Below are 43773 nucleotides of genomic sequence, written 5' to 3' on the forward strand. Positions count from 1 at the left end.
GCGGCCGAAAGTTACTACAATTACCTGAGCCATATTTGGTTTGGTTTCATGCTAAGGGTTTACCTGAAGGAAAACTTGGCGAGCAGTTGGCACTTATTTATGAAGTAAAACTTAATGGCTTAGAAGATATGTTAAGACCCTTATTGCGAAGTTAAGCGATTAAATTATAGTAAATTTAAATACAAAAAATCGCGGTATTAATTTTTTGTTGAGCAAACGGGGCATTTTTTCTGTTTTGTTAAGGTAAATTGTTGCCATGAATTATTCAAGCCATCGAAAATATTTAATTGATTGGTTGCGACCGTATGGCCGGTTAAAAACTTAATGGCTTGCAAGGCTTGCATACCGCCGATAATGGCGAGAATTGGTCCTAATATCCCTAAAGTTTGACAATTATTATCAGGTGCTTTTTTGTCGGCTGGAAATAAGCATTGATAACATGCACTGTCGGGTATGTTTGGATTTACAAACATATGTTGTCCGTCAAAACCGGTTGCTGCGCCAATAATTAACGGCTTTTTATGTTCAATACATTTTTGATTGATTAAATAACGCGTAGTGATGTTATCAGTACAATCAAGCACTAAGTCGACAAGGGGGAAATAGTAGTCGGCTAACTCAGCGTCGAGCATTTCATCGAGCACTTCAATGTTATTACTGCTATTAAGTTGCTGTAGTTTTTCGGCGGCATTGTCGGCTTTATTTTTGCCAATGTCGTTTTCATCAAACAGTATTTGTCGGTGTAGGTTACTAATGTCAATACTGTCACCATCAGCCAGATAGATATTACCAATGCCTGCAGCGTTTAAATAAACACTTACTGGGTTACCCAAACCGCCAACACCAATAATTAAAACACTGGCATTTTTTAGGGCTTGCTGACCTTGCTCGCCAATACCTTTTAACATAGTTTGACGACTAAAACGTAATTGTTCGTTTGCACTAAGCATGGGGAATTGGCCCTGTATAATGATAACTATGTACAGCATTGGCTTTAAACTGAATGTATACCGCCATTTTTTCCGATAGCGCCATTCGAGTTGCTGACCATAAACTAATTTGCGCATAAAAGGCTTGTTCAGCACATTCTAATGTAATTAACGCATTGGTTTTATTGTGTTGAATAGCGGTAATTGTTGCAGGTAAATGATTAACAATTGAACTGTGCTCAGGCGCTGTTAGGCAGATACTAATATCTCTTGCATAGATGATACAGCGCAGTTGTTGGCCTATTAAGCTTTGTTCACTTTTTTGCTCGATACTTTGCGCAAGTAGCGGTAAATATATGCTGTGTTTATCGTTCTGTGTTGCGGGTAGTAAAAGGCGAGTTAGGCCGTAATCAGGCAAATGCTCAGCAATAGCTAACGACAAGCTTGTTTTAGGACTAGATTCACCGCGGCTATTTAAGTCGTGGATTGCTTGATGAATAGGGGCTACTTGGCTAATTTTTCCTGCTGACACTACGACTAATTGCTCGGCAATACTCTGTAATTCACTCAAACTGTGACTGACATATAGCATGGGTAATTGAAGTTGTTGTTGAATGGTTTTTAAAAAAGTCAGCATTTGCGATTTAGTCGTTTTGTCTAAGGCACTAAAAGGTTCGTCTAATAATAGTAATTTAGGCTCTGCTAATAAAGCTCGAGCAATTGACACTCTTTGTTTTTCACCGCCAGAAAGTTGCGTAACACTGTGGTGTTGTAATTGCGTTAACTGGGTTAATGTCAAAACTTCTTCAATGGTTAATTTACGGTTTTTAAGTCGCTTAGCGCCATAAGCTAAGTTCTCATAAACGTTTAAATGTGGAAATAAACGACTGTCTTGAAATACTAAGCCGATATGTCTTTTTTCTGCTTTAATAAAACAATGTTCGTCACTATTTTGTAACGTCATATTATTTAACGAAACGTGGCCTTTTGCTTGTTTTTCAAGACCAGCAATTACCCGTAATAAAGTCGATTTTCCTGAGCCTGAATCACCATAGATACCGGTAATATTATCGATACTAATCTTTTGCTTAATCACTGTTTCAAAACTGTTAAATGCCAAAGAAAAGTCTACTGTTAGGGTAGAAGTGCTGATCTTATGTTGAGGCGTTCGCTCAGGCGTTAGTATCTTACTCATGACTTAACGACTCGTTGTTTACTGTTCAAGCTTTTACTTAGGTTATTCCCCAGTAAATAAACTAAAGATAACAGTATCAACGAAGCAACTAATAACCCTGAAGAAAGTATATGGGCATTGGTGTAATTAAACGCTTCTACATGGTCGAATAATGCGATGGATAACACCCTTGTTTCGCCTGGAATATTACCGCCAATCATCAATACTACGCCAAATTCGCCTACCGTATGTGCAAAGCCTAAAACGGTTGCGGTAATAAAACTGGCCTTAGTAAGTGGAAAAACAATACTAAAAAATCTATCTATTGGCCCAGCGCCTAACATAGCGGCAGCTTCAAGATGATGATCGCCTAATTGTTCAAAAGCTTTTTGTAATGGCTGTACAACAAATGGCAAGGAATATAGCACCGAGCCGATAACAATCGCACTAAAACTGAAAGCAAGTTGACTGCCAGTGGCGCTTTGCCATAATTCTCCAGGTAATGATGTAGGAGAAAACGCCAACAGTAAATAAAACCCTAATACAGTTGGTGGCAATACTAGCGGCAGAGCAACAACGGCTTCAAAAAATACTTTAAATCGACTTTGCCACTTTGCCAAATACCATGCGAGTGGCGTACCTAAAAGCAGTAGTATAACGGTAGTAACAGCCGCCATTTTTAAGGTGGTGACAAGGGCGAGAATATCAGCTGAAATATCCGTCATGTTATTGCGTGACCTTATTCATTTTGCTTGATGATTCAAGGGCTAAATAACCCAGTTTTTGTAATGTTTGTTGACTACTTGCTTGCAGAAGAAAAGCACTTATTTGTGTTGCAAGTTCAACTTGAGGACTAGATTTAATAATCACTAATTGCTGAGCAATAGGTTGGTAATAACTCGCAGGAATAATAATACCTTTGTGATCATTCATCACTAATTGGCTATTGGCTACTATACCTAAAGGCACCGCTTGACTGCGAACCTGTTGAAAAGTTTGATTGATGTTAATACCAGTAATTAAGTTACGACTAATTTTCGACCACAAAGACAAATGCGTGAGCGCTTGTTGTGCTGCCATGCCATAAGGTGCGGTGTCAGGGTTGGCAATAGCTAACTTACCTGAATAGTGCATTAGTTCACTTAAATCACTTATAGGTTGGGTTGCCGACCATAAAGCAATTTGCCCAAAAGCATAAGTTTTTCGGCTATTTGCTACGATCAGATGCGATTGTTCAAGCAGCTCTGGGCGCGTGGTATCGGCAGATAAAAACAAATCAAAAGGAGCGCCGTGCTTTATTTGCAAATATAGCGTGCCAGTCGCCGCGCTGATAATTTGTAAATCAATCTGCTCTCTATGGGGTAAGTCAGCTAAGAGTATTTCAAGTGCTGGCGCAAAATTAGCAGCAACAGCAATACGAAAAGGCCGAGCTTGCTCTTGTAGTGTTACAGCGAATGTTTGCTGGGCACACAAAGTAAAACAAGCCACCAATAGCAGGCGAGTTTTTATTAAAAGCTTAAACGTAAATCTAGATATGAGCTCGGACATGTGTACTTTCTATAAAAATGCGTTACGTAAACTTTAAATGCGGAACAAAGTTACATGGGCGATGACTGGCGTCTAATTGCTCAACTATTAATTTATCCCAAGCTGTTTTACAGGCATTTGTTGACCCCGGTACAGACAATATAACGGTACTATTTGCCATGCCGCCAAAGGCACGAGATTGCACGGTTGAGGTGCCAATTTCGTCAAGCGATATTGCTCTAAATACTTCACCAAAGCCTTCAATGTTTTTATCAAATAAAGGCAACAGTGCTTCAGGTGTATTGTCTCGTGCAGTAAAACCTGTGCCGCCTGTGGTTAATATCACTTGTATATCGTCACGGGCAATCCATTGAGAAACAATTGAGCGTAATTGGTATACATCGTCTTTTGAAATTTCTTTCGCTGCTAACTTATGACCTGCACCTTGTAAGCGCTCAACCAATGCTTGGCCTGAGGTGTCGTTGTGTTCTTCTCGGGTATCTGAAACGGTTAACACTGCAATATTTAATGGCACGAAACCATCGCCACAATGGATAGGGGAATTACTAGACATGAGATTTCCTTTGTAAAGATAAAAGTTGCTTTGCCTGTTGCCATTGCTCAGGCGTATTGGTGTTGAATAAACATTGGCTATTTTTAGGCGTTATTTCCCTATGCGGAATTTGCGTGAGTAAACTTCGAACTGAAGGCCCAGATAAATTACGTTTATTATTAGCTGATTTTGATGCTACTTGCGACTTACCTTGAGAGTAAGTTCGAGACAGTGATTGTTGAAAAAACTGTTCAACAAAAGCATTTACCGGTAAATATAAGGGCAAGTAATTATCCGTAAAGTAACAAGCGCGTTGGCTTAATTCGCCTGCTTGTTTTAATGCTAAAAGTTCATTTGAGGTCATTAACGGTAAATCAACCGGTAAAATTAACAGTGCTTGAGGTTTAAATTGTTCAATAATACTTTGAATGCCACCTAGAGGTCCCATATCAGCTAGAAGATCGTCAACGCCGTGTTCACCGCCACTAACAACGACCTGCGAACTACCAGCAGCGTTAAGCAGCGATTTACTATAACTGAGCATGTCTTGATTATCGCGCAGCAAACCGGCTTTATTTTGCCCCATGCGGGAAGACTTCCCCCCCGCTAAAACGACTCCTAAGCATGATTGGAATAAAGTCATTAACCGCCCAACATCGCAAGGTTTTTTGTCGCACCGGTAAGTTTTTCATGTAAAAAGTGAGTTTGTTTTTTGTCGGTTAGCATCTGGGTAATCGCAGCTTTTAACGGCTCAACATCATCGGTTTGTAAATAGTCTTTTAACGATAAACCTTGCTCGGTAAATAAACATAAATGCAATTTACCTAACGAACTTATGCGTAAACGGTTACAAGTATTACAAAAGTCTTTTGAGTAAGGCATGATCAAGCCTATTTTACCGGCATAATCTGGGTGATAAAACTCTTGCGCTGGTCCTGCGGTTTTATCATTAATAACCGGTAACCAACCGTCTAAGATTAAGTTCTGCTTTATGCGCGAACCTTGAACATGTTGTGCATCGAAAAATTCTTTATTATCACCTGTTTGCATTAATTCAATAAAGCGTAATGTGACCGGTTTATCTTTTAACCAAGCTAAGTAACTTGCAATGTCGTAACCATTATATTCACGCATTAAAACCGTGTTTATTTTGATGGCTACATTGCCAGCATCAATCGCCATATCAATACCTTTGAGGATATGATCAAGCTTGTCGTGGCCAGTAATTGCATGGAATTGTCTAGGGTCTAAACTGTCAATACTGATATTTATGGCATCAATACCTGCATCTAACCAAGCAGGTAAATGCTCAGGCAGTTTGTAGCCATTAGTCGTAATGGCTACTTTCTTAATGCCAGGCGTTTGTTTACATTTTGCAATTATTTCAGGCAGGTCTTTACGCAGTGAGGGTTCACCGCCAGTAATTCGAATTTTTTCTGTGCCCATAGCAGAAAATGCTGAAGCTAAACGTGTTATTTCAGGTAGGGTTAAAAATTGTCTGTCGTGATCGCATTTATAACCATCAGGCAAGCAATAGCTACAACGAAAATTACAAACGTCAGTGATCGATAGGCGCAAGTAATAAAACTTGCGGCCGAAGTTGTCTGTTAACATGTCACCTTTCCAAAGTCGGGAGGTAAACAAGTTTCCTTGTTAACCCTGGCAAACTCAAGTTTAGAACTTGGTTTACGGCTAAAATAGCATGCCTGAATAATAATCAGGTGTAGCTAAGAGAGCTCGGCGAATAATAAATGAATGAATATTTTATATCATACAAAGCTAGCATAGTATGATTCTAATCAATATAACAGATAAAGACCTTGGTTATGCTAAATAGCGTTCACTAATATGATTAATATTGTTAACGTGCCGTATTAAATTAGTTTAGGTTAAATTAGATTTATTCTAGTTCGGTTAGTCCATCGCTCATTTTTGTTCGACTAGAAATCGATTTATAAATATTAATAAAATTAAAGAATTGGAAGAGTTTACTATGGTTGATTGTTGTTCTGCACCCGGATTAATGCCTTTTGAGCAAGCACTAGACACTATGCTTGCGGCTATTAAGCCAATAAGCGATGTTGAAAATATCACACTTACTGATGCACTAGGTCGAGTTTTATCAAGCAATATCAGCAGCCCAATTAATGTTCCACCGCATAATAACTCTGCGATGGACGGCTATGCATTTGCCCATAAAAGTTTACTTAATGAGCAATGTTTGAAATTGGTTGGTCGTTCGATGGCCGGTCAACCTTTTGAAGGCAAGTGCGGTACAGGTGAGTGCATTCGCATTATGACCGGCGCTAAAATTCCTGTTGATTGCGATACTGTTGAAATGCAAGAAAACTGTCAGGCAGATGCTGAAAATATACTTTTTCTAGCGCCACGTCATATTGGCGACCATGTTCGATTAATGGGTGAAGATATTGACCAAGGGCAGGTTGTTTTTACCAAAGGACGACGCTTATCGGCAATTGATATTGGCGTATTAGCATCACTTGGCATTAATGAACTTAATGTGTTTCGAAAAATTAATGTTGCACTGATTGCTACTGGCGATGAATTAAAAGCTTTAGGACAACCTCTGCAAAGCGGCGACATATTTGAAAGTAATAGCTATGCGTTAGCGGCAATGCTTAAAAATCTCAATGTTAATGTGATTAATTTTGGTGTGATTGGCGATGATGAAAATGCAATTAGAGAGGCTTTTATGCAAGCTGATGCTCAGGCTGATGCTGTTATTTCCTCCGGTGGTGTTTCGGTAGGCGATGCCGATTACACCAAGCTAGTACTTGAACAAATAGGTGAAATAGCTTTTTGGAAAATAGCCATGAAACCCGGCAAGCCTTTTGCTTTTGGTACATTACCCAACAGTATTTTTTTTGGTTTACCGGGCAACCCAGTGTCTGCCATGGTTACTGCCGATTTACTGGCAATGCCAGCGCTAATGAAGCTCCAAAATTACCATGCGGCACCTGCAATTACCTTATCCGCTAAAACGGTTACTGACTTAAGAAAATCACCAGGGCGAATGGATTTTCAACGTGGTGTTTTATCTTATAACCAGCAAGGTGAATTAATGGTAACAAGCACGGGAAATCAAGGGTCAGGCATATTAACCAGTATTGCTTCTGCAAATTGTTATATTGTTTTACCTGCAGATCAAGGTCGGGTGAAAGCGAATGAAACAGTCAACATCCGTTTGTTTGAGCGTTTTTTTAGCTAAATATATACCGACAATAAATTGAAACTTAAGTAGGGTTTAGGTTTGTCAAAAACCATTTATTTTATTCCAGGCACTATGTGCAATCAACAATTGTGGCTGCCTGTATGGCAGTTGCTGCGAGAACAATGTAATGAGGATCTTCAACTCATCCACTTAGTGATCCCAAACTCAGGCACTATGGATGAGGTAGTTGACGCATTAGCTCATAAAATTATTGAAAAAAACGCGATATTAGTCGGGTTTTCGCTCGGCGGTTATATAGCAAGTGCTATAGCGTTAAAGTTGGCTCACAAACTTCAGCACTTATTAATCGTTTCTAATTGTCCGAAAAATCTGCCAGAAGCTGAAATTAAACAACGTAAACGCACCGTTGACTGGATTAAGCAACGCGGTTACTCAGGCATTCCACATAAACGCATTGATGATCTGCTGCACCCGAAAATTAAGCAATTAAGTTTGCCGCGTTATCAGCATATCAAACAAACGATTGTCGAGATGGATCAAGCGCTTGGTGTAAATGTCTTATTGCATCAAATAAGTGTCTCGCTGCTAAGACCTAATTTATTGTCTTTATTGGCAAATTTAACCTTACCGATAACATTTCTTGTTGGAGATGAAGATAACTTAGTTGAGCTTGTATCGTTTAGAAAAGAATTAGCACAAGTGTTTAAAATTGAAGAAAATGTATTGATACATGAAATCGCTAATACGGGTCATATGCTACCTTTAGAATCGCCTCAAGTTTTAGCAACAAAAATCATCCATATATTGATGAGTTAATGCTACTTTTCATCGTCTTAAATAGCGCCAATAATTTAATTGCGTAAAGCTGTGCTTGCTTGAGTGAAAGCGTGTAAAATAGCGGCAATTATTTTTAAGTTAGGACTTTTACGTTGAGCGACAGCAAATTTTCATCACTTACCTTGCAATCTGCAATTTTAGAAAACCTTTCATCACTGGGTTACCACGAGATGACAGAGATACAAGCTAAGAGCTTGCCGGCTATTTTAGCGGGGCAAGACGTTATTGCTCAAGGTAAAACGGGTTCAGGTAAAACGGCAGCATTTGGTCTTGGTTTATTGAATAAACTACAAGTTAAAAAGTTTAGAATTCAAACCTTAGTACTTTGCCCTACGCGTGAATTAGCCGACCAAGTAGCAAAAGAAATTAGAAAATTAGCTCGGGCCGTTCATAACATTAAAGTGTTAACGCTTTGTGGTGGTACACCTTTTGGTCCGCAAGTGGGTTCATTGGAACACGGGGCTCACATTATTGTTGGCACGCCCGGCAGAATTGAAGATCACTTAGGTCGAGGCACTTTATCGTTGGACCATGTTGATACACTGGTTTTAGATGAAGCTGATCGTATGCTCGATATGGGCTTTCAAGCAGCATTAGATAACATTATTGATAAAATTCCTCAGCAACGTCAAACCTTATTATTTAGCGCGACGTTTCCAGATCAAATTCAAAAAATTGCTAATAAATATTTGCAAACACCGGCAGTCATAAAAGTAGAGTCGAATCACGAAAATAGCACTATTTCACAACACTTTTATCAAGTGGAAAACGATGAAGACCGCTTATTAGCTATTCGGTTATTGTTATTAACACACAAGCCTGAGTCGAGTGTAATATTCTGTAATACCAAAATTGAAACCCAGAATGTTGCAAACAAATTGGCCGCTTACGGTTTTGGTGTGGTTGCATTGCATGGCGATTTAGAGCAAAAAGACAGAGATCAAACTTTAGTACGTTTTGCTAACAAAAGTGCTTCAATATTGGTTGCAACCGATGTAGCTGCGCGCGGCTTAGACATTGAAGCGCTTGACGCGGTATTTAATTATAACCTTGCGCATGACACTGAAGTTCATATTCATCGTATTGGTCGTACAGGTAGAGCAGGCAGTACTGGCTATGCCTTTACTTTGTTTAGTAACAAAGACAGATATAAAATTGGCTTACTAGAAGATTATTTAGAGCGCACCATTGAAGGCGAAGAATTACCGAGCAATGAAGTGCTAGAACACAGCGTTTTCACAGCAAAAATGGCGACGATACAGATAGATGGCGGGAAAAAACAAAAAGTTAGACCTGGCGATATTGTTGGCGCACTCACCAGTGAAAATGGTATTACATTTGAGCAAGTCGGTAAAATTCAATTAGGGCCAAACTGGGCTTACGTTGCTGTTGAAAAAATGGTGGCGAGAAAAGCGTTAAACAAGTTAACCCATGGCAAATTAAAAGGCCGCACATTTAGAGTACGCGAATTAAAGTAATTTGAATGTACGTGCGATTTACCTATATAAAGTTGAATTGTCAGATAACATTATCTGGCAATTTTAGAAAATAAAGGTATGATACTGATGATATGTACAGTTGTTGTTGAAGTGTTTGCGCTTACTGCAAATACATTTTAGCAATAACGTGAGTTTGGTAATAAATAGTTAATTAAGGGATAACAATGGCAGTTGAAAGTCGATTTGTCGTCATAAGACAAGGTGTGGAGGTAGAAACGTTCATGGATAAAAAAGCCGCAGATGAATATGATAAAATGCTTGATATGGCAGACAGTTTATCTGAAATGTTTGAACATGCGCCTGTCGAGCTTTCTGAAAGTATCCGTGAAGAGCTTTGTGTGTATTTAGCACAAAATAGAGATGATGTACTCGTTGCCTTACAAGCTAAGAAAGCTAAAGTAGTGTCTAACAAAGCAGCATCAACTAGCTCGAGTAAGCTAAAAGATGAGCCAGTAGAAGAGGTTGTTGAAGCACAAGCAACTGAGACAGTAAAAAAGGCTAAAGCAACAAGTACCAAAGCAAAAGCCAAAGCTAAAACTGCAGCATAATAGGCAAATGGGCGAGCGTCATTAACTGAAGTAAAAACTTGCTTAACCTATGAAGCTTGTTTATTACCTAGCTAAACTAGACTAATGGTGGTGTTTTGGAATATCAGTTAATACGCAGTGAACGTAGAAAAACAATTGCCTTACAAGTTAGAAATGCTCAAATTATTGTTAGAGCACCCAAATTTGTAAAAACAGCCTATGTTGAAAGCTTGATCCAATCGAAGTTGCAGTGGCTAAATGAAAAAGTGGCTGAGCAACAGCAAAACACCCTATTAAACCCTTCATTTAGTGAACAGTTCAGCCGTGATAATACTGACCAAAAGCCATCAATATATATCGATGGTTTACCGCATAGTATTATTATTACCTATGGACGTTCTGATGTTATTCATGATCCGCATGAGCAAAGTTTAACGGTTGTTATTAATGCGCGTTATGATACTTGCGATATGTATTCAGAAGCAGCCGTGTTGAAAATTAAGTCGCAAATAGAAGCTTGGTTTAAAGCTCGAATAGAGGCATATTTAGCACAAAATATTGTCTTGTTTTCAGAAAAAATGTCACTGCATGCATCATCTTTTAAGGTTAGAAAATATAAAGCGCGCTGGGGCAGTTGCAATAGTCGTAGTGAATTGAGTTTTAATTATTTATTGAAAATGCTACCAACTTGGGTAGTTGACTATGTAATTATTCATGAGCTATGTCACATTAAACATATGAATCATTCGACAAAATTTTGGCAATTAGTTGCCGTGTATTGCCCCGAATATAAAAGTGCCAAAAACTGGATGCAAAAAAATCAACCTCATCTGAAGTGGTTGTAGTTGTTTTAATCTTCTAATAACCCTTGCTAGAATCACATCGCTATAACCCCCTTCATCATTTTATGAACTACCGCTTTTAATTAAATTAGTTGGCACAAGATCTGCTGGTTAAAAAGTGCTTCTGGTGATTTAAAAAAATAATAAAAATAATGATTAATATCCAATTACATCAACGTTTGTAAATAACCATTGATAGTATTGGTAACAAGGGGATGAATATGAAATTAACACACTACAGTTGGAAGGCATTATGCATTTATCTAGTGTCTGCTGTTTTGTCAGTTACGTTTATTGAATTAATAATAAACTTGTAAGGAAATAAGTGAGGTTGTTGTGGTCGCTTTCCTACTTTCTAAAAGTGGGTTTTTGCATAAGGAAAGCAGCTAAAGCTATGAAATGAAATGTTTAATCTCAATAATCAAACTTGTATAAAATAAGAGCGACAGTTTATATCAGTAACCAATGCGCTAAATTTGGTGAGATAACTTGAGCTACTATTTTGATTTGTTAGCGGTAGGACAGGTTAAGATATGTAGTGGGCGCATACTTTTCAACAAGCAAGTTGAATAAAAATGTCGCCTTTATTCGCATTTTCAATTAACAGCAGAGTAAATTTAATGTAAATTAGGCGTTAATAAAAAAAATAATTAAGGAATCGCGCCAAATGAGTACAAATGTTCTTATTTGTGATGACTCTAACTTAGCCAGAAAGCAAGTACTTAGAAGCCTTCCAGAAAACCTATCTACAGATGTGCAATTAGCCAAAGACGGGCAAGAAGCGCTTGATATTTTACGTAATCAAAATATTGACATTCTTTTTCTCGATTTGACTATGCCAGTTATTGACGGTCTCGGCGTATTACAGGCAATGAAAGATGAAGGGATTAATTTACCGGTTTTTGTGATTTCGGCTGATGTTCAACCTGAAATGCAAAGCCGCGTATTATCGCTAGGTGCAAAAGCATTTTTGCGTAAACCTATAGAATTAGATACATTAAATGAACATTTAAGTAATCACGGTTTCCTATGAATGCATTTGACTTAACTGAGGATCAACACGACTGTTTACAAGAGTTGATTAATGTCGCCATGGGACAAGCGAGCGATCAACTCGCTCGCTATTTAGATACCTTTGTATATTTAAAAGTACCCAGCATTGAGCAAGTTCGATCAGAACACTTATTCGATAGCCTTAATCATGACTTAAAAGCAACGGCAATTGTTAGCCAAGGTTTTTTTGGCTATGAAGGTATTCGTGGTGAAGCATTGCTGATGTATCAACCGCTTGATTCAAATCGGTTAGCTGACTTACTCGGTTATGAAGCTGATGAACTTTCATTTGATGAGCAAATGATTGATTTAAGTTCTATCTTAACTACTACATTTTTGAATGTATTTGCCAGCCAAATAGATAACCAAATGTCGTATAGCGCACCTAGACTCTTATCGACAAACTTAACTAAAGTAAATGAGCACATTCAACAGCAGTCATTTAACTGGGATTTTGCTCTAAAAGTTAAAATTAGTTATCAAGTAACAGACTACTCATTTAATTGTGACATGGTATTACTTATACCTGAAGAAGCTATTAACAATATTAAAGCTGTTATTGACCGTATATTGGCAGACTTTTAACAATGTTGAATGAACTTTGCGGTGATCTTTCAAATCGCTTAAATACCGGGATTTTAATTTTAGATAATAATTTTAAGATCCTTATGTGGAATCGATTTTTAGAAGTGCATGCCAATAAAAGCGACAAGCAAGTTATTGGTAAAAGTATTTTTACTGTTTTTCCTGAACTACCTAAGAAGTGGTTTGAGCGTAAGCTCTCAAGTGTACTACAGTTAAAAAACCAATCTTTTTGTGGTTGGGAACAACGTCATCATCTATTTGAGCTTTCTCATTCTCGTCCGATAACAACCGATAGTGATTTTATGGCGCAAAACTGCACTTTTTTACCTATAGAGGTTAAAGGAGAGGTTGAGCGTATTTGCATTTTAATTGAAGATGTAACTGATGTTTGTCATTACCAAACTCAATTAAACAAAGTATTACAAGAGTTAGCTTTATCTAATCGCATAGACGGGTTGACCCAAGCTTTTAATCGAAAGCATTGGGAAGAATGTTTAGCCGCCGAATTTTCTCGTGCTCAACGTTACAAACAAGATCTCGCTTTGGTAATGTTAGATTTAGATCAGTTTAAACTGTTAAATGATACTTATGGTCATCAAGGTGGCGATAAGGTGTTAATTGATATCGCTGAAGTGATTAATGGATTATTACGCATGGGTGATCTATTTGGCCGTTATGGCGGTGAAGAGTTTGCTGTTATTTTACCCAACACAGGGCTAACCGGCGCAAATGATGTTGCCGAGCGTATACGTAAAGCCATAGCAAGTAATGCTATTGAGTATCAAGACAAAAACATTAATGCCACTGTTAGTATAGGCGTTGCTGTAATGGATGAATACGACACTCGTTATGAAGACATCATCAGTCGTGCAGATATTGCCTTATATAAAGCGAAAAACTTAGGTAGAAACCAAGTTTGTTTGGCTAAAGAACGCATTATTTCCTGAATATTTCCAGCAAATATTCATTCTTCCTAACTTTTATACATATATTAGTTTTTTTTATTCATAAAAAGCAGTTGACAGAAAAAACCATATCAGGCACTTTATACCCATGAATATTTTACTTAGTCGCGATATTATTATTAACACCATTACCACCCTCACCGGGATGGTGGTCATCGGCTGACGTGTAGAATTTAACAATTTTATAAAGCCCGTGACCATTTAGGTTACGGGCTTTTTTGCTTTTAGGGTTTAAAGGGGTAAAAATGCGTGTATTAAAATTTGGTGGTTCGTCTTTGGCTTCAGGCCAGCGCTTTATTGAAGTAGCGAACATCATCAAAAACAAAAGCCAGTCGTCTCGTCTTGCAATAGTTGTTTCTGCGCCACAAGGTGTAACCAATCACTTAGTGGCAATGGCAGAAAACATTTCTAATGAAGAAAAGTTGAAAAGTGACTTATTGCACTTTAAACACGCAATTGAAAACATTATCCAAGATTTATCCGCAACATTACCTAGCTTTTGCCCGCAACACTGTGAGCAAACACTCGCCACTTGGGAACATCAGTTAAGCCGATACTTACATGGCGCAACATTGTTGTCATTTTGTCCTGAGCATGTTCGTGCTCGTATTATTAGTATTGGTGAGCGTTTAAGTGTTGCATTGTTAGAGTCAGTGCTCGCAGTTGATGCCATTGACGTTAGTGTCATAGAACCAGAAAAATTCTTGCGCACCAATGATGTTGCGATGAATGCCGTAGCAGACTTAGTGTTATGTAAAGAGAGATTCCAACATAATTATAGCGATCTCAATGCTATTGCGCTTATGCCAGGTTTTATCGGTGTCGACAGTCTTGGTAATGTTACAACTTTAGGTCGTAATGGTTCAGACTATTCTGCCGCTGTTCTCGCTGTATGTAGTGAAGCCGAGTATTGCGAAATATGGACAGATGTTGATGGCGTATATAATGCTGACCCTCGTTTGATAAAAGAAGCGCAATTATTAGATTATTTATCTTATCAAGAAGCCATGGAGTTATCTTACTTTGGCGCAAGTGTTTTACACCCTAAAACTATCGGTCCTATCGCTCAGCACCATATCCCTTGTTTAATTAAAAACACGGGTAACCCTGAAGCACCAGGTACTTTGATTGCAAATGAAAATGATCAACAAAAACGTGTTAAAGCCATTTCAAACCTAGATGACTTAACCATGGTTAATGTTTCGGGTCCTGGTATGAAAGGCATGGTTGGTATGGCAAGCCGCGTTTTTGCAACCATGAGTCGAGAAAATATCTCATTAATTTTAATCAGCCAATCATCAAGTGAGTATTGTATTAGTTTCTGTATTTATTCAGCTGATTCAGATAAAGCCGAACAAAGCCTTCAAGAAGAATTTGAATTAGAATTGCTAAACGGTTTGTTAGAGCCACTCTCACTTACACATGAATTATCTATTGTTTCGTTAGTTGGCGACGGTATGCATCACCAACAAGGCGTTGCAGCTAAATTTTTCGGTTCATTAGCACAAGCACGTGTGAATGTTGTTGCTATCGCTCAAGACTCGTCAGAGCGCAGCATTTCGGTCGTTATTGAAAGCAGAAAATGTACCGATGCAATGAAAGTTAGCCACCAAAACTTCTTTTCTCATAAACCAACAATTGATGTGTTTTTAGTTGGTTGTGGTGTTGTTGGCAGCGAGCTATTAGCTCAAATTGCGCGTCAACAAGAAAAACTGATCGCCGATAATATAGCACTTAAGGTTTACGGTTTAGCTAATAGTAAAGGTATGGTGTTTAATAGTGAAGGCATCGACGTTGCGAATTGGCAAGCAAACTTAGGCGCGAAAGCGGTACCTGTTACGGTTGAAAATCTTAAACAGTTTGTACGAGAAAATCATTTAATAAACCCGGTATTAGTTGATTGTACTTCCAACGAAGCACTTGCTTTGCAATATGTTGATTATTTAGAAGCAGGCTTTAATGTTGTAACACCAAACAAGAAAGCTAATACAGATTCTTGGGCTTATTATCAGGCACTTCGAACAGCAGCTCAAAAAACTAATCGTCGATTCTTATATGAAACAACAGTCGGTGCAGGCTTACCAGTTATCGACACATTACAAAACTTGTTAAAAGCGGGTGATGAACTTGTGCGTTTTGAGGGGGTTTTATCAGGTTCTTTATCTTATATATTTGGTAAGCTTGATGAAGGCATGACATTATCTCAAGCTACAACGTTAGCCAAAGAACAAGGTTTCACGGAACCCGATCCACGAGATGATCTTAGCGGTATGGATGTTGCTCGCAAACTACTGATCATGGCGCGTGAAGCTGGCATGCCTTTAGAGTTATCTGATATTGAAATTGAACCTGTCCTAGCGTCTTCATTTGATGCTAGTGGCGATGTAGCGACCTTTATGAATAATTTACCATCGCTAGATAAGGCATTTGCAGAGCGTATTGCTGCAGCTAAAACCGAAGGCAAGGTACTCAGGTATATTGGTAATATTGTCGATGGGAAATGTCAGGTTTCTATTGAAGCTGTTAGCGCAGACCATCCATTATATAGCATAAAAGATGGTGAGAATGCTCTAGCTGTTCATAGTCGTTATTATCAGCCACTTCCGTTTGTTTTACGTGGTTATGGTGCCGGCGCTGCAGTAACGGCGGCAGGTGTTTTTGGTGATGTATTAAGAACCTTAGCATGGGAGCAACAGCACTAATGAGTGTTTCTGTATTTGCACCCGCATCCATTGGCAACGTAAATGTCGGTTTTGATGTTTTAGGGTTAGCGGTTAAACCTGTTGATGGTACATTACTTGGTGATGTTGTAACGGTTACACATAGTAATGACGGCGATCAAATTGAAGTTATAGGTGCCTTTGCTAATAAACTGCCTAGCGACGTAAAGCAAAATATAGTTTGGCATTGTTTGCTTTTGTTTAACAAAGAATTGTTAGTTAATGAACAAACCATTGCCGAAGTAAAAATTACGTTAGATAAGCGCATGCCTGTAGGTAGCGGGTTAGGCTCTAGTGCATGCTCTGTAGTAGCGGCTATTGCTGGTTTAAATGCCTTTTATGAAAAATACCATCAGTTCAGTTTTTCAGAGCAAGCTTTGTTAAAAATGATGGGTCAAATGGAAGCGCAAATTAGTGGTAGTCTACACTATGACAATGTTGCCCCTTGTTTTTTAGGGGGGATGCAGTTAATGGTGCCAAACCCAGATATAATTACTCGCAACTTACCGCAATTTGATGATTGTTACTTTGTGATGGCATATCCAGGCATTGAAGTTTCAACAAAGGCAGCCAGAGAGATTTTACCCGCATCATACTCTCGTGCCGACTTAATTAGTTTTGGACAGAATTTAGCAACATTTGTTGATGCTTGTCATCGTGGTGATAAAAACCAAGCATTTTCTGTGTTAACTGACATTGTTGCAGAACCTTATCGTAAATCAATTTTGCCAGGCTATAGCGATTCGGCAAGTTATTTAACACAAGAAGGTTGTTTAGCTGTGGGTATTTCTGGTTCAGGCCCAACACTTTTTTGCGTAACTGACGATGAAGAGAAAGCGAAAGAGTTTGCAAACTGGTTAAACGAAAATTATTTACAAACATCAGCATCGGGCAAAAGTGAAGGATTTGTTCATATTTGCCAAGCTGATACTCAAGGTGCAGTGAGTTTACCTGAGTGAGTTATTAGTTCATCTTGTTAGTCATAAACAAGGTGAAGAAACCCGATATAGGAATTTAGTGTGAAATTTTATAATTTAAAAGAGAATGATGAAAAAGTCAGTTTTGCTGGAGCGGTAAAACAAGGTTTAGGGCGCAATCAAGGCTTATTTTTTCCAGAAGAAATACCTCGTCTTGATAATATTGAGGCCATACTCGCGTTACCTATGGTAGAGCGCAGTGTTAAGGTGCTTTATCCGTTTGTCAGTGAAGATTTAACTGAAGCGCAGCTGACTGAGATTGTAACCGATGCCTTTAACTTTCCAGCGCAAATACAACCTATTAGCGAAAAGCGCGCAATATTAGAGCTTTTCCACGGACCAACGCTAGCTTTTAAAGATTTTGGTGCGCGCTTTATGGCTAAATGTTTACAAGCGTTTAGTGAGAATAAAAAAGTAACGATTTTAACCGCAACTTCTGGCGATACAGGTGCTGCGGTAGCTCATGCATTTCATGGTATTGATAACATTGAAGTCGTTATTCTATACCCAAAAGGTAAAATCAGTTTATTGCAGGAAAAAATGTTCACTACCTTAGGTGGCAACATTCGAACTATTGCTGTTGAGGGCACGTTTGACGATTGTCAGTCACTGGTAAAACAGTCATTTGAAGACAAAGAGCTTAAAGAAACTATCGGGTTAAATTCAGCTAACTCTATTAATATTAGTCGTTTATTGGCTCAAATTTGCTACTACTTTGAAGCTGTAGCACAACTTTATCGTCAAAAAGGAAATGAAGCATTAAAAGATATCGTAGTTTCAATTCCAAGCGGTAACTTTGGTAACCTGACTGCAGGACTTTTTGCTAAAGCTTTAGGTTTACCAATTAAGCGCTTTATAGCAGCAACCAATGCCAACGATACGGTGCCGCGCTATCTTCAAACAGGCGAGTGGACTCCTAATGATACGGTTGCTACTATTTCTAACGCTATGGATGTAAGTAACCCAAATAACTGGCCACGCGTTGAGCATATGTTAAAAGCAGGGTTAGTTGAGCAAGATTGTGTCAGCTCAGTATCAATTGATGAAGAGCAAACTCAAATGGCGATGATTCAGTTAGCCAAACTTGGCTACATTAGTGAACCTCATGCGGCAGTTGCTTATAGAGCATTACAATATAATGCCACTGACACTGAGTTTGGTGTGTTTTTAGGTACTGCTCATCCAGCGAAGTTCAAAGAGATTGTCGAAAGTACTTTAGGTCAGCCTATTGGCTTACCAAAAGAGCTTGCCGATTGTGCGAGTGAAACTATTCTTTCAACAACAAGTTCTACTGATTTCGCAGAACTTAGAGCTTATTTATTAGCATAACTTCATGACGCTTTAGCGTATATCAAGTTTATTAAAGGCAGTGATTACTGCCTTTTTTGTCTCTGGTTGTTTATTTTTAGTGGTAAAAGGGAGTAACTATCTACTAATTTTATACTTTGTAATTAATCCTTTTGCATTTGAAGAAGTAGAACACTTAATTAATCAACTGGGTTATTGAGCAGCATACTCTTTGAACAAGCAGCTGGTACTAGCTGCTTGTGCGAACTATCTTCAGATTGAGCTGTCGATCACTGGGAAAAAATAAAACTGCCTATATTTTGATGGTTAGGTAAATCACCATATCTATCATTCATTTTATAGGGCTGATTTTAAGGCACTAAAATAGCTATCAGAAATTGAATATCACTAACTGAGAGTAAATATTCTGACCACTTTAAGTTTTATGACTCGTCAATAGGCAAGGTTTTATCCATCGAAGATTTAGTGCTTATTTGATTGAGGAATAAAGCGGCCAAAATAATCCCGGCACCAATGCTTAACCTCATTATGTTGGCCTCTGTGTTCCATATCAATACGTTAACAATAATACCTGCAGGGATGAGGAGATTATTCATTGCAGCTAACGCACCTACATTGACTAAAGTCGCGCCTTTATTCCAGCCAAAATAACCTAAGCCCGAAGCAAAGATGCCTAAGTATATGAGTACTCCCCATTGAGTTGGTGTACTGGGTAACTTATCGGCATTGCCAAATAAAACATAACACACACTCGCAACTATTAATGCGCCAATAAAAAACCAACCAAAAACAGTTTTATGATCTAGCTTGCTGTCGCTCATTAAGTGCTTGTACGTAACCTGCCCTGTGGCAAAGCATATATTGGCGGCTTGCACTAATAATAAGCCGATTAAAAAGTTACTATTAATATCTTCATAGCGAATAGCTAATGCACCAAACACGGCAACTATGGCGATAACAAAAAAACGCGGGTTAAAATGCTTTTCAAGCGCATCGTTTAGTAGGGTGATATAAATGGGCGTCATGACCGTAAATAACAATACTTCGGGCACAGTTAAATATAAAAAAGAGTGATAGTAAAAACTGTACATAACGCCAAGTTGTATCGCGCCAATCAGCATGAGCTTTATGGCTAATGGCTTTGGTGTTTTTTTGAACTTTAAAAACGGTAAAAATACTAACGTCGCCAGCGCAATGCGCATTAAAACGCTAAACCATGCATCAACTTGGCCTGCCAAATAAACCCCAATTAAACTAAATGAAAATGCCCATAGCAAGGTCACTGCAAATAAATAGCTCATAAATATAATCGTTAATTAATTAATGGCGCCAGTTTATCTCTTATAACAAATTAAATCTCTTAAGTGAGTGTTGATAAAAATGACTTTATCGACGATTTAAGAAAATTTGTTTCACTCGATGACATACCGACAGTGAATGCCGCATAATAGCGTTATGATATAAAATAACTAATGTGCTAAAAAATATGACCAAGTTAAAACCTCACTGGCAAAAAATAATTGCTAACGAACAGCAACAAGATTACTTTCAAAAATTATCGACAGAAGTTAGTCAACAACGATCAGATGGCGAAGTTATACTGCCGCTTGAAGCCGATGTTTTTTCTGCCTTTTCTAGTATTGATTTGGCTGATGTAAAAGTGGTTATACTTGGGCAAGACCCATATCATGGTTTGGGTAAAAATGGAGAGTCACAAGCACATGGTTTAGCATTTTCAGTACGTAAGGGAATTAAGGTACCGCCATCATTAGTCAATATTTACAAAGAGCTTGCACAAGATATAACTGATTTTAAAACACCGGGTCATGGCTACCTAGTAGAATGGGCTGAACAAGGTGTATTGATGCTTAATACTGTTCTTACCGTTAAGCAAGGGCAGGCGCACTCTCATGCTAAGTTAGGCTGGGAAATATTTACCGATAATATTATTGCTGAACTCAACAAGCAAAATGCGGGTTGTGTATTTTTACTTTGGGGTAGCCATGCACAAAAAAAAGGTAAGAATATAGATGAAAACAAGCATTATGTGCTTAATGGTCCTCATCCATCACCGCTTTCAGCTTATCGTGGATTCTTCGGCTGCCAACACTTCTCAAAAGCTAATCAGTGGCTGAAATCGCAAAATCAAAGCATGATCAACTGGCAAGTTAGTGATTAACAAAGCTGATATTTTTAAGGTGAAATAAGAAAATTATTCTATTTAACTAAGATTCATAAAATTTATTTTCAGATAACACTAAAAAACGAACCTTTTAGGTTAATTAGTTTAGTTTGATCTTATATTTTAAATTTAATTTGCTACTTTTAGTGTTTGTTTGATTTTTATTGCTCCATTTCTCTCTGCTGTTAGTATGTTTATATTAGTGTGGATTTAGAGCAAAGCGAATGTCATTGGAAAATTACTTTTTACCTTTTCGACAACAAGTCATAGGACAAAATTTACAACATAAAATTAATGGTAAAACTCTTGATATCATTTATGCCGACTGGACTGCCAGCGGGCGTTTATATCAACCCATTGAAAACTACCTTACCAACGAATTAGGCCCTTATGTTGCTAATACTCATACTGAAACTAATTTAACTGGCAGTGCTATGACGCATGCTTATCATAATGCTCAGCATATTATTAAGCGCCATGTGAATGCCTGTGATAACGATGTTTTGATCACTGCGGGTGCTGGTATGACCGCTGTGGTAAATAAATTTCAACGCATTTTAGGCTTACGTATACCTGAGCGCATGCAAGCACAAGTGAGTTTTCTAGAAAATGATAGGCCAGTGGTATTCATTACTCATATGGAGCATCACTCAAATCAAACATCTTGGTATGAGTGCGATGTAACACTTGAGATTATTGATCCAGATAGCAGTGGATTACCTTCTATTGAACACCTAACGCAATTGTTAGAGAAATACCAAAATCGCACCGTCAAAATAGGCTCATTTACCGCCTGTTCGAATGTTACCGGTATTAAAACACCTTATTACGCGTTAGCAGAAATAATGCATCAACATGGTGGTTTATGTTTCGTTGATTTTGCCGCCTCTGCACCTTATGTTGATATTGACATGCACCCGAGCAATCCAAAGCAAGCGTTAGACGCTATTTATTTTTCGCCGCATAAATTTTTAGGTGGTCCAGGTAGTTCAGGGGTACTGGTGTTTAATAAAGCTCTTTATAAAAACAAAGTGCCAGATCACCCCGGTGGTGGAACAGTTACCTGGACAAATCCTTGGGGTAAACATAGCTTTTTTAATAATATTGAAATGCGTGAAGATGGCGGCACACCAGGATTTTTACAATGTATTAAAACCGCATTAGCGATAAAAGTAAAAGATGCTATGGGCGTTGAAAATATTGCGCAACGTGAAGCTGAAATTACTCAATATGTGATGGAAAATTTAGCCAAAAATGAACTTGTAGTGATGCTTGAACCCAATATTCGTGAACGCTTAGCGATTGTTTCTTTTTATATCCCAGGCGCGCATTATAATTTAGTTGTGCGATTACTGAATGATAAATTTGGCGTTCAAACGCGAGGTGGTTGTTCTTGTGCTGGTACTTATGGGCATATTTTATTGAATGTTGATCAGGATACATCGTCAAAAATCACTCAGCAAATAGACTTAGGCGACTATGGAGAAAAGCCCGGTTGGATCCGAGCATCGTTTCACCCAACAACTTCAGATAAAGAGGTGGCTTTTGTTGTAGAAGCGATTAATCAAGTGTCACAAAACTTAGTTGAGTGGAGTAAAGCATATCGCTTTAATCCAGCCACAGGTGATTATGAACATTGCAAACTAGACGTAGAACTTCCAAATTTATCTAGCTTTAACGCTTTGCCGGTTAAATCGCTAGCGATTAAAGAGCAATTACCAGAAACGTCATCAATTTTTAGTAAAATATTTGGCTAGTTGCTTTTAATCAAAAGTCACCATCATTTCAGCCGCTTCACAATGGCAATTATTATTGCAAATAGGGCATTCGTAACCTGCTAAGCTGAGTTCATGCCATCTATCAGGATGATCTTTAATGAGAATGCCGCCACACTTGGTGAAATATTTTACAGCACTATTACCGGGGCTTTGTTTCCATAAGTGACTTACGCCAGCGGTAGCACCTTGCTGTTTTGCCGCAGCGACTGAGCGCTTTAATAACTCGCCACCAATACCATGGCCGCGATAGCTTTCATCAACGGTGTTACATTTGAAGTAGCACACTTGCTCTACAGGGACAGGCCAAAGCTCAGTAGAGCACCATTTATCTATCTGCCATTGTTGGGCAGCATAAGTAATCCTAAAGCCAACTAACTTTTGATCATGATAAACAACAAAGCCAGCATTTATGCCATTTTTAAGACCTTTTTCATACCAATCTAGCATACTCTTTTGGTCAAGGTAGCCAGTGCCATGAACCTCAGTTGCCAGTTGAATAATAAGGTCAAAGTCAGCAGGAGTTAAATGTTGATAGTTAAGCGTTATGCTCATAGAATTATTTTAATTTAGTTAGTTATTACAGCATTATACTGTTTTATCTGAGATACTTTAAGCGCACTTGTAGTTAAAAATAATATTAAATTTTGGAAGTGAAAATGTACGATCCATTACATGATTTATCACCGGGCTGTAATGAAGCCTATCCCGCAAGTTATTGGGCGAATGTATCCGGCGTAGCACCAGCGCATGATGGTGCAATAATCGCAGATATTGATGTTGATGTTGCTATTATAGGTGCTGGCTATACTGGTTTGTCTTGCGCATTACACTTGGCACGCGAGCATGGTATTAAAGCGCATGTATTAGAGGCTAACCAAACCGCATGGGGCTGTAGTGGTCGTAATGCAGGCTTTATTTTGAAATCGTCTGGTCGCAAGTCCTATGGTCAAATGGCCAAGCAATGGGGCGAAGAGGTTATGCGTGGTATTTATCAAGAAATGGCCGAGGGTGTAGATACGGTTAATAGCTTAATAGCAGAAGGCATTGACTGCGATAAGCAAAGTGCTGGTTATATAAAAGTTGCGCATAAACCTAACAAATTAAAAGAGTTGGTTGAACTGGCAAAGCTGCAACAGAATATGTTTGGTTATGACGTAGAAATTCTTTCACAAAACCAATTGCGCGAACAGTACATGGACGATCGTAATGCCTATGGCGCTATTCGTTATCAAGATGGTTTTGGTTTAAATCCGTTAAAGCTCGCATGGGGCTATCAAAAATTGGCGCGTGAAGCTGGTGCAAAAGTTCACTGTTCATCGCCTGTTATCCACTGGCAAACTCAACAGAATAAACAGCTACTGCATACCCCTAATGGTATTGTTAGCGCACAAAAAGTTGTCATAGCCACCAACGGCTATACCCCGAAAAACTTTCACTCGCTAACAACAGATAGAACCTTACCAGTACTTTCACAAATTATTGTTACTGAGCCTTTAAGTGACGAACAAATTGCTGCTTGTAACTTTTTAACTTCAAATGTAGTGATGGATACTCGAGCCCTTAAATATTATTACCGAAAATTACCCGATAACAGAATATTGTTTGGTGGTCGAGGCGCTATTACCGGTAAAAGTGCTGACGATCCTTATTATGCTCAACGTTTACTTTCAGTGCTTAAAACCAGTTTCCCTGCGCTGGCAAACATAAAATATAGTTACGCTTGGTCTGGCTGGATTTGTATGGCGTTAGACGACTTACCGCATATTTATCAAAATGATGAACAGTCAGTTTTTTACAGTATGGGTTATTGTGGCAGTGGTGTAGCTTTCTCGGTGCAAGCTGGAAAACGCCTAGCTGAGAAAGTGGCTGAAAAACCCGTACCCGATTTGCCTTTATATAATAAAGCGCTACCTAAGTTTCCCTTTGCGCCATTAAGGCGCGTAGGGCAGTGGGGCTATTTTCATTACGGTAAAATTAAAGATCAATGGTTTTAAGCTCGCGCTTTGTAGATGCCATTGTCGAGTTAAACGCATTAATCGATACGATTAGTGCGCTTGTTTTGCTGAAAGGCTGAAATATTATCAGCAACTAAGTTAAGTAAGGATTGTTGTGCTTGTTGGCTTGCCCAAGCTATATGGGCGGTAATTTTTAATTTTGGTGATTGTGCCGCTAAAAGTATATGATCTTTTGGTGGCGGCTCTTGTTCTAATACATCTAAAATAGCACACGCTAATTGGTTATCATTTAAAGCACTAAGTAAGTCATGATTATTAATTAACGCACCTCTAGCGGTGTTAATTAATAAGGCACTACTTTTCATTTGTTTAAATGTTTCTGCGTTGAATAAATTTTCAGTTTCAACCGACTGAGGACAGTGCAAGCTTATAATGTCGGCTTGAGCTATAAGTTCTTTAAACGCTATTCTGCCGGTACGTATTGTTGTTGCATTAGGTCGTTCAGCGATTAACACTTGCATATCAAAAGCGCGGGCAATAGTCGCCACTTTACTTCCTAGCGCCCCATAACCAATAATACCGATTGATTTCCCCGCTAATTCATTACTGCCTTTACCATGCAGACAAAAGGTTTCGCTTTTTTGCCATTGTCCGTTACGTGTGTTGTTATTGTGATCTTCAATTTGGCTGTAATAGGCAAGCAGTTGAGCAAATACATATTGTGCGACAGAGCTTTTTGCATATTCACTTACATTAGTAACCGCAATGCCAAGATCGCGCGCTGCTGCAATATCAACATTATTATAGCCAGTGGCGGTTATGCAAATGAGTTTTAAGTGCGGTAACTGCTGCAATGTCGTGCTATCAAGAACGACTTTATTACTCAATATAATTTCGGCGTTTGAACAGTGCTTTAACACTTGTTCAGGTGTCGTTGTTGGGTGTAAGTCGAGTTTACTCACCACTTGATTAAGCGCCGATAAATCTAGCGAAGGACTAAAAGTTTGAGAGTCTAAAAATACCGCGTGCATGTTACTTACTCAGAATAAAAATTTTGCCAAGTTTATATCACTTTATGCCTTCAAGCGACTCAAGAAGTGATGATATTTTAACTATACGGCTTATCCTGGTCGGCCATCTGCACGAGGTCTTAAAAGCATAGGTCCATAAAAAATAACAAATATCGCAAAGCTTACGATCCAAAGTAGACCGCTTATATCAATAAATAGCAGCGTTTTTTCTGGCATCAGCCAAGGGCCAAAACTACGCAATATACTCGCTATAACGAGCGCAGAAAAAGCCAGAGACATTAACTTAGGCGCTTGTAATGCTCGACCGGTATGACCTAAAGAAACTCGTGAAATCATAGCGAGTATAATGCCGCCGATGCCACCTATAGTGAGTAAGTGCCAACTATGATTAGTTGGGATTTCAGGGAATAAGTAACTCAAGCCAAGTAATATTAAGCCAAACGCTAATGCTTTAATACCAAGGTGTAAAGACCAAAGTAATGGCACGGTAAAAGTGATCCAAGGTCGCCACCTAAGCCAACGGATCGCTTGAAAAGTACCCGCAAAAATAAACACAATGCCGATATAAACATTGTTTATAGAAATAACAGGGTGAAGTAGCAGCAAAGTTGTGATCAACGCTATTGAGCCGTTAGTTATTTTATCAAGCCAAGGTAATGCCAGTACTTTCGCGGTTTTTGTACCATTGGCAGTAAACATAGGAACTACGCGACCTGCCATAACAGAAATAAGTAGAGTCATTAACATGACACCAGCATAACCTGAGTATTGGGCAGATATGGCGTTTTGATAATATATACTGGCATGCATTTGGGTATTTGCGAGCGTTAAAATAAGCAATAAAGGCACAAAAAATAAATTTCGATATTGTTTAACTGCCAGAATTGGCTTAGCCAACACTAGAGCAACAGCAGGTAAAAAAGCTAAATCTATTAACGTTGTTAATGTTGCTCCTAATAAATCAGGAAATATTAAAGCAATACGAGCGAGTAACCATAAACTAAATAAAGCGCTAAGCTTTTTCCCCTGTAACCCCGGCTGTCCTGTCCAAGTTTGCACTGCAGTTAATAAAAACCCCGCAATGATTGCACAACCGAAACCAAAAATAACCTCATGAATATGCCACCAATAACCTCCACCTAGAGGCTGAATATTAATGACACCGCGATAAAGTAAAAGCCATAGTAATAAAGTGATAACACTAAACACGGCGCCACCAAGAAAAAAAGCTCTAAAGCCCAGTTGCCACAGTGGCGCTGTTTTCTGCTTTTGCTCTAGGTCGGTTATTTGCATCATTTTAAAACCTTTAGGGTGTCGGTATCATTGCTACTTTCATTATAATAAAGAAATTAGGGATAATAACTTTGTTGTAAATCAAGTAATTGATATTTTTAAAAAACTACTTGAGAAGCTTTACGATACTGGTAACTCTAATTCAACAATCTGCTCTGAAATTAACTCAAGTTTTTCTGCCATTAATGCTTGAGCGTCAAATAAACCTCGGTTGTAATAAATAGCGCCTAATTCTGTGGTAAAGAAATCGAGTAAAAAATCTGCATCAAATTGTCCTAATTCTTGATCCAATTCTTTAATAAAATAACGTTGTAGTTTATCGATTAACAATGATTTTTCAGCGGGTGAGAATTGTATTGGAGACATAAATACTTTACCTATTATAAAGTTTAGTGAAGGGATAAATGTTAATTGCTATTATACTCGTGATACTGAAACTAATTTAAGTAATATGTTGTGAATAAATCAACTTTTAAGCAATGGTGGCAAACTGATTGTCAGTTTTGCAAAAAATCAAGAATGATCGTGTTTTGGCTAATATTGATGTTAGTCGCAGACGGTCTTTGGTTTGGTTTAATTATTCACTAAATCACATAAAAAAAAGGTAATATTATGACTTATCGTTGGACAGATTCACTAGAAATCGCACTTGATTTAATAGAAGAGCATCCGGATGTAGATCCGATGAAATTACATTTTCCAGAATTGATGAAATGGGTAATAGCCTTAGAAAATTTTGATGATGACCCAAAACACTGTGGTGAACGTGTGCTTGAGGCAATTCAATTAGCTTGGATCTCTGAGAATGATTAAATAGCAAAAATTTTAGCTAAATTATAGAATATTAACTTTTAAATAAGTAATTATAACTTTTTAAAAGTTGATATTTGATTATAATGCACAGCAATATTTCCATGATGAATTTTCGTCATTCACCCAAAGCATAAAGAAAGATTCAACTATGACATCTGAAAAAAATCAACGTCCGTTATATATCCCCTATGCAGGTCCAAGCTTATTAGAAACGCCACTGTTGAATAAAGGCAGTGCATTTAGCGAGGAAGAGCGCTCACATTTTAATTTAACCGGGTTATTGCCACCACGATTTGAAAGCATTGATGAACAAGTTGAACGCGCTTATATGCAATATCGTAGTTTTGATACCAATTTAAATAAGCATATCTACTTACGTGCTATTCATGACAATAATGAAACGTTATTCTTCAAGCTAGTTCAAGCGCATTTAGCTGAAATGATGCCTATTATATATACGCCAACAGTTGGTGATGCCTGTGAACAGTTTTCAGATATTTATCGTAGTTCACGTGGGCTGTTTGTTTCTTATGACCAACGCCATCAACTTGACGACATTTTACGCAACGCGACAAAAAACAAAGTTAAAGTTATTGTGGTTACCGACGGTGAACGTATTCTTGGTTTAGGCGATCAAGGTATTGGTGGCATGGGTATTCCTATTGGAAAATTGTCACTTTATACCGCCTGTGGTGGTATTAGCCCTGCTTACACGTTACCTGTAATGCTTGACGTGGGTACCAATAATGAAAAGCTATTAAATGATCCTATGTATATGGGTTGGCGTCACCCTCGTATTGAGCAAGATAAATACGATGAGTTTTTGGATATGTTTATTAATGCAGTAAAACGTCGTTGGCCGCATGTATTATTACAATTTGAAGATTTTGCCCAACCTAATGCTACGCCATTGTTAAATCGCTATCGTGACGAAATTTGTTGTTTTAACGACGATATTCAAGGGACCGCTTCAGTAACCGTGGGCACCTTGTTAGCCGCATGTAGAACTAAAAACGTTCCACTGTCTGCACAGCGTGTAGCTTTTGTAGGGGCAGGCTCGGCAGGTTGTGGAATTGCAGAGCAAATTATCTCGCAAATGGTCAGCGAAGGAATTACAGAGCAACAAGCACGTAGCCAAATATTTATGGTCGACCGTTTGGGGTTATTAACCGAAGGTATGTTGGGTTTACGCGACTTTCAAGCACAACTAGTTCAACAAAAGTCCGCCATAGCGCCGTGGAATATACAAGGCGACTTTGCATCTTTACTTGATGTAATGCATGGCGCACAACCCACCATTTTAATTGGTGTGTCAGGTGTACCAGGCTTATTCACTGAAACCGTAATCAAAGCGATGAAATTATATTGTGATTTGCCCGTGATTTTTCCATTGAGCAATCCAAGTCGCCAAGTAGAAGCGACACCTGAGCAGGTGATTAATTGGACTGATGGTGAAGTTATCATCGCTACCGGTAGCCCATTTGACCCGGTTGAATACAAGGGCGAGCTTTTCCCTATTGCCCAATGTAACAATAGCTATGTCTTCCCTGGTATTGGTTTAGGTGTAGTGTCAGCCAATATTAATCGTGTTACTGATGAGATGTTAATGGCAGCTAGTGCGATGTTAGCGCAAGCTTCACCTTTAGCTAATAACGGCAGTGGAGAGTTACTTCCGCCTTTAATTGGTATTGCAGACTTAAGTAAAAAAATTGCTTTTGCTGTTGCTAAGGTTGCTTTTGAGCAAGAGTTGGCCTTACCGTTATCTGATGAACAATTGATAGAAAATATAGAGCGTAATTTTTGGACGCCTCAATATCGTCAATATCGACGTGTCAGCATTTAAGGTTTTTTATCCTTCGTTATTTATCACTGATAATGACAACTGAATCTTATTGAAACAGCGCTCACCAGATGAGCGTTTTTTTTATCTCGAGATAAAGCCAGTAAACTAAAACTAAAGACTCAGCTAATGATGACCTTATGTTAAATAATAGTTGAGCAGAGCGCCAAGACGAAAAATGATAACCCTAGGCATTTGCTTTTAATTCGTCTATAATCGCGCCAAAATTTATACCGTATTTTAATTCTAATTTTATTGAGAGGGCTATCATGGCTATCGAACGTACTTTTTCTATCGTAAAACCAGACGCAGTTGCTAAAAACTTTATTGGTCAAATCTACAACCGTTTTGAAACAGCTGGTTTAAAAATCGTTGCTTCTAAAATGGTACATTTATCACAAGAGAAAGCTGAAGGTTTTTACGCTGAACACAGCGAACGTCCTTTCTTTGGTGCTTTAGTTGCATTCATGACTTCTGGCCCAGTAATGGTTCAAGTTTTAGAAGGCGAAAACGCTGTTCTTAAAAACCGTGAAATCATGGGTGCTACTAACCCAGCTGAAGCTCTTGCTGGTACTATCCGTGCTGACCTTGCTGATTCAATTGACGAAAATGCTGCTCACGGTTCTGATGCTTTAGAATCAGCAGCACGTGAAATTTCTTACTTCTTCTCTGACGAAGAAATTTGCCCACGTACTCGTTAATTTTAAACTTTACTGATTAGCTGAGCTATTTTAGAGCAGCTAAATGTAGGTTGAAAATTGATTTGAAGGATTTTACTGTTAATCGGTAAAATCCTTTTGTCTATTTTAAGACCGTATAAAATTGAGTGCTTTCAGAGTCTATATACAACTGAGAACATTGACTTTTATTTAGTTTAAATCTGTAGAAGATTTAAAATAGAGCCACTAAATTGTTTGTTTTGTATAAAAAGCGTACAATTTGACCTGTAATTTTTTTGTAGTTTTGAGAAGCTTTTATCATGAGTGATGTAACCGAAGTAGTAACCCCAGTGAAGAAAAAAATTAACTTACTTAATCTTGATCATCAAGGTATGCGAGAGTATTTTGCTTCAATCGGCGAAAAGCCATTTCGTGCTGACCAAATTATGAAGTGGATGTATCATTTCGGCTATGATGATTTTGAGTTAATGACTAACTTAAATAAAAAGCTACGTGAAAAATTACAACGTGATACCGAAATTAAAGCCCCAGAAATATCTGAAAAACAAGTATCAAGCGACGGCACAATAAAGTACGCGTTAAGTCTTGAGGGTGGTCAAGAAATTGAAACTGTTTGGATCCCTGAAAATGGCCGAGCTACGCTTTGTGTTTCATCTCAAGTAGGTTGTGCTCTGGAATGTACTTTTTGCTCAACAGCGCAGCAAGGCTTCAACCGTAACCTTTCTATGGCAGAAATTATTGGTCAGGTATGGCGCGTAGCAAATGATATTGGCGCCACACGCATCGCTGGTACACGTCCCATTACTAATATTGTAATGATGGGCATGGGCGAACCATTACTTAATATGAAAAATTTAATACCCGCTTTAGACACCATGCTTAATGATCTAGGTTATGGGTTGTCAAAACGTCGTGTGACGGTTAGTACTTCAGGCGTAGTACCGGCCTTAGATATGTTAAAAGAAAAAATTGACTGTGCTTTGGCGATATCTATTCATGCGGGTAATAACACGTTACGTGATGAATTAGTGCCGATTAATAAAAAGTACCCATTGGAAGAATTTATTGCCGCAGCCGGTCGTTATATCGATGGTTCAAAAGCCAATAAACAGGCAACCATAGAATATGTAATGCTTGATCATGTTAATGACAGCACAGATCAAGCACATGAATTAGCACATGCTTTGAAAGATTTACCTAGTAAAATTAATCTTATTCCATTTAATCCTTACCCTGGTTCGCCTTATAAACGTTCAAGTAATTCTCGTATTGATCGCTTCGATAAAGTGCTACAAAGCTATGGTCTGACAGTGATCACACGTCGAACGCGTGGTGACGATATTGACGCTGCATGTGGTCAATTAGCGGGTGAGGTTTTAGACAGAACTAAGCGAACAGGAAAAAAAGAGGTGAAAGCTGACTCAATTTCAGTAAAGATGGTTTAATTGCTCTTTATTATACTGACTAAGTGACTTCATTTTTATTATGAAAAAATTATTACCGTTTTTTATCGCGTTGCTATCGACAAGTACTCTTACAGCTTGTGTGACGCAAAATTATGGCAATGATAAAGACACGCCATTAATTGAAAATGAATCTAGTAACAACGAAATAGCGATGACTCGAATCTCGCTGGGCTTAGGCTATTTAAAAATGGGTAATACCCAGCAGGCTAAGCTTAATTTAGAAAAAGCAAAACGTTTTTCACCTAACTTGGTGCAAGTTCATACAGCATTTGCACATTATTACGATACAGTGGGCGAACTTGATTTAGCAACCCAAGCTTATGAACATGCATTGAGTATTAATGGTCAAGACGCTGATACGCTGAATAATTATGGTGTGTTTTTGTGTAGAAACGAAAAGTACGCAGCTGCTGAAAAACAAATGTTAAAAGCGATATCAATACCTAGCTATATATTAGTCGCGCAAAGTTATGAAAATTTAGCCTTTTGCCAATTAAAAGCTGAGCAATTTGATAAAGCGCAAACATACCTTGAAAAAGCTATTGCTCACAGCCCAAATAGAGCAAGTTCGTTATTACAAATGATGCGTTTACAATATGCCAAAAGCAACTATAAGTTAGCGCAAACTTACCTTTATCGTTATGAAAAATCAACACGCCGTTTTAGTGCTGATGCTTTAGCTTTAGCTTTTAAAATTTTTCAAAAGCAAGGAAATAAGCGTGTTTCATCTAACTACGCCAATATGTTAGTTAAAATGTTTCCAAATTCTTTTGAAGCCAAACAATATATATTAAATGAACTTTATCAGATTGATGCAGACAAACTAGCAGAAGTATATCGCGCTACCTTGATAGGTGGCAGTAGCGAAAAAAGTAAAAAGCGAGTTGTGGTATTGTCACCTAAAAATGACTCTACGGTTACCGGCTCTAGTTTAAGTCAATACGGTTTAAAGCCTATTATGGCAAACTCTGTGATGCCAACAACTGAGCAAGAAGCTGAGTCGAAGACAGAAAAAGCAAGTAATACTGAGCAATCGAGTAAGCCTGTTGAATCAGTGTCTGTTAGTAATAAAAAAGTAGCAGTGAAGACAGAAGAAAAATTAGCCAATAAAACGCTTAACTCGCAAACTAACGAAAAAGTAAATACCCAAGAGATAACGCCAGTAATTGCAGTTAAAGATGAAACAGTTAAAACAGCTATGGTGTCATTACCCATACATATTGTGAGCAAAGGCGATAGTTTGTTTGCTATTTCTAAGCAATATAATATTGTGATGAAAAGTTTAGAACGTTGGAATAAGCTGCGTCGTCCATACCTTTTAAAAATTGGTGATGTTATCTATCTAGCAGATCCAAAATCAGCGATGAACCGCTAAGAGAAACGCTTGATGAAGCAAGAAGTAAATATATTGAAAAATGAATGTGATAAGTCAGTCGACGTTGCCGACGAAACTAATCTAGTGGTTGGTCCTGGGCATATACTTAAAGAAGCGCGTGAATTGCGTGGTTTAAGTGAGCAAGACGTTGCTAATAAACTCAATTTTAGAATACGTTTAGTGCAAGATATTGAGATCAATGTTTTTGATCGTAGTTTGCCTGAAGCTTTTAATCGTGGATACCTGAAAAATTACGCTCAATTAGTTCATGTTTCAGAAACCCTGGTACTCAATAGTTATGACCAATTAGCTGAAGCACAAAGTCAGTGTGCAGGAATGCAAAGTTTTTCAAAAGGCACAGAAAAACAGGCTGAGCATAAAATGTTAATGTGGATAACCTATCTCATTTTAGCAATATTGTTTACTGCAACCGTAGTTTGGTGGCTTCAAACACCTTCAGAGCAACCAGAGCCTTTAATAACTGATAGCCTTGAAACGGTAACTGAACAAAATAGTACAGTTCAGAGTGGACCTTTAGTTAATGAAAATAACTTGGCAGATTCAGTTATTGACCAGAATGTTTTAACTTCTCCCCAAGTACCTAACGATGTTAATGATGAAATAGATACAGCACCAGAAAATGTTGCTAATAGAGCGCTTGTTAATGCTGAAGTTATGCCATTAATTGCCGATTCAGCTTCGACTAAAGTCAACGAAACGGTTGCGGCCAATGTTGAAAATAAGCTTGATGAAAGTATCGATTCATTAGTTTCTAATGTTGTTTTTACTTTTTCGGGTGACTGTTGGGTTAACATATATGATGCGACCGGCGAAAGAATTGCCTGGGGTGTTAAAAAGTCTGGCTATGTTATGCAAATTTCTGGTCAAGCTCCTTTTTCTATCACATTAGGTAAACCTGAGTTAGTGCAAATAGATTATAATGACGTACCGGTGGATATGACGGCATTTAATGCAGGAAATATTGCCAAGTTCTCACTTCCTATGGTGCCTTAATTCGGTCATTTTTTGTTTAATTAATATAACAATATTGAAATTTTATTATGTTTAAAGAATCTCCTATTATTCGTCGAAAGTCCCGTCAAATCATGGTTGGCAATGTGCCCGTTGGTGGTGATGCACCAATTACGGTTCAGTCTATGACCAATACACTAACGACCGATGTTGCAGCAACGGTAGCACAAATCAATGCTCTTGAAGCGGTTGGTGCAGACATTGTCAGAGTTAGTGTACCTACTATGGATGCGGCTGAAGCATTTCGAGAAATTAAGCTACAAACTAATATTCCATTAGTTGCAGATATTCATTTTGACTATCGAATTGCCTTGAAAGTAGCTGAATACGGCGTTGACTGTTTGCGTATCAATCCAGGTAATATTGGTCGTGAAGACAGAGTTCGCTCTGTAGTTGAATGTGCTCGTGACAATAACATTCCAATTCGTATTGGTGTCAATGGCGGCTCGTTAGAAAAAGATATACAAGAAAGATATAAAGAACCAACGCCTGAGGCATTGCTAGAATCGGCTATGCGTCATGTTGACATTCTTGACCGCTTAAATTTTCATGAATTTAAAGTCAGTGTAAAAGCTTCAGACGTTTTTCTTGCCGTGGGTGCGTATCGTTTATTAGCCAAGCAAATTGATAATCCATTACATCTAGGTATTACAGAGGCTGGTGGTTTACGCTCAGGCTCTGTTAAATCATCAGTAGGACTAGGTTTATTGCTCGCTGAGGGTATCGGCGATACATTGCGAGTATCATTAGCCGCTGATCCTATCGAAGAAATTAAAGTGGGTTTTGATATTTTAAAATCTTTAAAGCTGCGTAGTCGTGGTATCAACTTTATCGCTTGTCCAAGTTGTTCACGCCAAGAGTTTGATGTTATTTCAACGGTAAATGCTTTGGAGCAACGCGTTGAAGATATCATGACACCAATGGATGTTTCGATTATTGGTTGTATTGTCAATGGTCCAGGTGAAGCTTTAGTATCTGACTTAGGCTTAACCGGCAGTAGCAAGAAGAGTGGATATTACCTTGATGGTATACGACAAAAAGCGCGCTTTGATAACAATAACCTTGTTGACCAGCTTGAACAACGAATTCGCGCAAAAGCTAAGATGCTTGATGCGAGTAATCAAATAGCAATACAAGAACTAGATTAATTAAGCTTAATTCATTACGCTAGCGGCTGTTATTTACGTTTGATAGCAAACTGCCTATACTATGCACGATAAATAATGGCGCTCGACAAAAGTATAATTTGTATAAGCGAATGAATTAATAACTGAATAAATAACTGAATAAATAAACATTAGCGAGAAAATGATACGTGAGTAAAGCATTACAAGCCATTAGAGGTATGAACGACTGTTTGCCAGCAGAAACAGGTGTTTGGCAAATGGTAGAAACAGTATTACGCCGAGTTGCCAGTAATTACGGCTTTGCAGAAATACGTATGCCTATTGTAGAGTCAACGGCATTATTCAAACGCTCTATTGGTGAAGTTACCGATATTGTTGAGAAAGAAATGTATACCTTTGACGATCGTAATGGCGACAGCTTAACATTACGACCTGAAGGCACGGCTAGTTGTGTTCGAGCAGCTAATCAACATGGTTTACTGTATAACCAAGAGCAACGCTTATGGTATATGGGGCCGATGTTTCGCCATGAACGTCCACAAAAAGGGCGGTATCGTCAATTCCATCAGTTTGGCCTAGAAGCCTTTGGTATAGCTACACCGGATATTGACGCTGAAATTATTATGTTAACGTCACGATTGTGGCGGGAACTTGGTATCAATGAGTTTGTCACACTAGAGTTAAACTCTTTAGGATCGAACGAAGAACGTGGCAAATATCGAGATGCACTTGTGGATTTTTTATCTGAAAAAGAACACCTTTTAGATGAAGACAGTAAACGTCGAATGCACACTAATCCATTGCGTGTTTTAGACAGTAAGAACCCAGACGTACAAGCGGCATTAACGGGTGCACCTAAATTAGCCGATTACTTTGGTGAAGAGTCTAGTGCACATTTTGCCTCAGTTTGTCAGCGCCTAGATGCTGCAGGGATCAAGTATGTAATAAATGATCGCTTAGTTCGTGGTTTAGATTATTATAATCGTACTGTTTTTGAATGGGTTACATCTAGCTTAGGCGCTCAAGGTACTATTTGTGCTGGTGGGCGTTATGACGGTTTAGTAGAACAATTAGGTGGTAAATCGACACCAGGTGTTGGTTTTGCACTAGGTATTGAACGATTAGTACTGATGTTAACCAGTTTAGAAAAAGCGAATAATGTAAGAGCCCAAGTTGACGCTTACGTTATTATGTTAGGCAATGACGCTGAAATAGCAGGTAATGGCTTAGCAGAACAATGGCGAGATCAAGTACCAGATATAAGATTACAATGTCACTGTGGTGGTGGCAATATGAAAAAACAAATGAAGCGTGCGGATAAATCGGGTGCCCAAATAGCATTGATTCTTGGTGAAGATGAAGTAGCTCAAAAAACGGTAACTGTAAAATATTTGCGCGGACAACAAGAACAACAAAGTTTGTCACTTGAACAAGTGTCAGACCTTTTAACAAATTTACTTTAAGGGTTAGTTTTGGATATACATCAAACAGAAGAACAACAAGTAGAAGCAATCAAAACGTTTTGGAGTGAAAACGGAAACGCAATTATTGCTGGTTTAGTTATTGGTTTTTCAGGATTTATTGGCCTTAATTACTATAACGACTATCAATTACAACAAGAGCTTAATACTTCAGAAGCTTATCAAACAATGATGGAAGCATCGACTGAAGAGGGTGCCAACTTTGAAGCAGCGGGTAATGCTTTCATTGCTGAAAACGATGCCTCTAGTTATGCCATGCTAACGTCAATTGCTTTAGCTAAAGAAGCCGCTGAAAACCAAAACTGGGAAAAAGCTGAAACATATTTATTGACAGCTATTGAAAAGTCAGTTGATGACGGTATTAAAGCTATTGCTACTGTGCGTTTAGCGCGAGTGCAATTACAGTTAGAAAAATACGAAGCAGCGTTGGCAACATTAGCGCCTGAATTACCTGATTCATTCGACGCTAGTGTTGAAGAAATCAAAGGTGATATTTACTTTAAACAAGGTAAATCAGAATTAGCACGTACAGCTTACCAAGCGGCTATTGATGGTGCTAGCGATAGCAGCAACCCTGCTTTACAAATGAAATTAGATAACCTAGCGCAAGTTATTAACTTAAACAAATAGAGAGTGATATAAGCATGTTTATGAGTAAACGCTTTAATAAAAACCTCCTTGTTATTTGTTTTCTAGCACTCGGTATTTCTGCGTGTTCTTCAACAGATGATGAAGACGAAGATCTAAAGGTTGCAGAGTTAACAGAAATAAAGGCATTGTTTGAACCTGCTGTAAAGTGGGACGCAAGTGTTGGTGATGGTGTTGGAGATTACTTTTCCCGTATTCAACCTGTAGTTGCTTACGGTAAAGTTTTTAGCGTAAGTCGCGACGGTGAAGCTTACGCTTTTGATGAAAAAACAGGTAAGCAAGTTTGGTATGCTGACTTAAGTGATATTGAAAATAAACGTGGTTTTTTTGATGATAAAGAACCTGCGCTCATTAGCGGTGGTGTTGTTGCAGGCATAAACAAAGTTTTTTTCGGTAGTGAAAATGGCGCGGTTATTGCGCTTGACGCTGACAAGGGCAAACTATCTTGGGAAGGTAAAGTTAAAGGTGAAGTAATAGCAGCACCTGCTTTAGATTCTGGAAAACTTGTGGTCAATACTGCTTCGGGTGTGATGAAAGCATTCAATGCTTCAAATGGTCAAGACGACTGGCAAATTGAACAAGATGTTCCACCATTAACGTTGCGTGGTATCAGTGCGCCGGTAATTGCCGGTGGTGGTGTAATTGTTGGTTCAGCTGACGGTTCTTTATCTGTTTATTTACTTGAACAAGGTCGCCAAGGTTGGACAGTAGATATTGGAGAAGCGGCAGGCTCAACTGAGTTAGAGCGAGTTATTGATGTTGATTCAACGCCATTAATCTACGGTGATAACATTTATACTGTTTCGTCACGTGGTAATTTAAGTGCAGTTGAGTTACGTTCAGGACGAGTATTATGGCAACGTCAATACTCTTCTTACCGTGAAGTTTCGATCAGTGGTAACAGCCTATTTTTAACCGACGTTAAAGGTCATGTATATGCTATCGATCGTAATAATGGTTTAGAGCTTTGGAGCCAACTATTATTCTCTAATCGCGGCCTCACAGGACCTGTTCCTCAAGGTAATTATGTAGTGGTCGGTGATTTTGAAGGTTATTTGCATTGGTTAGATCAAACTACGGGTGAAGTAGTTGCTCGCCATCATGTTGATGGTAGTGGAATTCATGCAACTCCAACGGTTGAAAATAATGTTTTGTATAGCCAAGCACGTAATGGTGATTTAGAAGCGATTACTATTTCAAAATAAGATATTCATTTAGCCGGTTAAAAATAATGGGCTAGTTAAATATTTAGGCTAAAATTATAAACGGCTCCAGTGCAAAATGTGCTGGAGCCGTTGTTTATTAATAACACTAATATCAAATTAGTGTAAAAAGAAATTTGAGGTGAACATGCTTCCTGTAGTAGCACTTGTTGGGCGACCTAATGTCGGTAAATCAACACTATTTAATAGATTAACGCGCAGTAGAGATGCTTTAGTTGCCGATTATCCTGGTTTAACTCGCGATCGCCAATACGGAAAAGCGGAAGTTGAAGAACATCCTTTTATCGTTATTGATACCGGTGGTATTGAAGGTAACGAGAAAGGTATCGATGCCCTAATGGCAGAGCAATCATTGATCGCTATTGATGAAGCTGATGCTGTGTTGTTTATGGTAGATGCAAGAGCGGGTTTAACTTCTGCTGACCAAGGCATTGCGAGTCATTTACGTAAGCAAGATAAAAAAGTATTTTTAGTAGCCAATAAAGTAGACGGTATAGATGCCGACTCTGCCGTTGCTGACTTTTATTCTTTGGGGTTAGGCGATGTAGTTCATCAAATTGCGGCTGCACATGGCCGTGGGGTAACACAACTATTAACTTTAGCACTAACGCCTCATATCGAAGAACTTGGTAAGCCAAAAGCTCAAGAAAATGATGAATTTGACGGCGAATATGACGAAAATATCGATCATGAAGCACTCGACCAAAAAAATATTGATGAAGCGCCTGAAGAAACAGACACCATAAAGTTAGCAATAATTGGTAAACCTAACGTAGGTAAGTCAACGTTAACCAATCGTATTTTAGGTGAAGACAGAGTTGTAGTATTTGACATGCCTGGTACAACTCGCGATAGTGTTTATATTCCAATGGAACATAATGGCCGCCCATACACACTTATTGATACCGCGGGTATTCGTCGCCGTAAAAATGTTACCGATATTGTTGAAAAGTTTTCTGTTATTAAAACCTTACGCGCAATTGAAGACGCTAATGTTTGTTTGTTGATCATTGATGCTCAAGAGGGAATTAGCGACCAAGATTTAAGCTTACTTGGCTTTATTTTAGAAGCTGGACGATCATTGGTACTAGCGGTAAATAAATGGGATGGCTTAGATGATCATGTTAAAGATCGTATTAAGTCAGAATTAGATCGCCGTTTAGGCTTTATTGATTTTGCCCGTATTCATTTTATTTCGGCGCTACATGGTACAGGTGTAGGTCATTTGTACGAATCAGTAGAAGAAGCGTTTGTTTCAGCGACTAAACGTATATCTACTTCTATGGTTACCAAAATTTTAGATATGGCAGTGTTTGATCATCAGCCTCCTATGCATCAAGGCCGTCGTATAAAACTAAAATATGCTCATGCTGGTGGTTATAACCCACCTATTATTGTCATTCATGGCAATTTAGCAAAAAACTTACCACTTTCTTATAAACGGTATTTAATGAATTACTATCGTAAATCATTGAAAATTATGGGTACGCCGATTAGGATTGAGTTTAGAGAAACGTCTAATCCGTTTGCAGGTAAGAAAAAACTAACCTATACCGAACAAAAGAAAATGGCGCGTGCAACTCAAGGTTATAAGAAAGACTAAGATATTTTTTAATGATAGAAAACTGACTACTGAATGTCAGTTTTTTTATCACTAAATTTTGTATAAAATTAAAGCAAAGTATATTGCGTTAGCGTCTATATTCCGCTAATGTAAATTCTCTAAGCATCTTATTTAACAGTATTATTTTGTTGCATTAAGACTAAACTTTTTGGAAATGTATGTCTGATACTTCTGCGAAAATTGAAACGGTAGCACGGTTAAATAATAACTTAGCGCTATTACATCCCGGTTCTGTTGTAACATTAGATATGTCGACTCCCGCAGGACAACGCGGAAAATTTCGTTCAACTTTTATTGGTTATTTGCAGAAACACTACGTTTTAGTGCAATACCCTGACAGCTCAAAAATGGGCAGTTTCGCAAAATATATTGCACCTGGTATGGGTGTAACGGTACGTGGTTTAATTGAAGGGCATGAAGGAGCGGTAGTTGCCTTTATTTCTAATGTGAAACAGTCAATTCAAATACCATCACGTATTTTAGTACTAGAGTTTCCACGCGAAGTAAGTTTACAAAACTTACGGGCTTCTATGCGTATTGAAACCTATATTAAAGCTAAAACTAATATTAAAGATGAGTATTGGGGATCAATAATTTCTGATATTTCTATTTCTGGTTGTAAGCTCATGATCACTAATGGAGAAAAGCTTACTTTAACTGATGATAAGCCAGTAGAAATTATTATTGAAGATTTTCAGGGCTTAAAAAACCTTAAGCTTGAAGCTGAAGTTTGTAATAGTAAAATTCAAACGGGTGGCGTATTACTCGGTGTTAAATTTAGCGACTCAAGTAAAACAGAAGTGACTAAACTATTACAAGAAGCGGTATTATTATCTGGTTAACTTGCTTTCACCGCTATTACTTTAGCCTCTATTACACCGTCTGAAACTTCCACTTTAATATTATTTTCAATAGTAATATCTTTGATACTTTTAATCATTTCTCCCTGTTCGGTGCGAGTTATGCTGTAACCACGAGCAATCGTTGCTAGCGGGCTAACGATATGTAGCTGTTCGCATTGATGAGCAAAAGACTCTCTTTTAAGCATTAATAATCGTTGCTGTGCAATACTAAGTTGTGTTTTTAGTTGCTCACAATACAGTAAATTTCTTTTTATCTTGTTAGCCGGGCTCGCATTTAAAAGTCGTTGCTGGAGATAGCCCGGTTGGTGCTTAACTTGATTAAGTTTTCGAGATATAAACCCTTGCAAACGTAAAGTGAGTTCATCCGATTTTTGTTGTTTATTTTGTAATTGATGTTCAGGGTGAACTTGACTTAATCGGTGGTTTAAATTTACCACAGAGAACCTTGAACGTTGTATTTGTTGTTTAATCGCTAATTGAGCACGACTGAGAAGAGCCTTAACGCTATTGATTCGTTCATCAACATCAGCAGAAACGAGTTCGGCTGCAGCAGAGGGGGTTGGGGCCCTTAAATCAGCCACATAATCAGATAATGTGGTATCTATTTCATGACCCACGCCACTGATAGTGGGTAATCTGGATTGAAAAATAGCACGTGCCACTATTTCTTCATTAAAAGCCCATAAATCTTCTAAAGAACCACCGCCACGTGTTATTAATAATACGTCTACCTCGTTGCGTTGATTTGCCAAAGCTATTGCCTGAGCAATATCATATTTAGCCTGCTCGCCTTGCACTAACACGGGGTAAATAATAACTTTTAATAAAGGGTTTCTACGGTTAAGTACCGTGATGATATCTTTTACCGCAGCACCGGTAGGGGAGGTAATTATACCTACCGTTTGAATTAATTTAGGGATGACTTGCTTGTAATGTAATTCAAATAAGCCTTCGCTATGAAGTTTATCTTTTAATAATTGATATTGTTGCCGTAATAGACCTTCACCAGCAGACTCCATTTGTTCGATAATAAGTTGGAAGTCGCCTCTAGGTTCGTACAATGATACTTTGGCCCTTACTAAAACCTGCTGACCATTTTGCGGTTGTATTCTTACTTTGCGATTATTGCCTTTAAACATGGCACAACGAACTTGTGATTTTTGATCTTTAAGTGATAAATACCAATGTCCTGAGCTTGCCGCAATAAAATTAGATATTTCGCCACATAACCAGACCGTATTTAACTCACTTTCTAGAATAAAACGTACTTTTTTAGTGAGTTCACTTACTTGAAGAATATGCTGTTGAGCCATAAATACGTTACTTTTATAATATTAAGAGGAAATGAAAGTGTCATTATTGAGTATTATATATTTGTTTAGCCAAGCATCGACAGTTTATTTTCGATTAATTGCAATTATAAGTTTACCTTAGCAGGGAAAACGGTTAAAATTCTGCCGCAATATTTCCTCCCTAACCACTCATTTTAGAGAGATGTTGCGATGTTAAGAATTGCCCAAGAAGCGTTAACTTTTGACGATGTTTTACTAGTACCTGCTCATTCTACGGTACTGCCTCATACTGCCGATTTAAAAACCAAATTAACTCGAAAGATCAATTTAAATGTTCCTATAATCTCTGCGTCGATGGACACAGTGACCGAAGCGCGTTTAGCTATTACCTTAGCACAAGAAGGTGGCATAGGTTTTATTCATAAAAATATGACCATTGCTGAACAAGCCAAAAATGTTTCTCAAGTAAAGAAATTTGAAAGTGGTATTGTTTCAGATCCTGTCACTGTTAATCCAAGTGCAAGTATCCTAGATACTATGCGTTTAGCTGATGAGCTTGGTTTTTCTGGCTTCCCTGTTGTTGATGAAAAAAATAAATTGGTCGGTATTATTACCGGTCGTGACTTACGTTTTGAAACTGACTTAGAAAAGCCGGTTTCAGCATTGATGACTAAAAAAGATAAATTGGTCACCGTTAAAGAAGGTGCTTCACGCGAAGAAATCTTATGTTTGATGCATGAACATCGCATTGAAAAGATCTTGATGGTAGACGATGCCTTTACACTTAAAGGCTTGATCACAGTTAAAGATTACCAAAAAGCTGAAAGCAAACCTAATGCATGTAAAGACGAGTTAGGTCGTTTACGTGTTGGCGCAGCTGTTGGTGTTGGTGCAGGGACAGACGAACGTATTGACGCGCTTGTTGCTGCTGGTGTTGATGTTCTATTGATTGATACATCACACGGTCATTCACAAGGTGTAATTGACCGCGTTGCTGAAACACGCACTCGTTATCCTGATTTACAAATTATCGCAGGCAATGTTGCTACTGGCGCTGGTGCTAAAGCACTGGCCGATGTTGGTGTTGACGCGGTAAAAGTTGGTATAGGCCCGGGTTCTATTTGTACTACTCGTATTGTTACCGGTGTAGGTGTACCGCAATTAACCGCTATTTCAAATGCTGTTGAAGCTTTAAAAGGTACGGGTATTCCTGTTATTGCTGATGGCGGCATTCGCTTCTCGGGCGATATTGCCAAAGCACTAGTTGCCGGTGCACATTGTGTGATGGTGGGTAGCATGCTCGCAGGTACGGAAGAAGCACCTGGTGAAGTCGAACTTTATCAAGGTCGTTACTATAAGTCATATCGCGGCATGGGGTCTT

The 43773-nt window shown here is 38.4% G+C and carries 42 protein-coding genes and 1 riboswitch (1 of these 43 cut by a window edge); of the genes, 29 read left to right on the forward strand and 13 right to left on the reverse strand.

Going from position 1 to position 43773, the window contains the following annotated elements; genetic code table 11:
* On the forward strand, positions 1-155 hold the 3' portion of the coding sequence (locus tag H4J50_RS01865; RefSeq protein ID WP_108457115.1) for a DUF3820 family protein. The gene continues 67 nt to the left of window position 1, outside the view; only the last 155 of its 222 coding nucleotides appear in the window; its start codon lies off the left edge, out of view; its stop codon occupies positions 153-155.
* A 42-nt stretch (positions 156-197) separates the two neighbouring features.
* Here the strand turns inward: H4J50_RS01865 and H4J50_RS01870 are convergent, their stop codons facing one another.
* The 7 genes from H4J50_RS01870 to moaA all read right to left on the reverse strand — a co-directional run bounded on the left by H4J50_RS01870 (position 198) and on the right by moaA (position 5797).
* Positions 198-950, reverse strand: coding sequence for a HesA/MoeB/ThiF family protein (locus H4J50_RS01870; RefSeq protein WP_182254085.1), 753 nt, complete (start codon positions 948-950; stop codon positions 198-200).
* Complete coding sequence (modC, locus tag H4J50_RS01875) at positions 943-2124, reverse strand: molybdenum ABC transporter ATP-binding protein (RefSeq protein ID WP_182254087.1); 1182 nt, start codon at positions 2122-2124, stop codon at positions 943-945. The genes H4J50_RS01870 and modC overlap by 8 nt, the downstream gene beginning before the upstream one ends.
* On the reverse strand, positions 2121-2828 hold the full coding sequence (modB, locus tag H4J50_RS01880) for a molybdate ABC transporter permease subunit (RefSeq protein WP_108457112.1): 708 nt from the start codon (positions 2826-2828) through the stop codon (positions 2121-2123). Before modB ends, modC begins: the two co-directional genes overlap by 4 nt.
* A gap of 1 nt (position 2829) precedes the next feature.
* Complete coding sequence (gene modA, locus H4J50_RS01885; RefSeq protein ID WP_182254089.1) at positions 2830-3651, reverse strand: molybdate ABC transporter substrate-binding protein; 822 nt, start codon at positions 3649-3651, stop codon at positions 2830-2832.
* A gap of 22 nt (positions 3652-3673) precedes the next feature.
* Entirely contained in the window at positions 3674-4204 is a 531-nt protein-coding gene (gene moaB, locus H4J50_RS01890; RefSeq protein ID WP_108457110.1) for a molybdenum cofactor biosynthesis protein B, read from the reverse strand.
* Positions 4197-4826, reverse strand: a complete 630-nt coding sequence (locus H4J50_RS01895; protein ID WP_182254091.1) for a molybdenum cofactor guanylyltransferase — start codon at positions 4824-4826, stop codon at positions 4197-4199. Before H4J50_RS01895 ends, moaB begins: the two co-directional genes overlap by 8 nt.
* Positions 4826-5797 carry a GTP 3',8-cyclase MoaA gene (moaA, locus tag H4J50_RS01900; protein ID WP_108457109.1) on the reverse strand — a complete coding sequence of 324 codons (972 nt, stop codon included), beginning with the start codon at positions 5795-5797 and terminating at the stop codon, positions 4826-4828. Before moaA ends, H4J50_RS01895 begins: the two co-directional genes overlap by 1 nt.
* Positions 5784-5938, reverse strand: a riboswitch (molybdenum cofactor riboswitch). It overlaps the preceding gene by 14 nt.
* Positions 5939-6176: 238 nt before the next feature.
* Between moaA and moeA the strand changes: the two genes are divergently transcribed.
* From moeA to thrC, 11 genes are all read left to right on the forward strand, one after another.
* Positions 6177-7412 (forward strand): molybdopterin molybdotransferase MoeA, encoded by a 1236-nt coding sequence (moeA, locus tag H4J50_RS01905; protein WP_182254093.1) that lies wholly within the window; start codon positions 6177-6179, stop codon positions 7410-7412.
* A gap of 42 nt (positions 7413-7454) precedes the next feature.
* On the forward strand, positions 7455-8192 hold the full coding sequence (locus H4J50_RS01910; protein WP_182254095.1) for an alpha/beta fold hydrolase: 738 nt from the start codon (positions 7455-7457) through the stop codon (positions 8190-8192).
* A 113-nt stretch (positions 8193-8305) separates the two neighbouring features.
* Positions 8306-9691, forward strand: coding sequence for an ATP-dependent RNA helicase DbpA (dbpA, locus tag H4J50_RS01915; RefSeq protein ID WP_108457106.1), 1386 nt, complete (start codon positions 8306-8308; stop codon positions 9689-9691).
* Positions 9692-9876: 185 nt separating this feature from the next.
* Positions 9877-10260, forward strand: coding sequence for a YebG family protein (locus tag H4J50_RS01920; protein WP_108457105.1), 384 nt, complete (start codon positions 9877-9879; stop codon positions 10258-10260).
* A gap of 95 nt (positions 10261-10355) precedes the next feature.
* Complete coding sequence (locus H4J50_RS01925) at positions 10356-11084, forward strand: M48 family metallopeptidase (protein ID WP_108457104.1); 729 nt, start codon at positions 10356-10358, stop codon at positions 11082-11084.
* A 664-nt stretch (positions 11085-11748) separates the two neighbouring features.
* Positions 11749-12114 (forward strand): response regulator, encoded by a 366-nt coding sequence (locus H4J50_RS01930; protein ID WP_108457103.1) that lies wholly within the window; start codon positions 11749-11751, stop codon positions 12112-12114.
* Positions 12111-12719 carry a chemotaxis protein gene (locus H4J50_RS01935; RefSeq protein WP_108457102.1) on the forward strand — a complete coding sequence of 203 codons (609 nt, stop codon included), beginning with the start codon at positions 12111-12113 and terminating at the stop codon, positions 12717-12719. The genes H4J50_RS01930 and H4J50_RS01935 overlap by 4 nt, the downstream gene beginning before the upstream one ends.
* 2 nt (positions 12720-12721) lie before the next feature.
* Positions 12722-13666, forward strand: a complete 945-nt coding sequence (locus tag H4J50_RS01940) for a diguanylate cyclase (RefSeq protein ID WP_220466077.1) — start codon at positions 12722-12724, stop codon at positions 13664-13666.
* Positions 13667-13929: 263 nt separating this feature from the next.
* Positions 13930-16386, forward strand: a complete 2457-nt coding sequence (gene thrA / locus H4J50_RS01945; RefSeq protein ID WP_182254097.1) for a bifunctional aspartate kinase/homoserine dehydrogenase I — start codon at positions 13930-13932, stop codon at positions 16384-16386.
* Positions 16368-17363, forward strand: coding sequence for a homoserine kinase (gene thrB / locus H4J50_RS01950; RefSeq protein ID WP_259366134.1), 996 nt, complete (start codon positions 16368-16370; stop codon positions 17361-17363). The genes thrA and thrB overlap by 19 nt, the downstream gene beginning before the upstream one ends.
* A gap of 60 nt (positions 17364-17423) precedes the next feature.
* Positions 17424-18710 (forward strand): threonine synthase, encoded by a 1287-nt coding sequence (gene thrC / locus H4J50_RS01955; RefSeq protein ID WP_182254099.1) that lies wholly within the window; start codon positions 17424-17426, stop codon positions 18708-18710.
* Between the two features lie 401 nt (positions 18711-19111).
* Here thrC and H4J50_RS01960 read toward each other — a convergent pair whose 3' ends face one another.
* Positions 19112-19990 carry a carboxylate/amino acid/amine transporter gene (locus tag H4J50_RS01960; protein ID WP_182254101.1) on the reverse strand — a complete coding sequence of 293 codons (879 nt, stop codon included), beginning with the start codon at positions 19988-19990 and terminating at the stop codon, positions 19112-19114.
* Between the two features lie 185 nt (positions 19991-20175).
* Between H4J50_RS01960 and ung the strand changes: the two genes are divergently transcribed.
* Both ung and H4J50_RS01970 read left to right on the forward strand, forming a co-directional pair.
* Complete coding sequence (ung, locus tag H4J50_RS01965; protein ID WP_182254103.1) at positions 20176-20868, forward strand: uracil-DNA glycosylase; 693 nt, start codon at positions 20176-20178, stop codon at positions 20866-20868.
* A 227-nt stretch (positions 20869-21095) separates the two neighbouring features.
* The gene (locus tag H4J50_RS01970; RefSeq protein WP_182254105.1) at positions 21096-22628 is read left to right on the forward strand and encodes an aminotransferase class V-fold PLP-dependent enzyme; all 1533 of its coding nucleotides are present in this window, start codon (positions 21096-21098) and stop codon (positions 22626-22628) included.
* Positions 22629-22634: 6 nt separating this feature from the next.
* Here H4J50_RS01970 and H4J50_RS01975 read toward each other — a convergent pair whose 3' ends face one another.
* Positions 22635-23201 carry a GNAT family N-acetyltransferase gene (locus H4J50_RS01975; RefSeq protein WP_108457096.1) on the reverse strand — a complete coding sequence of 189 codons (567 nt, stop codon included), beginning with the start codon at positions 23199-23201 and terminating at the stop codon, positions 22635-22637.
* A gap of 104 nt (positions 23202-23305) precedes the next feature.
* Here H4J50_RS01975 and H4J50_RS01980 point away from each other — a divergent pair, with 104 nt between their 5' ends.
* Positions 23306-24643: an FAD-binding oxidoreductase gene (locus H4J50_RS01980; RefSeq protein ID WP_108457095.1), complete on the forward strand. Its 1338-nt coding sequence runs from the start codon at positions 23306-23308 to the stop codon at positions 24641-24643.
* Between the two features lie 38 nt (positions 24644-24681).
* Here H4J50_RS01980 and H4J50_RS01985 read toward each other — a convergent pair whose 3' ends face one another.
* From H4J50_RS01985 to H4J50_RS01995, 3 genes are all read right to left on the reverse strand, one after another.
* A complete protein-coding gene (locus tag H4J50_RS01985) occupies positions 24682-25635 on the reverse strand; it encodes a D-2-hydroxyacid dehydrogenase (RefSeq protein ID WP_182254107.1) in 954 nt (317 codons plus the stop codon).
* A gap of 90 nt (positions 25636-25725) precedes the next feature.
* Positions 25726-26931, reverse strand: a complete 1206-nt coding sequence (locus tag H4J50_RS01990; protein ID WP_182254109.1) for an NnrS family protein — start codon at positions 26929-26931, stop codon at positions 25726-25728.
* 117 nt (positions 26932-27048) lie between these two features.
* Positions 27049-27294, reverse strand: coding sequence for a DUF2164 domain-containing protein (locus H4J50_RS01995; RefSeq protein ID WP_108457092.1), 246 nt, complete (start codon positions 27292-27294; stop codon positions 27049-27051).
* A gap of 90 nt (positions 27295-27384) precedes the next feature.
* Here H4J50_RS01995 and H4J50_RS19520 point away from each other — a divergent pair, with 90 nt between their 5' ends.
* The 13 genes from H4J50_RS19520 (at position 27385) to H4J50_RS02055 (ending at position 41079) form a co-directional block, all read left to right on the forward strand.
* Positions 27385-27516, forward strand: a complete 132-nt coding sequence (locus tag H4J50_RS19520) for a hypothetical protein (RefSeq protein ID WP_259366135.1) — start codon at positions 27385-27387, stop codon at positions 27514-27516.
* A 24-nt stretch (positions 27517-27540) separates the two neighbouring features.
* Positions 27541-27741, forward strand: a complete 201-nt coding sequence (iscX, locus tag H4J50_RS02000; protein WP_108457091.1) for a Fe-S cluster assembly protein IscX — start codon at positions 27541-27543, stop codon at positions 27739-27741.
* A gap of 148 nt (positions 27742-27889) precedes the next feature.
* The gene (locus H4J50_RS02005) at positions 27890-29584 is read left to right on the forward strand and encodes an NAD-dependent malic enzyme (protein WP_182254111.1); all 1695 of its coding nucleotides are present in this window, start codon (positions 27890-27892) and stop codon (positions 29582-29584) included.
* A 266-nt stretch (positions 29585-29850) separates the two neighbouring features.
* A complete protein-coding gene (gene ndk, locus H4J50_RS02010) occupies positions 29851-30282 on the forward strand; it encodes a nucleoside-diphosphate kinase (RefSeq protein WP_182254113.1) in 432 nt (143 codons plus the stop codon).
* A gap of 278 nt (positions 30283-30560) precedes the next feature.
* Positions 30561-31706, forward strand: a complete 1146-nt coding sequence (locus tag H4J50_RS02015) for a bifunctional tRNA (adenosine(37)-C2)-methyltransferase TrmG/ribosomal RNA large subunit methyltransferase RlmN (protein ID WP_108457088.1) — start codon at positions 30561-30563, stop codon at positions 31704-31706.
* 40 nt (positions 31707-31746) lie between these two features.
* Positions 31747-33102 carry a type IV pilus biogenesis/stability protein PilW gene (pilW, locus tag H4J50_RS02020; protein WP_182254115.1) on the forward strand — a complete coding sequence of 452 codons (1356 nt, stop codon included), beginning with the start codon at positions 31747-31749 and terminating at the stop codon, positions 33100-33102.
* A 12-nt stretch (positions 33103-33114) separates the two neighbouring features.
* On the forward strand, positions 33115-34116 hold the full coding sequence (locus tag H4J50_RS02025; RefSeq protein WP_182254117.1) for a RodZ domain-containing protein: 1002 nt from the start codon (positions 33115-33117) through the stop codon (positions 34114-34116).
* A 47-nt stretch (positions 34117-34163) separates the two neighbouring features.
* Positions 34164-35282: a flavodoxin-dependent (E)-4-hydroxy-3-methylbut-2-enyl-diphosphate synthase gene (gene ispG / locus H4J50_RS02030; protein WP_108457085.1), complete on the forward strand. Its 1119-nt coding sequence runs from the start codon at positions 34164-34166 to the stop codon at positions 35280-35282.
* Positions 35283-35449: 167 nt separating this feature from the next.
* Entirely contained in the window at positions 35450-36724 is a 1275-nt protein-coding gene (gene hisS, locus H4J50_RS02035; protein ID WP_182254119.1) for a histidine--tRNA ligase, read from the forward strand.
* A 9-nt stretch (positions 36725-36733) separates the two neighbouring features.
* On the forward strand, positions 36734-37372 hold the full coding sequence (locus H4J50_RS02040) for a tetratricopeptide repeat protein (protein WP_182254121.1): 639 nt from the start codon (positions 36734-36736) through the stop codon (positions 37370-37372).
* 20 nt (positions 37373-37392) lie between these two features.
* On the forward strand, positions 37393-38595 hold the full coding sequence (gene bamB, locus H4J50_RS02045) for an outer membrane protein assembly factor BamB (RefSeq protein WP_259366136.1): 1203 nt from the start codon (positions 37393-37395) through the stop codon (positions 38593-38595).
* Between the two features lie 145 nt (positions 38596-38740).
* Entirely contained in the window at positions 38741-40216 is a 1476-nt protein-coding gene (der, locus tag H4J50_RS02050; protein WP_182254125.1) for a ribosome biogenesis GTPase Der, read from the forward strand.
* Positions 40217-40395: 179 nt separating this feature from the next.
* Positions 40396-41079 carry a flagellar brake protein gene (locus tag H4J50_RS02055; RefSeq protein WP_182254126.1) on the forward strand — a complete coding sequence of 228 codons (684 nt, stop codon included), beginning with the start codon at positions 40396-40398 and terminating at the stop codon, positions 41077-41079.
* Here the strand turns inward: H4J50_RS02055 and xseA are convergent.
* On the reverse strand, positions 41076-42413 hold the full coding sequence (gene xseA / locus H4J50_RS02060) for an exodeoxyribonuclease VII large subunit (RefSeq protein ID WP_182254128.1): 1338 nt from the start codon (positions 42411-42413) through the stop codon (positions 41076-41078). The two genes, H4J50_RS02055 and xseA, sit on opposite strands and share 4 nt — an antisense overlap.
* 189 nt (positions 42414-42602) lie before the next feature.
* Here xseA and guaB point away from each other — a divergent pair.
* The coding region (guaB, locus tag H4J50_RS02065; RefSeq protein ID WP_182254130.1) for an IMP dehydrogenase at positions 42603-43773 on the forward strand (1171 nt) is incomplete at its 3' end.

It is taken from the genome of Colwellia sp. 6M3 (genome assembly GCF_014077595.1).
In the GTDB taxonomy this organism is placed as follows: Bacteria; Pseudomonadota; Gammaproteobacteria; order Enterobacterales; family Alteromonadaceae; genus Cognaticolwellia.

What these genes read in the sequence shown, in the direction of transcription:
- H4J50_RS01930 (WP_108457103.1), top strand. Translation starts at nt 11,749, where the DNA reads ATGAGTACAAATGTTCTTATTTGTGATGACTCTAACTTAGCCAGAAAG.
- modC (WP_182254087.1), bottom strand. Translation starts at nt 2,124, where the DNA reads ATGAGTAAGATACTAACGCCTGAGCGAACGCCTCAACATAAGATCAGC.
- H4J50_RS02025 (WP_182254117.1), top strand. Translation starts at nt 33,115, where the DNA reads ATGAAGCAAGAAGTAAATATATTGAAAAATGAATGTGATAAGTCAGTC.
- H4J50_RS01895 (WP_182254091.1), bottom strand. Translation starts at nt 4,826, where the DNA reads ATGACTTTATTCCAATCATGCTTAGGAGTCGTTTTAGCGGGGGGGAAG.
- H4J50_RS02015 (WP_108457088.1), top strand. Translation starts at nt 30,561, where the DNA reads ATGAGTGATGTAACCGAAGTAGTAACCCCAGTGAAGAAAAAAATTAAC.
- H4J50_RS02005 (WP_182254111.1), top strand. Translation starts at nt 27,890, where the DNA reads ATGACATCTGAAAAAAATCAACGTCCGTTATATATCCCCTATGCAGGT.
- pilW (WP_182254115.1), top strand. Translation starts at nt 31,747, where the DNA reads ATGAAAAAATTATTACCGTTTTTTATCGCGTTGCTATCGACAAGTACT.
- moeA (WP_182254093.1), top strand. Translation starts at nt 6,177, where the DNA reads ATGGTTGATTGTTGTTCTGCACCCGGATTAATGCCTTTTGAGCAAGCA.
- thrA (WP_182254097.1), top strand. Translation starts at nt 13,930, where the DNA reads ATGCGTGTATTAAAATTTGGTGGTTCGTCTTTGGCTTCAGGCCAGCGC.
- iscX (WP_108457091.1), top strand. Translation starts at nt 27,541, where the DNA reads ATGACTTATCGTTGGACAGATTCACTAGAAATCGCACTTGATTTAATA.
- ung (WP_182254103.1), top strand. Translation starts at nt 20,176, where the DNA reads ATGACCAAGTTAAAACCTCACTGGCAAAAAATAATTGCTAACGAACAG.
- H4J50_RS01940 (WP_220466077.1), top strand. Translation starts at nt 12,722, where the DNA reads ATGTTGAATGAACTTTGCGGTGATCTTTCAAATCGCTTAAATACCGGG.
- moaB (WP_108457110.1), bottom strand. Translation starts at nt 4,204, where the DNA reads ATGTCTAGTAATTCCCCTATCCATTGTGGCGATGGTTTCGTGCCATTA.
- H4J50_RS01985 (WP_182254107.1), bottom strand. Translation starts at nt 25,635, where the DNA reads ATGCACGCGGTATTTTTAGACTCTCAAACTTTTAGTCCTTCGCTAGAT.
- xseA (WP_182254128.1), bottom strand. Translation starts at nt 42,413, where the DNA reads ATGGCTCAACAGCATATTCTTCAAGTAAGTGAACTCACTAAAAAAGTA.
- H4J50_RS01990 (WP_182254109.1), bottom strand. Translation starts at nt 26,931, where the DNA reads ATGATGCAAATAACCGACCTAGAGCAAAAGCAGAAAACAGCGCCACTG.
- thrB (WP_259366134.1), top strand. Translation starts at nt 16,368, where the DNA reads ATGGGAGCAACAGCACTAATGAGTGTTTCTGTATTTGCACCCGCATCC.
- H4J50_RS01975 (WP_108457096.1), bottom strand. Translation starts at nt 23,201, where the DNA reads ATGAGCATAACGCTTAACTATCAACATTTAACTCCTGCTGACTTTGAC.
- H4J50_RS01935 (WP_108457102.1), top strand. Translation starts at nt 12,111, where the DNA reads ATGAATGCATTTGACTTAACTGAGGATCAACACGACTGTTTACAAGAG.
- H4J50_RS01995 (WP_108457092.1), bottom strand. Translation starts at nt 27,294, where the DNA reads ATGTCTCCAATACAATTCTCACCCGCTGAAAAATCATTGTTAATCGAT.
- H4J50_RS01960 (WP_182254101.1), bottom strand. Translation starts at nt 19,990, where the DNA reads ATGAGCTATTTATTTGCAGTGACCTTGCTATGGGCATTTTCATTTAGT.
- H4J50_RS01980 (WP_108457095.1), top strand. Translation starts at nt 23,306, where the DNA reads ATGTACGATCCATTACATGATTTATCACCGGGCTGTAATGAAGCCTAT.
- ndk (WP_182254113.1), top strand. Translation starts at nt 29,851, where the DNA reads ATGGCTATCGAACGTACTTTTTCTATCGTAAAACCAGACGCAGTTGCT.
- modA (WP_182254089.1), bottom strand. Translation starts at nt 3,651, where the DNA reads ATGTCCGAGCTCATATCTAGATTTACGTTTAAGCTTTTAATAAAAACT.
- H4J50_RS01970 (WP_182254105.1), top strand. Translation starts at nt 21,096, where the DNA reads ATGTCATTGGAAAATTACTTTTTACCTTTTCGACAACAAGTCATAGGA.
- der (WP_182254125.1), top strand. Translation starts at nt 38,741, where the DNA reads ATGCTTCCTGTAGTAGCACTTGTTGGGCGACCTAATGTCGGTAAATCA.
- H4J50_RS01920 (WP_108457105.1), top strand. Translation starts at nt 9,877, where the DNA reads ATGGCAGTTGAAAGTCGATTTGTCGTCATAAGACAAGGTGTGGAGGTA.
- ispG (WP_108457085.1), top strand. Translation starts at nt 34,164, where the DNA reads ATGTTTAAAGAATCTCCTATTATTCGTCGAAAGTCCCGTCAAATCATG.
- H4J50_RS01870 (WP_182254085.1), bottom strand. Translation starts at nt 950, where the DNA reads ATGCTTAGTGCAAACGAACAATTACGTTTTAGTCGTCAAACTATGTTA.
- modB (WP_108457112.1), bottom strand. Translation starts at nt 2,828, where the DNA reads ATGACGGATATTTCAGCTGATATTCTCGCCCTTGTCACCACCTTAAAA.
- moaA (WP_108457109.1), bottom strand. Translation starts at nt 5,797, where the DNA reads ATGTTAACAGACAACTTCGGCCGCAAGTTTTATTACTTGCGCCTATCG.
- H4J50_RS02055 (WP_182254126.1), top strand. Translation starts at nt 40,396, where the DNA reads ATGTCTGATACTTCTGCGAAAATTGAAACGGTAGCACGGTTAAATAAT.
- bamB (WP_259366136.1), top strand. Translation starts at nt 37,393, where the DNA reads ATGAGTAAACGCTTTAATAAAAACCTCCTTGTTATTTGTTTTCTAGCA.